Genomic DNA, 56,638 nt, shown 5'->3' with positions numbered 1-56,638 from the left:
CCATGGTCGGCATGCTCGTCGGCTCCCCCGACTACATGGCCCCCGAGCGGGTGTCGGGACGCCCGCAGGGACCGCCGTCCGACATCTGGTCCCTGGGCGCGACCCTGTGCGCGGCCCTGGGCGGCCGCTCCCCGTTCTCCCGCGACACGACCCTCGCTACGCTGCACGCGGTCCTGTACGAGGAGCCCGAACTCCCTCCCGCGGCAGGCCCGTTGCGGGACATTCTGGCGGCACTCCTGGAGAAGGAGCCGACGGTCAGAGCCGGCCTCCCCGAGGTGGAGGACGCGCTGTGGCCGGTCGCGTATCCACCCCCGACGCCGACTCTGCCGGTGGGGGAGGGGCGTTCGGCCGGAGAGCGGCAGGGCTCTCCGGCGAGGGCCGGGGAAGAGGAGTCGGAGGGGGCCGGTGACGGCATCGACGTGTCGGGCGGGGGCGCCGGCGCGCGTCCGGCGGTTCCGACGGGTTCGGTGAGCGAGGCGGAACAGCCGGGGCCGGCAGGGGCGGTGAGCCGGGCGGGGCCGTCGGCGGAAGCCGGGCCCTTGCCGGGGCCTGGACCCGGGCCCGAGCCGAAGGCGCCCGTGGCCGGGGACACTCCGGTGTTCCCCCGGGCGCCCAGGGAGCGGCCCACACCGGCATTCGTGGAACTGCCTCGCGGCCGCACGGGGCGTGCGGGGCGTGACGCCGGGGAGCCCGAGCACGTACGCACCCCGGAGTCCCCGCCGCTCCCCGAGCCCCGCCCGGAGCCCGGCGAGCCGGTGCGCGACGCGGTGCCGCACGCCGCCCCGCCCCCCGCACCCCCCGCAACACCTCTTGCACCCCCTGAACCGCCCCCCGCAACCCCCGAAACCCCCGAAACACCGCCCACACCCCCCGAAGCCGCCTCCGAACTGCGCTCCGAAGTCCGTTCCGAGACGCCCTCCAGCAACTCCGCGGGACCGGCACCCGGAGCCCCTCCCCGGCAGGGCGTCTCCCTCACCCGCGCCCAGGCGGAGACCCAGCGCCGACCCGGCGACGGCCCGCCGGGCCCGCCCGGCCCCCGCAGCGCAGGCATGCCGCGGGGCGAACCCGCCGGCCCCCTCACCCCGGCTCCCCGTCATCGCACCGGCATCCTCGCCGCCGTCGGCCTGGTCGCCGTCGCCGCCGTGGTCGCGGTCATCCTCACCACCTCGTCCGGCGACCGGCGGGACGGCCCGCACGCCGGCTCCTCGCCGGCCTCTTCCGTCAGCGGCGGCACCACTAGCACCCCGTCACCCACCGTCGAGGGCACCGCCCGGCCGCAGAGTCTGCCGCCGGGCGCCCACCGGGAGGCCGGCGGGTTCGCCTGGGCGACGCCCAAGGGCTGGCGGCGGGACGTGAAGACCGGTTCCGAGGTCCACTACACCTCCCCGGACGGCCGCCAGGAACTCGTCGGCAAGTCGTCGCTCGCCCGCGGCAATCTGATGGACACCTGGCGCACCTCGGAGCAGAACGCCCGCCAGGGCCAGGACTACGCCAAGATCCGGCTGGCGGAGACCAGCTTCCAGGGTCACCCGGCGGTCGTCTGGGAGTACACCTTCACCCTCAAGGGCGATCACTGGCACGCCCTGCTGCTCGGCTTCGACGTGGAGGGGAAGTCGTACCAGATCAACACCTGGTACCAGCCGGACATCGAGCCCCGGGCCCGGAAGACGTACGACAAGGTCAAGGAGAGCTTCACGGTGCTGTGAACGCGGGCGCAACGCCCGAGGGCCGGGAACGCCCGAGGGGAGGGAACCCGGCGGGCTCCCTCCCCTCGTCGCGGCGACGGGGTCGCCCGCGTCAGCCGACAGGCACCTTGTCGGTCTTGTCGTCGGACTCCAGGGCCACCGGCGGACGGTCCCCGGCTACCTTCTGCTTCACCAGGGCGATCACGATCACGACCGCCGCGACCGTCAGCGACAGCAGCACGGTCGTGCGTCCGCTGCTCTCGCCCTCGGTGTCGGTCAGCATGTAGCCGAGGACGAACACGATCAGCGCGGCCGTCGCCCAGGTGAGGTACGGGTACAGCCACATCTTCACGACCAGCTTCTCCGGCGCCTCGCGCTGGATGATCTTCCGCATCCGCAGCTGCGAGAAGCAGATGACCAGCCACACGAACAGGGCCACCGCACCACTGGAGTTGACCAGGAAGAGGAAGACCGAGTCCGGGAACCTGTAGTTGAAGAAGACGGCCACGAAGCCGAAGACCACGGAGGCGATGATCGCCGCCATCGGCACACCACGGGAGGTGGTCTTCGCGAAAGCCTTCGGCGCGTCGCCGCGCTGGCCCAGCGAGAACGCCATGCGGGAGGCCGTGTAGAGGCCGGAGTTGAGGCAGGACAGCACCGAGGTGAGCACGATGAAGTTCATGATCTCGCCGGCGTGTGCGATGCCGAGGGAGTCGAGGGCGGCGACGTACGAGCCCTTCTCCTTGATCGCCGGGTCGTTCCACGGCAGCAGGGAGACGACCACGAGGATCGAGCCGAGGTAGAAGACGCCGATGCGCCAGATGATGCTGTTCGTCGACTTGGTGACGGCCTGCTGCGGGTTCTCCGACTCGCCGGCGGCCAGGGTGGCGATCTCGCTGCCCATGAAGGAGAAGACGACGAGCAGGACGCCGGTGAGGATGGCACCGGGACCGTGCGGCAGGAAGCCGCCGTGGCTGGTGAGGTTGCCGAAACCGGCCTTGTCGCTGTGCACACCGGGCAGCACGCCGAAGACGGCCAGTGCGCCGACCACGATGAACGCGCCGATCGCGACGACCTTGATACCGGCGAACCAGAACTCGAACTCACCGTAGGAGCCGACGGAGACGAGGTTGGTCGCGGTGAGCACGACCATCACGATCAGGGCCCAGCCCCACTGCGGGACGGCGGGGATCCACCCTTCGAGGATCTTGGCGCCGGCGGTGGCCTCCACGGCCAGCACCACCACCCAGAAGAACCAGTAGAGCCAGCCGATGGAGAACCCGGCCCAGCGGCCGAGGGCACGGTCGGCGTGCGCGGAGAACGAGCCGGAGGTCGGATTTGCGGCGGACATCTCGCCGAGCATGCGCATCACGAGGACGACGAGCGTGCCGACGAGGGCGTACGACAGGAGGATGCCGGGGCCTGCGGTGGCAATGCCCGAGCTGGAGCCGACGAAGAGGCCGGCGCCGATCACACCGCCGATGGCGATCATCGACAGATGGCGGTTCTTGAGTCCTGCCTGAAGTCCGGAACCAGGGGTCATGGGCGGAATTCCTTTGCGCCTGTTGGGCTTACCCGTACGAGCGGTGTACGAGCCGGTCCAGTGAATCCGAGGCGAACGAATTCGGGAACCTTCGAATCCAGATTGTTACTTGAGGTTCCCTTGAGGTTCTATGGCCAGACTCACATTTTTCCTGGTCGGCACCCGGAGCTGCTGCCCCGCAGCGGCCATGTCACACTCGTCCCATGCGCGTGTATCTCGGCTCGGACCATGCGGGCTTCGAACTCAAGAACCACCTCGTCGAGTGGCTCAAGGAGGCGGGTCACGACCCCGTCGACTGCGGCCCCCACATCTACGACGCCCAGGACGACTACCCGCCCTTCTGTCTGCGCGCCGCGGAGAAGACGGCCGCGGACGCCGACGCCCTCGGCATCGTGATCGGCGGTTCGGGCAACGGCGAGCAGATCGCGGCGAACAAGGTCAAGGGCGTGCGGGCCGCCCTCGCCTGGAGCGAGGAGACCGCCTCCCTCGGCCGGCAGCACAACAACGCCAACGTCGTGGCCGTGGGTGCGCGCATGCACACGCAGGAGGAGGCGACGAAGTTCGTCGAGACCTTCCTCAACACCCCGTTCTCCGGTGACGAGCGCCACATCCGCCGCATCGACATGCTGTCGGAGTACGAGACGACGGGCGACCTGCCCCCGATCCCGGCCCACCACCCGCAGCAGGACTGACGCCGGACGGGGGCTTCGCCCCCTGTTCGAGGGCGGCAGGAAAGGACACGTCACCCGTGCCAGAAGGGCACACCATCCACCGGCTGGCGCAGGACTACGCCGAGCGCTTCTCCGGTACCGCCACGCGAGTGACCAGCCCCCAGGGCAAGTTCTCCGACGCCGCCGAGCTGCTGACCGGAGCGGAGCTCACCCGAACGGAGGCCCACGGCAAGCACCTCTTCCTCGGCTTCCGTGACACCGACTGGGTCCACATCCACCTCGGCCTCTTCGGCAAGGTCAACTTCGGCGACGCCCCCGCGCCCCCGCCCACCGACACGGTCCGCCTGCGCCTGGCGAACGAGTCCGCGTACGTCGACCTCCGTGGCCCCACCACCTGCGCCCTGATCACGGACCCCGAGAAGCGGGCGATACACGACCGCCTCGGCCCCGACCCCCTCCGCACCGACGCCGACCCGACGGCCGCCTACGCCCGTGTGTGTCGCAGCCGTACGACGATCGCCGCCCTCCTCATGGACCAGAAGGTCATCGCGGGCGTCGGCAACGTCTACCGCGCCGAGGTCCTCTTCCGGCACGGCATCGACCCGTACCGCGCGGGCAGGGACATCACCCCCGCCGAGTGGGACGCGGTCTGGGCCGACCTCGTGGACCTCATGCGCGAGGGCGTCCGCAACAACCGCATCGACACCGTCCGCCCCGAACACACCCCGGAGGCGATGGGCCGCCTGCCGCGCGTCGACGACCACGGCGGCGAGGTGTACGTCTACCGCAGGGCGAACCTGCCCTGCCACATCTGCGGCGACGAGATCCGCACCGCCGGCCTCGCCGCCCGCAACCTCTTCTGGTGCCCGGCCTGCCAGAAACGCTGACCGGCCGCCGGAGCACGTGACCGGCCGCTGGGCCCTGCCGTCGAATCCCCGTCGTCCGCCCACCGGGCAGGCGGGGATTTGAGGACAGGACCTAGAACCCGTGCGGCAGCCAGGGCGCCACCGCCGAGCCGAAGGCCACCGACGCCTCCGCCAGTGCCCCCGGACGCAGCTCCCGCACCCGCCCGGCCTCGGCCAGCGACAGCAGCGAGACGCCGCCGAGGTACGCGGCTCCCAACTCCCGTACGGACAGGGCGAGGTCGGCCGGTTCCTCGGTGCGCTCGCAGGACGCCCCCTTCATGTCCCCGGAGAGCCGCCAACGCCCGGTGTTCCAGGGGCAGAAGGCGTCCTCGACCTCGAACACCACATGGACCGGAGCCTGGTAGGTCCGGGCCTCCAGCGCCGCACCCACCTCCACGAGCCGTACGTGCAGCGAGTCGCGCACCAGCACCCGGCACCGCCGGATGTCGGAGACCATGTACTGCCACGGCTCGTCCACCGGCCGCCGCCGCGCGTCGATCGTCGAGGTCAGATCGATGTCGAACAGGAAGCGCCACAGCGCGGCGTGCGCGGCCGCATCCAGCGCCTCCAGGTCCTCCAGCACCACCGTGCCCTTGGGGCCGGCCGCTTCCCAGTCGGGCTTGATCCGGAAGCGCGCGAACCCCACTGCCTCCCCGTCCCGCTCGGCCAGTACGCACTGCAGCGGCGACGCCCCGTGCCGCTCGCTCTCCGGGTCGAGCAGTCCGAGCCGGTCCCAGCCGGGCAGCCGCTCCACCATGGCCGGCCGCAGCGGCACGCGCCGGGCGTAGAGCGCCTCGCACTCCTCGAGCACGTCGGCCGGTGCGGCGTACCGCAGTCGTACGTCGTCGGTACCGGGCGGCACCGACAGCCGTACCCGGTCCGTACTGATCTCGGCGTTCACGTGATACGTCGCGACGCCGTACCCGAATCGTCCGTAGATGGCCGGCTCGGACGCCGTCAGGACCGCGAGCGGCCAGCCCCACGCCCGCACATCGTCCAGCTGCCGTCGCATCATCGAGGTCAGCACACCGCGCCGCCGGTGTGTGGCGGCCACGCTCACCATCGTGACGCCCGCGGCCGGCACCGGGGCGCCGCCCGGCACGGTGAGCCGGAAGGTGAAGGCCCCCGCCGTGCCGACGAGCTCGTCCCCGTCCCAGGCGCCGATCGACCGGTCGGTCTCGATGAGCGAGGACCACAGCTCCCGCTCCTCGGCCGAATCGGGGACCGCACCGAAGGCGCGGATCAAGTGGTCGTACCAGAGGCCGAGGTCTTCGCGGCGCAGTACGCGCAGCTCGGTCGGACGGTCGCTCGCAAGGTCAGTGCCCATGAACCATGCGTACCAGGGCATTGCGGGACGAGCGAGTGAATTTCTCCCGAGCGGCCGTGTGACGGCCTTCTGTGAAGTTGAGCCTCGGACGGGGGATAAGTCGGACCTCGCGTGCCAAGCGGCTGGTCCGCTGGATAGGGTCCCGAACTAATGACAGCAGGAGGAGAGCGGCGCGCGAAGGCCGAGACGCTGACGGCCCGGTGGAAGATGCAGTGGCACCGGGCCCGTGTCGGTGTGCGCAGAAGTGCCGTGGACTACTTCCGCGGTGACGGCTCGGACTGGGTCGCGCTTTTCGGACTGCTGCTGACGATCCCGGTCCTCGCGTCCATGACGCTCGGCAACTCGGTGTGGTGCTCACCGGCCACGCTGGTGCTGCCGATCGTCGCGGGCGGGCTGCTGCTGCGTCCGGCGAGTCTGCTCGGGCTGTACGCGGCGGCGGCAACGGCGCTGATCGTGGAGTCGGTGCAGCTGGGGCCGTACACAGAGGGGCCGTCCCGGGTCACCCCCGGTGTGGTCCTGGTGGTGGCCGCCTGTGGCTTCTTCGGGCTGCTCACGGCCCAGTTCCGCAGTCGGGTGGGGGTGCCCTGGCGGCGCGGCGGGACGATGCTGTTCGACCTGCGCGAGCGGATCCGGGTGCAGAGCAAGCTGCCGAAGCTGCCGCACGGCTGGCACCGCGAGATGGCGCTGCGGCCGGCCGGCGGCCAGTCCTTCTCGGGCGACTTCGTGGTCGCGGCCCGTACGAACAACGGCCGCACGATGGAGGTCGTCCTCACGGACGTGTCCGGCAAAGGCATGGACGCGGCCTCGCGGGCGCTGCTGCTGTCGGGGGCCTTCGGCGGTCTGCTGGGCTCGCTGCCGCCGCACGCGTTCCTCACGGCGGCGAACGGCTATCTCCTGCGCCAGGACTGGGACGAGGGGTTCGCCACCTCGATCCATCTGGTCCTGGACCTCGACTCCGGGGACTACGAGCTGTACTCGGCGGGACATCCGCCGGGGCTGCAGCTGAGCGCCGGCAGCGGTCGCTGGGAGGAGAAGGCCGCCGAAGGGCCGCTGCTCGGTGTGTACGACGGCGCCCAATTCGACCCCGTGAAGGGGTCGCTCCGTCCCGGGGACGTGTTGATGCTGTTCACGGACGGTCTGGTGGAAACCTCCGACCGGGACATCGTCGAGGGCATAGACCGGCTGACGGGGGAGGCCGACCGGTATGTCGCCGGAGGCTTCCACGGAGCCGCCTGGCACCTCATCGAGGCGGTGGCCAAGGACGTCAACGACGACCGGGCGCTGCTGCTGATCTGCCGGGAAGCCGCGGCCGCGCCGGTCCGCTGACCCGCGCGCGGCCGGCAGAGGGCCGTGCAACGGCCGTCGGTGCCGGGGACACTGGGGGAGTGACCGAAACGCATCGCATGCTCACCCTGGCCGAGATCGAGGCCGTCGCCCGCGCCGCCCACGAGGGGCAGACGGACAAGGCGGGGCGGCCGTACGCGGAACACCTGAAGGCCGTAGCGGAGGGCGTGCGCGCCCGGGGCGGGGACGACGAGCAGATCGCGGCGGGCTGGCTGCACGACTCCGTCGAGGACGACGCGTTGTCGCGCGAGTGGCTGAGCGGGGCCGCGCTGAGCCGGCGCACCAAGGACATCGTGCTCGCCGTCACCAAGCGGGCGGGGGAGGAGCCGGAGGCGTACGCCCGGCGCATTCTTCGCACGCCCGGCGCGCTGCTGGTGAAGGAGGCCGATCTGGCCCACAACGCGGACCCTGAGCGTCTTGCGGTCCTCGACGAACCCGTCCGGAGACGGCTGACCGAAAAGTACGCGCGGATGCGGGCACTCCTCGGTCTGACGGACGACGGTCCGGACGGCTCGGCTACGCGCTGACCTTCTCGCGGGCGCCTTCCGCCCGCTGCCGTTCACGGGCCAGTTCGGCCGCGTCCCGCTTGAACGCCCACTCCATCTTCGGCTCCATGGCGAACCGGAAGAGGCGCTGTACGGGCTTGGTGCACAGCAGGGTGACGACGGCGGCCGCCAGGACGCTGACCAGGATCTCGCCGAGCGGGCGGTGCAGCGAGGGGTGGTCGAACCAGCCCCGGTAGTCGGCGAACTTGATCAGGAAGCCGTGCAGCAGATAGCCGTACAGGGTGCCGGCGCCCAGCGCGGTGAACCACATCTTCCGGCGTGGCACCCAGGCGAAGAAGCAGGCGGTCAGCACCAGCGAGCAGCCGAACAGCGCCAGGACCATGAGCGGGCCGCACCACCAGGGCGCGCCGAACTCCTGGGCGGACTGGCGGTGGTAGAGCCACGCGGTGTCCATCCGCGGCACGCTCCACCAGCCGACCGCCAGCGCGGCCGCGAAGACCGGCACCGACGCGATGCGCACCCAGCGGCGGCGCACCAGCTGGAAGTGGTGCGGTTTCATGCACAGGCCCAGCACGAAGTACGGCAGGAACTGCAGGACGCGCTGGAGGTCCAGGTCGTCGCCGATGCTCGGGGTGACCGACGCCAGCATGGCGAGGCCGATCGCCAGCGGGAGCGGCCGGCGGACCAGTTTCCAGACGGGTGTGGTCAGCCGCCAGATGAACAGCGCGCACAGAAACCAGGTCAGATACCAGGGATCGAGAAGGCTGATCTCCTGGTCGGGGGCGTGGTCGACGAACCGCTTGAAGAGCGGATAGGCGGTCTCGAACACGATGTACGGCACGGCGACGCCGGTGATGAGCCGTTTCAGCCGGTCCGGGCGCATGTCGAAACTGCGCGAGAAGAAGCCCGAGATGATGATGAATGCCGGCATGTGGAAGGCGTACACGACGGTGTACACGCCCTCCAGGATGCGGCTGTCGCCCTTCAGCGGTTCCCAGGAGTGACCGATCGCGACGAGCACGATCGCCAGGTACTTGGCATTGTCGAAGAACGCATCGCGCTGTTTGCCCGGTCTGTCCCGCTTCTGCGGACTCGTCGGGGTACGCGGACTCGGCACTCCGTTCACCGGCGACTGTGCCGGTGGGAGCGGCCTTCGGTGCTGGCCCGGGGACGAGGCGGCGTCGAACATCTGAGGCACCCTAGCGTTGTCTGTGGGATTTCGTAAAACCCCCAGTGTGTTTCCTTGTTATGGGGTTTCGGGTGCCCTGGATTTACAGAACCTGACGCCTCTGTCTACGTGATGGTCAGCACATCGCAGGCCGCCGTTCACCCTTGATGTCCCGATTCATCCTGACTAATTGGGGCATAACGCAGTCCTTCGGCCAACAATTCGAATTACCTGCGAACGAGATGTGTGGACAGCGAAACGAACCTCGCAATTCCCTGTGTCCCGGGTGGGCGCGGGCTCTCGAATTACTGTGCCGCGAGTCGCCCCGTTGCGGGCGGCTGTCCGACGATGCGTCACGCGCCGCATACGGTGGCCGGGTTGGTGGCACGATGGTTCTGGCGGGGGTGCGGGGATGTGCCCCCGGGCCGGGAGAGCGGACCGACCGAGGGTGTGATCAGTGTGGCCATTTCACTGTCCGTGGTGTTGCTGTTGGCGATCATCCTTGTGGTGCTGATCCGAGGGGGGAGCATCAAGACCGGCCCCGCCATCGTCGCGATCCTGTTCGGCTTCTTCCTCGCCTCGACCGGCATGGCCCCGTCGATCCAGCGGTTCCTCAACTCGATAGCCGAGACGATCAACTCCATCAGCTTCTGAGGCTTCTGGACGCTAGCGGATCTGTACGTTACGTACAGACTTTCTGGTACGTACGCTCTTTCCCGTATGTACGCAGTGGACGTGGGGCGTGCGCTTCTTGCGTACGCATACGTCGAGCCCCCCGGAAACGATTCAGGGCCAGGCGGAGGAATCATCCTCCGACCTGGCCCTGAGCCGTACAGAGCGGGCGACGGGAATCGAACCCGCGTAGCTAGTTTGGAAGACTAGGGCTCTACCATTGAGCTACGCCCGCACGGGACGCGCCGCATGTTGTCGACCGCGGCACAGGAGGCATCGTAGCGGGTCGAATGCGCTCGCCGCACACCCCATTCCGCGCCGTGCCACCGTGCGCCCACCCGCTCCGCAAATGCGGCGGCCGCACTGCCTGCGGGCATGTACCCTACGTGTCGCACCAGACGGGGTGTGGCGCAGCTTGGTAGCGCGTCCGCTTTGGGAGCGGAAGGCCGTGGGTTCAAATCCCGCCACCCCGACCACCGGCCGAGATCGTTCGTCGGCCACACTCAGTGATCGCCTTTTGGGGCGTTCAGCTGCTGCGGCTACTATGCAAGCTGCGCGCCCGTGTGTCCCGGCCCACTCGGCCTACGAACTCCTCCGGGCGGCGAAATCGCCGGACCTGTCTGGCTCCGGCGAAAACCAAGAAGTCAGCCACAAGGAGACCGAACCGTGAAGAGCGCCGTGGAGACCCTGAACCCGACCCGGGTTCGGCTCACTGTCGAGGTGCCCTTCGAGGAGCTCAAGGACAGCCTCGACGCGGCGTACAAGAAGATCAACCAGCAGGTCACGGTGAAGGGCTTCCGCAAGGGCAAGATCCCGGCCCGCGTCATCGACCAGCGGTTCGGCCGTGGCGCCGTGCTGGAGGAGGCCGTCAACGACGCGCTTCCGAAGTTCTACACCGAGGCGGTCAACGAGGCCGAGCTCAGCCCGCTGGGCCAGCCCGAGGTCGACATCACCGAGCTGAAGGACGGCGAGACGCTGAACTTCACCGCCGAGGTCGACATCCGCCCGGCCCTGGAGATCCCGGACTACTCCGGCATCGAGGTCGAGGTCGACGCGGTCGAGGTGACCGACGAGGACGTGGAGAAGTCGGTCGAGCAGCTCCGTGAGCGCTTCGCCTCCACCTCCCCGGTCGAGCGCGCCGCCGAGGACGGCGACGTCGTCACGATCGACCTGCAGGCCAAGGTCGAGGGCGAGGTCCTCGAGGACGGCGTGGCCGAGGGCGTCTCCTACACCATCGGCTCCGGCGAGCTCCTCGACGGCATCGACGACGCCGTGAAGGGCCTGGAGGCCGGTGGGGAGGCCACCTTCACCTCCGAGCTCAAGGGCGGCTCGGCGGCCGGCAAGGAGGCCGAGGTCACCGTCAAGGTCACCCAGGTCGCCGCCCGCGAACTGCCCGAGCTGGACGACGAGTTCGCGCAGCTCGCCTCCGAGTTCGACACCCTCGAGGAGCTGAAGGCCGACAGCCGCAAGCGCCTCGAGAACATGAAGCAGTACGACCAGGCCACGCAGGCCCAGGAGCGCGTCCTGGAGAAGCTGCTCGAGCTGGTCGAGGTCCCGGTCCCCGAGAAGCTGCTCGAGGACGAGATCAACACCCGTAAGCACAACCTCGAGCACCACCAGCTCGGGCAGATGGGCCTCACCCTCGACAAGTACCTGGAGATCCAGGGCAAGACCGCCGAGGAGTTCGAGACCGAGACCCGCGAGGCCGCGGTCAAGGGCATCAAGACCCAGTTCGTCCTCGACGAGCTGGTCAAGTCGGAGAAGCTCAACGTCAACCAGGAGGAGCTCACCGAGCACCTCATGCGGCGTGCGGCCTCCTCCGGGATGTCCCCCGACCAGTTCGCCCAGGCCGTCGTCGAGGGTGGCCAGGTGCCCCTCCTCGTCGGCGAGGTCGCCCGCGGCAAGGCTCTGGCCGTCGTGGTCGAGGCCGCCACGGTGAAGGACACCAACGGCGAGATCGTCGACCTGGACGACGAGGACGAGGCCGAGGCGGCCACGGAGACGGTCGAGGCCGTCGAGGGCGCCGCTGAGACCACGGACGAGGAGAAGGCCGAGGGCTGAGCCCCGCGGAGCCTGTGAAGGCCGTATGACGAAGGGCCCCGGGATGCACAGCGCCCCGGGGCCCTTCGTCATACGGTGGAACAGTGCCCCAGGGGTGCGGGACCTGCGCGACAGGCCACGAGCGGCCCGCAGCCGCCCGTGCGTGGACACCGTCACGGCCAGTGGACGGCGGCCCGCCTGCCGGAGGCGCACGGCGCTACGCCCCGGGCGAACACCCCCTTCCACGGGATTCCCCGAAGGGACCAGCGCGTTAGGGTCCATGAATACGGGGGCAGGGGACTCACCTGAAACCCCCGGCAGGACTTCGCAGGATTTCGCAGTACACGTGAGACGGCCCGGCGCCGTCGTAAGACGAGCAGGTGGATACGTGACGAATCTGATGCCCTCCGCCGCCGGCGAGCCTTCCATCGGTGGTGGCCTCGGTGACCAGGTCTACAACCGGCTGCTCGGCGAGCGGATCATCTTCCTCGGCCAGCAGGTCGACGATGACATCGCCAACAAGATCACCGCGCAGCTGCTGCTCCTCGCCGCGGACCCGAGCAAGGACGTCTACCTCTACATCAACAGCCCCGGTGGCTCGGTGACGGCCGGCATGGCGATCTACGACACCATGCAGTACATCCCGAACGATGTGGTCACGATCGCCATGGGCATGGCGGCCTCGATGGGCCAGTTCCTGCTCACCGGCGGTACCGCGGGCAAGCGCTTCGCGCTGCCGCACGCCGACATCATGATGCACCAGGGCTCCGCGGGCCTCGGCGGTACGGTCTCGGACATCAAGATCCAGGCCGAATACCTGCTGCGCACCAAGAAGCGCATGGCCGAGCTGACCGCGCAGCACTCCGGCCAGACGGTCGAGACGATCATCCGCGACGGCGACCGCGACCGCTGGTTCACCCCGGCAGAGGCCAAGGAGTACGGTCTCATTGACGAGATCATCACGCATGCCTCCGGTGTTCCGGGAGGCGGCGGCACCGGTGCCTGACCGGCCCGGCTCCGCCACGCTCCGCCGAGACTCCAGCCCCCAGAACGCCACCAGGACGGTGAACACGCACATGAGCAACTTCCCCGGCGCCGCCAGCGGCCGCTACGACGGGCCGCGGCCCGAGAGCCGCTATGTCATTCCGCGCTTCGTCGAGCGCACCTCCCAGGGCATCCGCGAGTACGACCCGTACGCGAAGCTCTTCGAGGAGCGCGTGATCTTCCTCGGCGTCCAGATCGACGACGCCTCCGCCAACGACGTCATGGCGCAGCTGCTGTGCCTGGAGTCGATGGACCCCGACCGGGACATCTCGATCTACATCAACAGCCCCGGTGGCGACATGACCGCCCTCACGGCGATCTACGACACGATGCAGTTCGTGAAGCCCGACATCCAGACGGTGTGCATGGGCCAGGCGGCGTCCGCCGCGGCCATCCTGCTCGCCGCCGGTACGCCGGGCAAGCGCATGGCGCTGCCGAACTCCCGCGTCCTCATCCACCAGCCGGCCGGCAGCACCGGCCGCGGGCAGCTCTCCGACCTGGAGATCATCGCCAACGAGTTCACGCGGATGCGTACGCAGCTGGAGGAGATGCTCGCCAAGCACTCCAACCGGCCGATCGAGAAGGTCCGTGAGGACATCGAGCGCGACAAGATCCTCACCGCCGAGGAAGCGCTCGAGTACGGCATCGTCGACCAGATCATCTCCACCCGGAAGATGAACAGCTCCGACGTCCGCTGACGCGGAGGACCCGCACTCTGTCGCCCTTGGCGTGGTGCACGTCAAAGTGAACCGTGCCAAGGGGGGCCCGAACGGGGGGCCCGGCAAGGTACCGTCGGACATAAGGCAGCACCAGGAGCCGCTGGATTCGAAAGCATCCAGGCGTCTCCCAGGCGAAGGGGAAGCACACCGTGGCACGCATCGGTGACGGCGGCGATCTGCTCAAGTGCTCGTTCTGCGGCAAGAGCCAGAAGCAGGTCAAGAAGCTCATCGCAGGGCCCGGTGTGTACATCTGCGACGAGTGCATCGATCTCTGCAACGAGATCATCGAGGAGGAGCTCGCCGAGACGAGCGAGGTGCGTTGGGAGGAACTCCCCAAGCCCCGCGAGATCTACGAGTTCCTGGAGGGCTATGTAGTCGGCCAAGAGGCCGCCAAGAAGGCTCTCTCAGTCGCGGTGTACAACCACTACAAGCGGGTTCAGGCGGGGGAGAACGGCGGCGCCCAAGGCCGCGACGACGCCATTGAGTTGGCGAAGTCCAACATCCTCCTGCTGGGCCCCACGGGCTCCGGCAAGACGCTCCTCGCACAGACCCTGGCGCGCATGCTGAACGTCCCGTTCGCGATCGCGGACGCGACGGCGCTGACGGAGGCGGGTTATGTCGGCGAGGACGTCGAGAACATCCTCCTGAAGTTGATCCAGGCCGCGGACTACGACGTCAAGAAGGCCGAGACGGGGATCATCTACATCGACGAGATCGACAAGGTCGCGAGGAAGAGTGAAAACCCTTCCATCACCCGCGACGTGTCGGGCGAGGGCGTGCAGCAGGCCCTCCTCAAGATCCTCGAGGGCACCACGGCCTCGGTCCCGCCGCAGGGCGGCCGCAAGCACCCGCACCAGGAGTTCATCCAGATCGACACGACGAACGTCCTGTTCATCGTGGGCGGCGCGTTCGCCGGACTGGAAAAGATCATCGAGGCGCGGGCCGGCGCGAAGGGCATCGGCTTCGGCGCCACGATCCGCTCGAAGCGTGAGCTGCAGTCGAAGGACGTCTTCGAGGACATCATGCCGGAGGACCTGGTCAAGTTCGGCATGATCCCCGAGTTCATCGGCCGTCTGCCGGTGATCACCTCGGTCCACAACCTCGACCGCGAGGCCCTGCTCAAGATCCTGGTGGAGCCCCGCAACGCCCTGGTCAAGCAGTACCAGCGCCTCTTCGAACTCGACGGCGTGGAACTGGACTTCGAGCGCGAGGCCCTGGAGGCCATCGCCGACCAGGCCATCCTCCGCCAGACCGGCGCGCGAGGCCTGCGCGCCATCATGGAAGAGGTCCTGATGTCGGTGATGTACGAGGTCCCGTCCCGCAAGGACGTGGCCCGCGTCGTCATCACGGCAGACGTCGTTCACTCGAACGTGAACCCGACGCTGATTCCGCGGGATGCGCGGGGGCGGGGGACGGGGGAGCAGAAGACGGCGTAGCCGCTTCCACGTACACGCAAGACGAGGGCGCCCGGTGCATGCACCGGGCGCCCTCGTCGGTGTCAGGCCTTGACGCGGATCTGCTCGCGCAGCTTCGTGGTCAGGTCGACGGCCTCGTCCTTGTCGATGCCCTTGGTGTTGTCACCGGGCGAGACCATGCCGATGGTGCTGTAGTCGGACCACGCACAGAACCAGTCGGTCGATTCCTTCTTGGTCAGGGCGTTGGTGCTCTTCGTCGCCTGGCACTTCATGAGCGCGCCGTCCAGGTCGACGTCCTCGGGCTGGCCTATGAGCTTGGTGCCCGACGAGTCGCTGCCCGACGAGGACGACGAGTTGCTCTTCGCGATCTCCGCGCCGATCGCCGCGAAGTACTTGTCCAGAGCCGCCTTCGGATCCGCGATCTCACCGTAGCCACCCACCATGGTGATCCCCTTGGCGGTCAGCAGCTCGGCCTGGCTCGGCAGCTTGCTCGGGTCGGGGTGCTGCGGGTCGTAGTCGCCGAAGTCGGCCGTGGACCACTGGCCGATCACGGCCTTGCCGTTCTTCACGCCGGCGGTGTCCAGGTACTTCACCGCTTCCGAGCCGCTGCTCTCGCCCCCCTTGCCGACACGCTTGTATTCGCTGATCACCGTCGACGGAGTCGTCAACTTGTGCGCACCGTCGTCCGAGAGACCGGACGAGCCGCTCCCGGACAGGACGAAGTACGCGCCGACGGCGATCGCCGCCACCACGGCCACCGCCCCGACGATCAGGCCGGTCTTCTTCTTGCCGCCGGCCGGAGCCGGCGGCTGGGGGGCGTAGGCGGCCTGGCCGTAGGGGGCCGTGGGCTGGCCGTAAGGGTTCGGCTGCGGGGGGACGCCCTGCTGCGGGTAGCCGTAACCGGGCTGGGGCTGAGCCGGAGGGGCCTGCTGGGGATAGCCGTAGCCGGGCTGGGGAGCCTGCGGCTGCTGGCCGTAGGGACCCGGCTGGCCGTACGGTCCGGGCTGCTGGGGCTGCCCGCCGTACGGGCCCGGCTGGTTGTGACTCATTTCTGGGTTCCCCTCCAGATGCTTAAGTGTTCCTGACATCCTGGCGCAGGCACAGGAAGCCCACCGCATCGGGGGGCGCACCGTTACAGAACAAACGCGTTTCGGGACTGGGTCGTGACACCTCTAAACTGACCCTCGTGACCGAGAACGCTCAGCAGCAGCCACCAGCGCCCGACACCGAACTGCCGACCCAGTACGCGCCGGCCGATGTAGAGGGGCCGCTGTACGAGCGCTGGGTAGAGCGGGGTTACTTCGAGGCGGACGCGAAGACCGACAAGCCCGCGTACACCGTCGTCATCCCGCCGCCGAACGTCACCGGCAGCCTGCACCTCGGGCACGCCTTCGAGCACACGCTCATCGACGCCCTGACGCGCCGCAAGCGCATGCAGGGCTTCGAGACGCTGTGGCAGCCCGGCATGGACCACGCCGGCATCGCCACGCAGAACGTCGTCGAGCGTGAGCTCGGCAAGGAGGGCAAGTCCCGGCACGACCTCGGGCGGGATGCCTTCGTCGAGCGCGTCTGGCAGTGGAAGGCCGAGTCCGGCGGGCAGATCAGCGGTCAGATGCGGCGCCTCGGTGACGGCGTCGCCTGGTCGCGCGAGCGGTTCACGATGGACGAGGGGCTGTCCCAGGCCGTCCAGACCATCTTCAAGCGGCTCTACGACGACGAGTTGATCTACCGCGCCGAGCGCATCATCAACTGGTGCCCGCGCTGTCTCACCGCGATCTCCGACATCGAGGTCGAGTACCAGGACGACGACGGCGAGCTCGTCTCCATGAAGTACGGGGAGGGGGACGACACCATCGTCGTCGCCACCACCCGCGCCGAGACCATGCTCGGTGACACCGCTGTCGCCGTTCACCCCGACGACGAGCGCTACAAGCACCTCATCGGCAAGCTCATCAGGCTCCCGCTGACCGACCGCTCCATCCCGGTCGTCGCCGACACGCACGTCGACCCCGAGTTCGGCACCGGCGCCGTCAAGGTCACCCCGGCCCACGACCCGAACGACTTCGAGATCGGCCAGCGGCACAACCTGCCGTCCCTCACCGTGATGGACGAGCACGCCGTCATCACCGCCCACGGCCCCTTCCAGGGCCTGGACCGCCTGGAGGCCCGCTCGGCGATCGTCGCCGCGCTGCGCGCCGAGGGCCGGATCGTCGCCGAGAAGCGGCCGTACGTCCACTCGGTCGGCCACTGCTCGCGCTGCAAGACCACCATCGAGCCCAGGCTCTCCATGCAGTGGTGGGTCAAGGTCGGCCCGCTCGCCAAGGCCGCGGGTGACGCGGTCCGCGACGGCAAGGTCAAGATCCATCCGCAGGAGATGGAGAAGCGCTACTTCGACTGGGTCGACAACCTCCACGACTGGTGCATCTCACGGCAGTTGTGGTGGGGCCACCGCATCCCGGTCTGGTACGGCCCGGACGGGGAAGTCGTCTGCGTCGGCCCGGACGAGGAACCGCCGAGCGGTGAGGGCTGGCGTCAGGACACCGACGTCCTCGACACCTGGTTCTCCTCCGGCCTGTGGCCCTTCTCCACGCTGGGCTGGCCCGAGCAGACCGAGTCGCTCGCGAAGTTCTACCCGAACTCCGTCCTGGTCACCGGCTACGACATCCTCTTCTTCTGGGTCGCCCGGATGATGATGTTCGGCCTGTACGCGATGGACGGCACCCCGCCGTTCCACGCCATCGCCCTGCACGGAATGGTCCGCGACCAGTTCGGCAAGAAGATGTCGAAGTCCTTCGGCAACGCGGTCAACCCGCTGGACTGGATGGACAAGTACGGCTCCGACGCGCTCCGGTTCACCCTGGCGCGCGGCGCCAACCCGGGCGTCGACGTCCCGATCGGCGAGGACTGGGTCCAGGGCTCCCGCAACTTCGCCAACAAGATCTGGAACGCCACCCGCTTCGCGCTGATGAACGGCGCGACGGTGGACGGCCCGCTGCCGGACCCGGCGAAGATGTCGGCGACCGACCGCTGGATCCTGTCCCGCCTCAACTCCGTCATCGCCGAAGTCGACGCGTTCTACGACGACTTCCAGTTCGCCAAGCTGTCCGACGCCCTCTTCCACTTCGCGTGGGACGAGGTCTTCGACTGGTACGTCGAGCTGTCCAAGACGACGTTCCAGGCGGGCGGCGAGGCCGCCGAGGTCTCCAAGCGCGTCCTGGGCGAGGTCCTCGACATCACCCTCAAGCTGCTGCACCCGGTCGTCCCGTTCGTGACGGAGACCCTCTGGACCACCCTCACCGGTGGCGAGTCGGTCGTCATCGCCGACTGGCCGACCGACAGCGGCTTCCGTGACGCGGCCGCCGAGCGCGAGATCGAGTCGCTCCAGTCGGTCATCACCGAGGTCCGCCGCTTCCGCGCCGACCAGGGCCTGCAGCCCGGCCAGCGCGTCCCGGCCCGCCTCACCCTGGACGGCACGGCCCTCGCCCCGCACGAGGCGGCCATCCGCCAGCTGCTGCGCCTGCAGCCGGAGGGCGAGTCCTTCACGGCCACGGCCACCCTGCCGGTCGCCGGCGCCGAGGTCGCCCTCGACCTCTCCGGCACGATCGACGTGGCCGCGGAGCGCAAGCGCCTCGCGAAGGACCTGGCCGCCGCCGAGAAGGAGAAGGCCCAGGCCACGGCCAAGCTCGGCAACGAGGCGTTCCTCGCCAAGGCCCCGGACCAGGTCGTGGACAAGATCCGCACGCGGCTCGCCAAGGCCGACGAGGACATCACGCGGATCCAGGCCCAGCTGGACAGGCTGCCCCCGGCGTAAGCGCCCGTACGGCAGCGAAGGCCCCCGGAGTCACACGGCACCGGGGGCCTTCGCCCATGTCTGTCCGTGCCGCTCCGTAGACTGGTCCTGTGAGCGAAGCGCCCGGCACCAACGACCAGCCCGACCCCCTCGACTCCTTCGACGAGATGATCGCGGCGGAGACCGACCGCGACCCCGACCTCGCGGTGATCGAGGCCGGCAGCCGCACCCTGCGCACGCAGGGCGGGGCGCCGCAGGCGGACGTACCCGCGAGGCCCGAGGACCCCGAGGTCGACAAAGCCCTGCGCGAGGTCGAGGCGGAGCTCGCCACCCGCTGGGGCGAGACCAAGCTGGAGCCCTCCGTCAGCCGCATCGCCGCGCTCATGGACGTGCTGGGGGATCCGCAGCGGTCGTACCCCTCGATCCACATCACCGGCACGAACGGCAAGACGTCCACGGCCCGCATGATCGAGGCCCTCCTCGGCGCCTTCGAGCTGCGCACCGGCCGCTACACGTCCCCGCACGTGCAGTCGATCACCGAGCGGATCAGCCTGGACGGCGCGCCGATCTCCGCCGAGCGGTTCATCGAGACGTACCAGGACATCAAGCCGTACATCGAGATGGTCGACGCCCTGCAGGAGTTCCGGCTCTCGTTCTTCGAGGTGCTCACCGGCATGGCGTACGCCGCGTTCGCGGACGCGCCCATCGACGTGGCCGTCGTCGAGGTCGGGATGGGCGGCAGCTGGGACGCGACGAACGTGATCGACGGCGACGTCGCCGTGGTCACCCCCATCGACCTGGACCACACGGACCGGCTCGGTGAGACGCACGCCGAGATCGCCGCGGAGAAGGCCGGCATCGTCAAGCAGGACGCGACGGTCATCATGGCCCAGCAGCCGGTGGACGCGGCGCAGGTGCTGCTGAAGAAGGCGGTCGAGGTCGACGCGACGGTGGCCCGGGAGGGCCTGGAGTTCGGCGTGGTGGACCGCCGGATCGCCGTCGGCGGCCAGCTGCTCACCCTGCGTGGCCTGGGCGGCGAGTATCCCGAGGTGTATCTCCCGCTGCACGGCGCCCACCAGGCGCACAACGCGGCCGTGGCGCTCGCCGCGGTGGAGGCGTTCTTCGGCGTCGGCGCACTGCGCGCGGAGCGGCTGGACATCGACACCGTCCGCAAGGCCTTCGCCGCGGTGTCCTCGCCGGGCCGCCTGGAGGTCGTACGGCACTCGCCGACGATCGTCCTGGACGCCGCGCACAACCCGGCGGGCGCGCGGGCCGCTGCCGAGGCCATCGGCGAGGCCTTCGACTTCAGCCGGCTGATCGGGGTCGTGGGCGCGAGCGGCGACAAGAACGTGCGCGGGCTCCTGGAGGCGTTCGAGCCGATCTTCGCGGAGATCGTCGTCACGCAGAACTCCAGCCACCGCGCCATGGACGCGGACGAGCTGGCCGCGATCGCCGTCGAGGTGTTCGGCGAGGAGCGGGTGCAGGTCGAGCCGCGGCTGCCCGACGCCCTGGAGGCCGCGATCACGCTGGCCGAGGAGGAGGGCGAGTTCGCGGGCGGCGGTGTGCTGGTCACCGGCTCGGTCATCACGGTGGGCGAGGCCCGTCTGCTGCTGGGCAAGGGCTGAGGAGCAATTTCATGCGTACGCTCTGCTCCTCGACCCTGATCGGTGAGGTTTTCATCATCGGCTTCGCCGGGCTGGTGGCGATGAAGGACCCGAACCTGTCGACGACCACGGTGTGGACGGTCAGCGGGATCGCGATGTTCCTGTGCGTGGTGCTGTGCGGCGTGGTGACGCGCCCCGGCGGAGTGGCCCTCGGCTGGGGCCTTCAGCTCGCGCTGATCGCCTCCGGAGTGTTCGTCCCCACGATGTACTTCATGGGGGCGCTGTTCGCGGCGCTGTGGTGGGCTTCCGTGCACTACGGAAGAAAGATCGACGAGGCCAAGGCCCGCTTCGCTGCGCAGGCCGGGTCGCCCACTACACCTGACGCTGCGTAACAGGTGCCCGGACACGCCCTGTAACCTCGTCCCACCGCACACGTCAGTAAGAAGGAGCCTTCCCGTGACCCAGCGCACCCTCGTCCTCCTCAAGCCCGACGCCGTTCGTCGCGGCCTGACCGGCGAGATCATCAGCCGTATCGAGCGGAAGGCCGGCTGGCAGATCACCGCGCTGGAGCTGCGCAAGCTGGACCAGGAGACCCTGGAGCAGCACTACGGCGAGCACAAGGGCAAGCCCTTCTACGAGCCTCTGGTCGAGTTCATGGCCTCCGGCCCGGTCGTCGCCCTGATCGTCGAGGGCGAGCGCGTCATCGAGGGCCTGCGCGCCCTGGCCGGCCCCACCGACCCGATCGCCGCGGCGCCCGGTTCCATCCGCGGCGACTACGGCGTCATCGTCCGCGAGAACCTGATCCACGCCTCCGACTCGGAGGAGTCGGCGGAACGAGAGGTCAAGATCTTCTTCCCGGGCCACGCGTAACCCTCCGGGGGCGCGGCCGGCACGACTCCCCCGGCCGTCGGCCGGCTCGGGCCCGTCGACCTGGGTGACTCGGCGGTTCGGGGACCTGTTGGGTCGCACACCGAGTGGCCCGCGGGTCTGAGTCCTGGGCGGCCGCTGGTCCGGTGGGCTGCCGGTTCGGTGGGCTGCCGGTTTGGGTGGCTTGCCGCTCGGGTGGCTCCACGGCCCGATGGTCCGCCGGCCTTGACGCCCCGCGCCTCGTGGCCGTGGATGCCGTGGATGTGCATGGTCCGTCGGTCCGGCCGGCTCGGCGGTCCGGGGCGCTCGGTAACTTCTTCTCCGGCCGTGCGGATTCCTCCGGGGGCTCGCCGGCCCGGCTCCCCGACGGGCGGTCGGGCCGGGGCCCGTCGGTCGGGGTGAGTCGGCGATCGGGGCGTGTTGGGTCACAGGCCGAGCGGTCCGCGGGTCTGGGACTTGGGCGGCCGCTCGGTTCGGTGAGCTGCCGGTCCGGGTGGCTCCGTGGCCCGAAGGTCGGTCGGCCTTGATGCGCCTCGTCTCGTGGTCGTGGACGTACGTCGTCCGCCGGTCCGGCCCGCCGGCCCAGGGGCTCAGTCACTTCTTCCCGTGCGGAACCCCCTCCGGGGGCTCGCTCGCGCGGACTCCTGACGGCCGCCCGGTCCGGTTCAGGTGTGGGTGCGTATTGTCCGGCGGGTCGGTCGGCTTGGCGAGCCGGGGACTTGGTGTGTCGGGCCGCGGGCGGCCCCGTGGCCGGGGGTGTCTTTTGCGCCGGATGGTCGGGATGGGTGTGGTTCATCGCGGCCGGGTGAAGTGCCGTGTCGTTGGCGGAAGCCGTGCGCGCAGCGGTTCCCGGCGGGTCGCTCCGGCAAATTTTCGTGGATTTTTTTGATGGCATGTCAGTTCGGTCGGCCCGGCTGACCTGCGGCGGGCGTACGTTTTCAGCCGTCGCTTGGCATATGCGTGGCGATCGGGGGAACGAGTGCCCCCGATGGGCCGTCTCCAGAAGCGAGGCGGCGCACCGCATGCTGACAATGGCGAAGACCCTCGCGCAGTGTTCGTGCAGGCGCGTCTACGATGGAAGCCTTCACGTCACAGCACCCACCTCGCCGACCTGAAAAGCCCTCAAAAGCTCGTGGGAAGGCCAGACGAATCCTGATGGGGAACTCAATGTCGTTCATTGGCCGTGACATGGCTGTCGACCTCGGGACCGCCAACACGCTGGTGTACGTCAGGGGTCGCGGGATCGTACTCAACGAGCCGTCCGTCGTCGCGATCAACACCAACACCGGTGGCATCCTGGCGGTCGGCGCGGAGGCGAAGAAGATGATCGGGCGGACCCCCGGCAACATCGTTGCCGTACGGCCGCTGAAGGACGGCGTCATCGCCGACTTCGAGATCACCGAGCGGATGCTCCGCTACTTCATTCTGAAGATCCACAAGCGGCGGTATCTCGCCAGGCCGCGCGTCGTCGTCTGCGTGCCCTCCGGCATCACCGGCGTCGAGCGCCGCGCCGTCATCGAGGCGTCGTCCCAGGCCGGCGCCCGCCAGGTGCACATCATCGAGGAGCCCATGGCCGCGGCCATCGGCTCCGGTCTGCCGGTCCACGAGGCCACCGGCAACATGGTGGTGGACATCGGCGGCGGCACCACGGAGGTCGCGGTCATCTCGCTCGGCGGCATCGTCACCGCCCAGTCCATCCGCGTCGCGGGCGACGAACTGGACAACGCGATCATCCAGCACATCAAGAAGGAGTACAGCCTCCTCCTCGGTGAGCGGACCGCGGAACAGATCAAGATCACGATCGGCTCGGCGTACGACCTCGACTCTGACGAGCACACCGAAATCCGTGGCCGGGACCTCGTCTCCGGGCTGCCCAAGACCGTCGTCATCTCGGCCGCCGAGGTGCGCAAGGCGATCGAGGAGCCCGTCAACGCCATCGTCGACGCCGTCAAGACGACGCTCGACAAGTGTCCGCCGGAGCTGTCCGGCGACATCATGGACCGAGGAATCGTTCTGACCGGCGGCGGCGCCCTGCTGCGCGGTCTCGACGAGCGGCTGCGCCGCGAGACCGGCATGCCGATCCATATCGCCGAGGACCCGCTGGACAGCGTCGCGCTCGGCTCCGGCAAGTGCGTCGAGGAGTTCGAGGCGCTCCAGCAGGTCCTGGACGCCCAGCCGCGCAGATGACGTAACTCTTCGATTCCGCCGTACGAGATGATCTCCTCTCGTACGGCGGATCGTTGATATAGAGGCATGAGCTCCCACAAACTCCATTCCAATGAGGAAGGGCACGGCCGCCGCACGTGAGGGACACGAAAGAGAGCCGGCTGCTCCTGGTGCTGCTGATCGCCATCGCGTTCGCATTGATCACGGTGGACATCCGCGGCGGCCAGAACTCCCCGGTCGACGGTGCCCGGCAGGCCGCGGCCGCGGTCTTCGGTCCGATCGAGAACGGGGTGTCGTCGGCGGTCGATCCCGTCGGCAACGCCGTCTCCGCCATCCGCAACTCGGGCGAACGGCACGACCGGCTGGCGAAACTGGAGAAGGAGAACGCGGCCCTCAAGGCGAAGCTCGGCAGCGACGACCGCAACCGCAGCCGCCTGAGGCAGCTCGACAAGATGCTGAAGGTGGCCGGCGAGGGCCAGTACGGCATCAAGGGCGCCCAGGTCATCGCGATAGGAGCGGCCCAGGGCTTCTCCTGGACCATCACCATCGACGTCGGCGCCAACGACGGCATCAAGCGGGACATGACCGTGCTCAACGGCGACGGTCTCGTCGGGCGGGTCACCACCGTCGGCCCGGACGCCTCCACCGTGTTGCTCGCCAACGACCCCGACTTCACCGTCGGCACCCGTATGGAGGGCAGCGACGAGCTCGGCTTCGCCTCCGGGCAGGGCGACCGCCCGCTGCGCGTCGAACTCCTCAACGGCAAGGCGGAGGTGAAGAAGGGCGACCGGCTCATCACCTTCGGCTCCCAGGCCGACAAGCCCTTCGTGCCCGGCGTCCCGGTCGGCATCGTCTCCAGGGTCGACCCTTCCGGCGGCGGCCTGACCCGGACCCTCTACGTCACGCCGTTCGTCGGCTTCACCAAGCTCGACATCGTCGGTGTCGTCGTCGAGGCCCCGAAGAAGGACCCGCGCGACGAGGTGCTCCCGGCCAAGCCCAAGCCGACCCCCACACCGACGGTGACCGTCACCGTCACCCCGTCCGCCGACGCGACCGCCACCGACCAGCAGCAGCAGTAGGAGCTGAATCCCCATGCGTGTCAACCGGATCCTGCTCTCCACCGCCCTGGTAGTCGTCGCCCTGGTCGTCCAGGTGAGCGTGCTGTCCCGGCTCCACCTCCCGGGTGCCGTGCCCGACATACTGCTGCTCACCGTCCTGGGCCTGGCCATGGTGTACGGCCATGTGGGCGGCGCCCTGGTCGGTTTCGGCGCCGGACTGCTCGCCGACCTTGCTCCGCCCGCCGACCACGCCGCCGGCCGCTACGCCCTGGTGCTGTGCGTCATCGGCTACTGCGCCGGACTCATCAAGCCGGAGAACGGCCGGCTCAAGTCGGCCACCGGCCCCATGCTCGTGGTGGTCGCCGCGGCGATCGGCTCGACCATGCTGTACGCCGGAGTGGGCGCCCTCGTCGGCGACACCGCCGCCCGCCATGTCGGCCTGGACAGCCTGCTGATCACGGCCGCTCTGTACGACCTGCTGCTCGCGCCGTTCGTCGTCCCCGGGATCATGGCCCTGGCCCGCCGCGCCGAGAACGACCCCCTCGGGGAGAGCGGTTCCGGCGCCAAGACCACCGACATCTCCTCCGGCTGGCTCTCCTCCGGCACGGGCCTGCGCATCGGCGGCCAGCGCGGCGGCCTCGGCAGCCTCAAGACCAAGGCCCGTACCCGTACCACCCGCGTCGGCCGCATCAAGGGGGTCAAGCGGCTGTGAGGTCACACCAGTTGGTCGGGGGCCGGTCGCACAGGTTCGTCGTATATGAGTCGTACACACACTGAGAGGGGGAGGCAGCCACAGTGACCAATATTCCCGAGACCGGACGGACCCCACGGGTCCAGATCCGGCTCGTCGTGATCCAGATCCTCGTCCTCTCCCTGCTCGGCACCCTCGGCGGCCGCCTGTGGTACCTGCAGATCCGGGAGGGCGCCGCCTACGCCAAGGAAGCGTCCGGCAACCACGTCCAGCAGGTCGTCCAGCCCGCCGTGCGCGGCTCGATCCTGGACGCGCGCGGGGTCCCGATCGCCGACAACGAGACCCGCTTGGTCGTCTCCGCGTCCCGTACCGACCTGCTCAAGCAGAAGGACGACGGCAAGGGGGTGCTCACCAAGCTGGCGGGGGTCCTCGGCATGGACCCCAAGGAGGTCATGCAGAAGGTCCGGCTGTGCGACGCCAAGACCCCGCAGCCCTGCTGGAACGGCTCGCCGTACCAGCCGATCCCGATCACCGACGAGGCCAATGCCAAGCAGGCCCTGCAGATCCGCGAGCGCTCCGAGGACTTCCCCGGCATCACCGCCGAGCCGGAGGCCGTGCGCCGCTACCCGGCCCCCGGCAAGTCCAACACCGCGCAGGTCCTCGGCTATCTCTCCCCGGTCACCGACGACGAGATCCAGCAGGCCAAGGACACCGAATCGCCGTATCTGCGCTCCGACATGGTGGGCCGCAGCGGCCTGGAGCGCCAGTACGACAAGGAACTGCGCGGCAAGGCCGGCGTCACCCGCTACGAGGTCGACAACCTCGGCCGGGTCATCGGCAAGGCCAAGTCGGACGCCGCCGAGCCCGGCTCCAACCTGGTCACCAGCATCGACTCCCGCGTCCAGCGGGTCGCCGAGTACGAGCTGAACATGGCGATGAAGAAGGCCCGCCAGCAGTTCGACAAGATCACCGGCGAGAACTACAAGGCCGACTCCGGCGCCGTCGTCGTGATGGAGGCCAAGACCGGCCGGATCGTCGCCATGGCGTCCGCGCCGAACTACGACCCGAACGTCTGGGTCGGCGGCATCTCCGCCAAGGACTACAAGAAGCTCACCGGCAAGAACTCCGACTACCCGCTGCTCAACAGGGCCATACAGGGTCAGGCGGCGCCCGGTTCGACGTTCAAGGTGGTCTCCACGGCCGCCGCGGTCCAGGCCGGTTACGTCTGGGACGGCGGCTACCCGTGCACCAGCTCCTACTCGGTGGGCGGCCAGGTCTTCAAGAACTTCGAGGGTGAGAGCTTCGGCCCGATCTCGCTCGGCAAGGCCCTGGAGGTCTCCTGCGACACCGTCTTCTACGGACTCGCCGACCGCGAGTGGAAGAGGGACGGCGGCATCAACCCGAAGAAGGGCGAGCCCAAGGACTGGTTCTTCAAGACCGCCCACCAGTTCGGCCTCGGCAAGCAGACCGGCGTCGACCTGCCCAACGAGGTCACCGGCCGTGTCCCGGACCGCCAGTGGAAGCTGAACTACTGGAAGGCCAACAAGGACGCCTGGTGCAAGTCCGGCAAGAAGGACGGCTCGTACGTCGAGAAGATCGCGTACGAGAACTGCCTCGAGGGCAACAAGATGCGCGAGGGTGACGAGATCAACTACTCCATCGGCCAGGGCGACACCCTCGTCACGCCGATCCAGGAGGCCGCGATCTACGGCGCCGTCGCCAACGGCGGCACCATGTACCAGCCGACCATCGGCAAGGCGGTCATCAGCGCCGACGGCAAGTCCGTGCAGGAGATCAAGCCCAAGAAGAACGGCAGGCTGCCGGTCAGCAAGGCCACCCTCAAGGGCATGAACGAGGCCTTCGCAGGCGTCATCACCCGCGGTACCGCCGCCTGGAAGTTCGGCGGCTGGCCGCAGGACAAGATCGCCCTGCACGCCAAGACCGGTACCGCCGAGGTCTACGGCAAGCAGACCACGTCCTGGCTGGCGACCTACTCCAAGGACTACACGGTCATCATGACCATCGCCCAGGCCGGTACGGGTTCCGGCGCCTCCGGTGAGGCCGTGCGCAACATCTACAGCGCGATGTACGGCGTCCAGCCGGACGGCTCCATCGACAACAAGAAGGCGCTGCTGCCCACGCCGGAGAAGAACCTGCCGAAGGTCCGCACGGACGGCACGATCAAGTCCCCGAAGGTGTCCAAGGACCCGGCCAAGGACGTGCAGGCCACCCCGTCGGGATCGCCCTCCCCGGACGCGTCGCAGCCCGCCGCGACCACCGCCTCGCCCGAGACCGGCAACAGCAACACCCGCAGGCGCCGTCGCCGCCGGGGAAGCCGAAGGATGCTCACATGACCGGCGCGAACAGCTTCTCCGTCTCCGGATACGGCCCCGCGCGCGCAGGCTGGACCCGTTTCTTCGCCCGTGATTCGCTGGCCCGCCGCCTGGACTGGCCGATAGTGCTGGCCTCGCTCGCCCTGTCCCTGCTCGGTTCGCTGCTGGTGTACTCCGCGACCCGCAACCGGACCGAGATCAACCAGGGCGACCCGTACTACTTCCTGCTCCGGCACGTCATGAACACCGGCATCGGGCTCGCCCTGATGGTCGGCACGATCTGGCTCGGCCACCGCACCCTGCGCACGGCCGTGCCGATCCTCTACGGCATCTCGGTGTTCGGCATCCTGCTGGTGCTCACACCGCTCGGCTCGACCGTCAACGGCGCGCACTCCTGGATCGTGCTCGGCGGCGGCTTCTCGCTCCAGCCCTCGGAGTTCGTGAAGATCACGATCATCCTGGGGATGGCGATGATACTGGCGGCCCGCGTGGACGCCGGTGACAAGAAGTACCCCGACCACCGCACGGTCCTGCAGGCCCTGGGCCTGGCCGCCGTACCGATCCTGATCGTGCTGCTCATGCCCGACCTCGGCTCGGTCATGGTCATGGTGATCATCGTCCTGGGGGTGCTGCTCGCCTCGGGTGCCTCCAACCGCTGGGTCTTCGGCCTGCTCGGAGCGGGCGCGCTCGGCGCGATCGCCGTCTGGCAGCTGCACATCCTGGACGAGTACCAGATCAACCGCTTCGCGGCCTTCGCCAACCCGGACCTCGACCCCGCGGGCGTCGGCTACAACACCAACCAGGCCCGCATCGCGATCGGCTCGGGCGGTCTGACCGGCGCGGGCCTCTTCCACGGCTCGCAGACCACCGGCCAGTTCGTGCCCGAACAGCAGACGGACTTCGTCTTCACGGTCGCGGGGGAGGAACTGGGCTTCGTCGGCGCCGGCCTGATAATCCTCCTCCTCGGCGTCGTCCTGTGGCGCGCCTGCCGCATCGCCCGTGAGACGACCGAGCTGTACGGCACGATCGTCGCCGCCGGAATCGTCGCCTGGTTCGCCTTCCAGGCGTTCGAGAACATCGGCATGACCCTCGGCATCATGCCGGTCACCGGTCTGCCGCTGCCGTTCGTGTCGTACGGCGGCTCGTCGATGTTCGCGGTGTGGGTGGCCGTGGGGCTGCTGCAGTCGATCCGGGTGCAGCGGCCGATGTCGGCGTAGCGGGAGAGCCGTATACCGGGGGAGGAGTCCACCGCCCGGGTCGCTCTGTGCCCGGTCACCGAGGAACTGGCCGACGGGACCTACGTCGACGGCAGTGTCTCAACGCCCTTCTCCCCGGACGGGCAAAGGTAGCCACTTTCCAGGTGGACCCTTGCTGCGGGTGCTGGTCACCTTCTGATTTCCCGGAGTTTGCCTGTGATTCACCTTGATTGCGCTCTGCCATCGCGGCCCGCCTGCCACTAGATTCGATTCATGGCGGATGCGAAACGCGAGATCGAGCGCAAGTACGAATCCGACGACAGCGGGCTGCCCGACCTGACCGGCGTCGGCGGGGTGGCGGGCGTCCTCGACAAAGGCATCGTCGAGCTGGACGCCACCTACCACGACACTGCCGACGAACGCCTGGCGGCCGCCTCCATCACCCTGCGCCGCCGCACCGGCGGCTCCGACGCCGGCTGGCACCTCAAGCTCCCGGTGGCCCCGGGAGAGCGCGAGGAGATCCACGCCCCGCTCTCCGACACCCTGCCCGAGGAACTGGCCGCGCTGGTGCGCTCCCGGGTCCGGGACGCCGAACTGATCCCCGTCGTCCGGCTCCGCTCCGCCCGCGACCTGCGCCACCTCGTCGACGCCGACGGCAAACTGCTCGCCGAGGCCAGCGTCGACGCGGTGACGGCCGAGCGGCTCACCGAGGGCGGAGGCACCGCCCAGTGGACCGAGATCGAGGTCGAGCTCGCCGAGGACGTGGACCCGGTCGTCCTCGACAAGGTGGAGAAACGGTTGCGCAAGGCGGGCGTACGGCCGTCGAAGGCGCCGTCGAAGCTGGCCAGGGCGCTGGCCGACACCGCACCCGCCGCCAAGAAGGCCCGGCGCGCTCCGAAGAAGCCCGCCAAGCCCGTCACCGCCGGTGACCACGTCCTCGCCTACGTCCGCGACCAACGGGACGCGATCATCGAGCTCGACCCAGCCGTCCGCCGGGACGTGGAGGACTCCGTCCACAAGATGCGGGTCGCCACCCGCCGTATGCGCAGCACCTTCCGCTCCTTCGGCAAGGTCCTCGACCGCACCGTCACCGATCCGATCGGCGTGGAGCTGAAGTGGCTGGCGGCCGAGCTCGGCGTGGACCGCGACCGCGAGGTGCTCACCGAGCGCCTGATCGCCGCCCTCGACGCGGTGCCCCACGACCTGGTCTCCGGCCCCGTCCACGAACGGCTCCGGATCTGGGCCGGCGCCAGCCACGGCGGAGCGCGCAGCCGTCTCATCGGCGTCCTGGACTCCCAGCGGTATCTGACACTGCTCGACACCCTGGATGCCCTGGTCACCGACCCGCCGCTGCTGGAGGCGGCCGGCGGGAAGCCGGAGAAGGTGATCGCCAAGGCCGTACGCAAGAGCTTCGCGAAGGTCGCCGACCTGGTCGAGCAGGCGCTGGACCTGGAGCCCGGCCACGAGCGCGACCTCGGGCTGCACGAGGCCCGCAAGAAGGCCAAGCGGGCCCGCTACGCGGCCGAGGCCGCCACGCCCGCCCTCGGCGACCCGGCCGCGGCCCTGACCAAGGACATGAAGTCCCTGCAGACCCTGCTCGGCGACCACCAGGACAGCGTCATGGCCCGCCAGACCCTGCGCGAGCTGGCCGCCGTGGCACATGCGGCGGGAGAGAGCGCGTTCACCTACGGGCTGCTGTACGGGCGCGAGGAGCAGGGGGCGGCGGCCGTGGAGGCCGAGCTGCCGGGGGTCTGGAAGGGGATGCGGGCCGGGGCGTCCCTCTGAGCGTACGGGGGAGGCCTCCGAGCGGGTTACGCTTGATGGTCACCCCTGTCAGCTCACGAAGGTTCGTCGAGATGCCTGCCGAATCCGCCGAGGCCGCCGAGTCTGTGTTCCCGCAGCTCGAAGCTCTGCTGCCGCATGTGCAGAAGCCGATCCAGTACGTCGGCGGGGAGCTGAACTCCACGGTCAAGCCTTGGGAGTCCTGCGACGTGCGCTGGGCGCTCATGTACCCGGACGCGTACGAGGTCGGTCTGCCCAACCAGGGCGTCATGATCCTCTACGAGGTCCTGAACGAGCAGGAGGGCGTCCTCGCCGAGCGCACCTACAGCGTGTGGCCGGACCTGGAGGCGCTGATGCGGGAGCGCGGCGTCCCGCAGTTCACGGTGGACAGCCACCGCCCGGTGAAGGCCTTCGACGTGTTCGGCCTGTCGTTCTCCACGGAGCTCGGCTACACGAACATGCTCACGGCCCTGGACCTGGCCGGCATCCCCCTGGAGTCCAAGGACAGGGGGCTGGACGACCCGATCGTATTGGCGGGCGGCCACGCGGCCTTCAACCCCGAGCCGATCGCCGACTTCATCGACGCGGCGATCATCGGCGACGGCGAGCAGGCCGTGCTGGACATGACGAAGATCATCCGCCAGTGGAAGGCGGAGGGCCGCCCCGGCGGCCGCGAAGAGGTCCTCTTCCGCCTGGCGCGCACCGGTGCCGTCTACATCCCGGCGTTCTACGACGTCGAGTACCTGGCCGACGGCCGTATCGCCCGCGTGGTCCCCAACAAGTCGGGCGTCCCGTGGCGCGTGTCCAAGCACACGGTCATGGACCTGGACGAGTGGCCGTACCCCAAGCAGCCGCTGGTCCCCCTGGCCGAGACGGTCCACGAGCGCATGTCGGTCGAGATCTTCCGCGGCTGCACGCGAGGCTGCCGCTTCTGCCAGGCGGGCATGATCACCCGCCCGGTGCGCGAGCGCTCGATCACGGGCATCGGCGAGATGGTCGACAAGGGCCTGAAGGCGACGGGCTTCGAGGAGGTCGGCCTCCTCTCCCTGTCCTCCGCGGACCACTCGGAGATCGGCGACATCGCCAAGGGCCTGGCCGACCGCTACGAGGAAGACAAGATCGGCCTCTCGCTCCCCTCCACCCGCGTCGACGCCTTCAACATCGACCTGGCGAACGAGCTGACGCGCAACGGCCGCCGCTCGGGCCTGACCTTCGCCCCCGAAGGCGGCTCGGAGCGCATCCGCAAGGTCATCAACAAGATGGTCTCGGAAGAGGACCTCATCCGTACGGTCTCCACGGCCTACGGCAACGGCTGGCGCCAGGTGAAGCTGTACTTCATGTGCGGCCTGCCGACGGAGACCGACGACGACGTCCTCCAGATCGCCGACATGGCGACGAAGGTCATCGCCAAGGGCCGCGAGGTCTCCCGCTCGAACGACATCCGCTGCACGGTCTCGATCGGCGGCTTCGTCCCCAAGCCCCACACGCCCTTCCAGTGGGCCCCGCAGCTCTCGGCGGAGGAGACGGACGCCCGCCTGGAGAAGCTCCGCGACAAGATCCGCGGCGACAAGAAGTACGGCCGCTCGATCGGCTTCCGCTACCACGACGGCAAGCCCGGCATCGTCGAGGGCCTGCTCTCCCGCGGTGACCGCCGCATCGGCGCCGTCATCCGCGCGGTCTACGACGACGGCGGCCGCTTCGACGGCTGGCGCGAGCACTTCTCGTACGACCGCTGGATGGCCTGCGCCGACAAGGCCCTCGCCCCCTTCGGCGTCGACGTCGACTGGTACACCACCCGCGAGCGCACCTACGAGGAGGTCCTCCCCTGGGACCACCTCGACTCCGGCCTCGACAAGGACTGGCTCTGGGAGGACTGGCAGGACGCCCTCGACGAGACGGAGGTCGAGGACTGCCGCTGGACGCCGTGCTTCGACTGTGGCGTGTGCCCGCAGATGGACACCCACATCCAAATCGGCCCGACGGGCAAGAAGTTGCTGCCGCTGACGGTCAAGAACGCTGGTCCGGCGCCTGCTGCGAGTGGGCACACGCACTGAGGTGAGCGAGGCACTCGATCGGGTGGCCGCGACTGCGGTCGTCGCTTCGCGCCCTCGTGCGGGCTCGTTCCAGGCTTGTGCGAGGCTGTGTGGCCTTTGAGCCCCTTCCCGTCTGGGAAGGGGCTCTCGGCGTGATGGCGTTTGAGCCCTGGATCTGGCGCTGTGAGGCCCTCGTCGGAGCCGAACCTCAACTTCCTCCAAGAGGCAGGCACACAGTGCATGAGGTCAGAAGCGTCGTGGGTGGGGCGGTCGGCCGCACGACGGCGGCGCATGTGCGGAACGCGGTGGGTCAGGCCGGGGTGTCGGCGTCCTGCGTGGAGGCCGCGAACGCCTCGGGGCCCTGCTCCGCCGCCGCCGGGTCCATCCACATGACCTGCCAGCCGTGGCCGTCGAGGTCGAAGAAGCTGCGTGAGTACATGAAGCCGTAGTCCTCGGCGTCATCCGCCTTGGAGCCGCCCGCCGCGAGCGCAGCGGCGCTGACCGTATCGACCTCATCGCGGGACGACACGCTGAAGCAGTACAGCGCCAGCGTGTGCGTGGTGGGGTCGGCCATCGGCAGTTTCGCGAACTCCGCGAACTTCTCGTGGCTGAGCAGCATGACGAAGGCGTGCTCGCCGACCAGCATGCAGGCGGCGGTCTCGTCGGTGAACATCGGGTTGAAGCTGAACCCGAGCTTGGCGAAGAACGCCTTGCTGCGCTCGAGGTCCGCTACGGGGATGTTCACGAACAGCATGCGGCCGGGGTGTGCGGGATTGGTCATGGTGGGTCTCCAGTCGGTGGCTCGATGGCGTACGTCCTGGTAGACCGGCCCAGCCGGCGGAACTCATCGGTGGATGTCAGTAGTGGGCTGCTGTCGTTCGTGAGCCGTGGCGGCGAACACGAGTATTTCCGATCGGATGATTTGCGGGTGACTGTACGACCGGTTGAGTCTCTTCCCTGCCGGGAGAGGGGACTCATTGGTGTCCGGCGCTGTGAAGTCAGTGATCCGTGGCTGAGCTGCAACTCTCTGCAGCTTCAAGGTGGCTTGCTCCGCTCGCCGCGCGCGGCCCGTCCCCTGGCGAGCTCTGCGCTCCTGTTTCTCCCCCAACTCCTGCCCGGCCGGCGCGCGTACCGCCGTCAGGCGCCTGATACCCGAGCGGTTCGGCAGCCCAGGCCGATCTCTACCGCATGTCCGCCTCACGAGGCATCGGCTCTTGTCCGATGTTGTGCCGGTCAGCGAGGATCATCGCCACATCGTCCGCCAGATCGCCCCGGGTGTGGCGGACCAACGCCTGGTGCAGTTGCTCCAGGAATGCCGGTGGGGAGGTATCGGCGCGTATCCCTTCCATGGTCTCCGGCAGGGCGAAGAATGCGCCGTCGCGGTCGCGGGCCTCGATGACGCCGTCGGTGTAGAGCAACAGGCGGTCACCTGGGGCGAACGGATAGCTGTCAGGCTTGTCGGGGAGGTCACTGGCGAGGTCTTCGAGGCCGAGCGGTGGCAACGGCGAGGGGGGCATCAGAGGCGTTGTCCTGCCCTGGTGCAGCAGTAGCGGTGGCGGGTGCCCACGGTTGATCAACTGCACCACGGGCTCGTCCGGCACCTGCGCGATGAGCGCCGTGATGAAACCCTCCAGCAGAACTTCCTCGGCATATGCACCCGGCACGGCGGCTTCCCGTCGCAGCGCAGCCGTACAGTGGTTCATGACCTCCACGAGCTCGTCCTCGTAGTGCACGGCTTCTCGGAAAGCGCCCAACACCACACCAACGGCTCGCACCGCGGACAGCCCCTTGCCCCGGACGTCTCCCACGATCATCCGGACGCCGTACGGCGTCTGCACGGCCTCGTACAGATCACCGCCCACCAGTGCGCCCGTCCCTGCCGCCAGGCACAGGCTGCCTGCCGACACTGGGCCCAGTCGTGCGGGCACGGGCCGCAGCACGACCTCCTGGGCCGCCACGGCGATTCTGCGAACTTGGTCGAGCTCTCTCTGTCTGCGGGCCTGCACGGCACTGCTTGTGATGAAACCAGCCACGGAGACCAGGCCCAGAGCAAGGAAATTGGTGTAGACCTGCAGGGTGCCCCAGGCGTCGTTATAGGTCGCGGTGGTCACGCTGATCGCCAGGGCGAGAGCCGTGGCCGCGGCGGTGCCCTTGGGCCCCATCGTCACTGCCGCAAGCGCCGGAACCGCGGTGAGAAAGGGGCCGGTGTAGATGAAGTGCGCAGGCGTGAGCTCGATGACCAGAACGGCCAGCGCAATCAAGAAGGGCACGCACTGCATCAGCGTGAAGAGGACGCGGCCGCGACTGGCTGCTCCTGGCCGAGGGGGTGAGCGCAAGAGCGACTTCATGCACCAAGCCTGCCTCGCTGGAGCTCACGGCTCCACTCGCTTCAGGCCGTCGGGCAGCCCGGAGACCGGCCGGAATCCGCGTCGATCTTGGCAGGTCGACTGATGGTGCTCGGTGCGTCGGGAGCGCTTGAGCCCGGCGCGGCGGAGTCCGCAGGACAGCGGCTTGTGGGAATTGCGTCCCATCGCGCGCCTCCATCGGGTTTACTCCGATTGGACGCCGCCTCGAGAGCTGTAGGAAAGGCTCATAGGGCCTCATACTGTACTTATTGGATCACCGAGGAAGGCCTTTTATGGCCCACGGAGCCCACTCTGCTCCCCAGCCTGTGCCTCGCGCTAACCCGATCCTGGCCCGCGGCTGCGAATTGTGTCTGGGGTGGGGAACTGTGATCACCGATGAGGGGCGGCACGAACTGTGCCCGGCTTGCCAGACAGATGCGCGTGAGGCTGGGCAGACCGCAGTTGCGCCGTCTACCCGAGGGCGTGCCTGATTGCTGCCGGACCAGAGGCGACGTCGCCGGCTGTAAGCGGCCGGTGCAGGGCGGAACCACGGCCGAGACCTACGATCCCCCGCGGGCCCGCAGACGGTGGCAGCCACGGAATCCGATCCCAGGCCGCACCCGGACTCCGCCTGCCCCAAGGACAACTACAGCAAGGTCCACCGGACCTCGAAGCGGCTCGGTTCGGCCTCCTGACAGCCCGCCGAAGACGGGCAGCCCGAGTTCCCCTCCCTCGGTGACAAGTTCCTGACGTCAATGACGCTGCGGCCGGCGGCAGTCTTCCTCGCGGGAGTGCTTCAGCTCTGGCAACCGCAGCCCGATGCGGTCTTGGCCTCCGTGACCGTGACGGCCGGGTCCGCCGGGGTCTCGGCCGGGGTGCAGCAGGCGTTCACGCCACAGCAGGCGTCGGCCCGCTCGGTCGCCTCCGTCGCGGCCGCTGCGGCGGGCTTGGCGGCGCGCACGATCGCCGAGTGCATGCCGTCGGCGACGCCGTGGGTCGCAGTGATCTCGATGTCCGTGAAGCCTGCCGCTTCGAGTCCTTCGCGGTACTCGCTGAAGGAAAGGGCGCCCGCGATACAGCCGACGTAGTCACCGCGCTCGGCTCGCTGCTCGGGTGTCAGGGAGTCGTCTGCGACCACGTCGGACACGCCGATCCGGCCGCCGGGCTTCAGGACGCGGAACGTCTCCGCGAAGACAGCCGGCTTGTCCGTGGACAGGTTGATCACGCAGTTGGAGATCACGACGTCGATGGTGTTCGCGGGCAGCGGGATGGCCTCGATCGTGCCCTTGAGGAACTCGACGTTCGTGGCGCCTGCCTTCGTGGCGTTGGCCAGGGCCAGGGAGAGCATTTCCTCGGTCATGTCGAGTCCGAACGCCTTGCCCCTCGGGCCGACGCGTCGGGCGGAGAGCAGGACGTCGATGCCGCCTCCGGAACCGAGATCGAGGACGCGTTCCCCTTCGTGCAGATCGGTCACTGCGGTGGGGTTGCCGCAGCCGAGGGAGGCGGCCAGGGCCTCGGCGGGGAGCGTGTCGCGTTCGTCCGCCGGGTAGAGGGTGGAGCCGAAGGCCTCGTCGATCTCGACGGGCTCCGGCCCGCAACAGGTGGTGCCGCCCTCGACGACCTTGACGGCTGCTGCCGCGTAGCGCCGGCGGACGGTTTCGCGCAGGTCTGTGGACTGCTCGGACATGGGTCACTCCTGGATGGCGGGGCATGGCGGTGCCCGGAACGGCTTGTATTGACGTTCGTTGATGCAACCTTGCGCCTTGGATCGAAAAACGTCAACATAGAGGCATGGCGAAACAAGAGCTCGAAGTCCTCGGGCAGGACACGGACGGCGGTGCCTGCTGTCAGCGGCTCGCTGCCGCGCCGCTGGACGACGACCAGGTGGCGGAGCCGGCCAAGGCCTTCAAGGCTCTCGGTGATCCGGTACGGCTGCGGCTGCTGTCGATGATCGCTTCGCAGGACGGTGGTGAGGTGTGCGTCTGTGAGCTGACACCCGCCTTCGACCTGTCACAGCCGACGATCTCCCATCACCTCAAGCTCCTCCGGCAGGCGGGTCTCATCGACTGCGAGCGGCGCGGGACATGGGTGTACTACTGGGCGCTGCCCGATGCACTGGCCCGGCTGGCTTCGTTCCTGACGGTTCCCCGGGGCGCTGGAGCGACCGCGTGAATGCTTCGCTCGTGCGGCGTGCGGCGGCCGAAGCGGTCGGCACGGCAGCGCTGGTCGCCGTGGTGGTCGGCTCCGGCATTCAGGCAACCGAGCTGTCACGGGACGTCGGCGTGCAGCTGCTCGCCAACTCGCTTGCCACCGTCCTCGGCCTGGGCGTGCTGATCGCTCTGCTGGGTCCGGTCTCCGGCGCGCACTTCAACCCGGTCGTCACACTCGCCGTGTGGTGCACCGGTCGCGGGAGCGGCGACGGCATGACCGCACGGGAGGTGGCTGCGTACATCCCTGCCCAGATTGCCGGGGCCATCGGCGGCGCGATCCTGGCGGATGCGATGTTCGCCGAACCGCTCGTGAAGTGGTCCACCCGTGATCGCTCGGCCGGTCACCTGTGGCTGGGCGAGATCGTGGCAACCGCGGGGCTGATCCTGCTGATCTTCGGCCTGACTCGAACTGATCGCGCCCAGCTGGCGCCGGTGGCGGTGGCCTCCTTCATCGGATCCGCCTACTGGTTCACCTCGTCCACGTCATTCGCCAACCCGGCCGTGACCGTGGGCCGGGCCTTCACCGACACGTTCGCCGGCATCGCTCCGGCCTCCGTCACTCCGTTCATCGCGGCCCAACTGGTCGGTGCGGCTGTCGGCTTGGGCCTGCTCGTTGCGGTGTTCGGCCGCACGGCTACGACTGAAACGGGTGTCACGTCCCCTCATTCGGATGCCGAACTCCCCTCCATCTCCGCCCTCTGAACCACATCCCAGGAAGACCCGGCCCATGACTGTCCCCACCTCACGCCCGTCGGTGCTGTTCGTCTGCGTCCACAACGCCGGGCGCTCCCAGATGGCCGCCGCATTCCTCACCCACCTCGCAGGAGACAAGGTCGAGGTCCGCTCCGCCGGCTCCGCTCCGGCCGACACCGTCAACCCGGCAGTGGTGGATGCGATGAGGGAAGTAGGCGTCGACATCTCCGCGGAGAGGCCGAAGGTCCTGACCGTTGAAGCAGTACAGGCGTCGGACGTGGTGATCACCATGGGGTGCGGCGACACGTGCCCCGTCTTTCCCGGCAAGAGGTACCTGGACTGGCAACTCGACGACCCTGCCGGGCAGGGGGTTGACGCGGTGCGCCCGATCCGGGACGAGATCGAACAGCGGATCCGCGGCCTGGTGGCCGACCTGGTCGGCTGACGAGACGCTCCTGCCCCTGGCGCCGAGTACGAACCTCCGCCAGGTCCTCGACGGGGTCCGGTCGATCCTCTACTTCGGCGCCCGCCTCGACGCCGGACTCGCCCGAGCCTGGACCATGACGGGCATCGGGTTCGCGCTCTCGCTGCTTCTCGGACTGGGCCTGACCCATCTCTACGACCGCAGGGGCCTGCACCGCACCGCGCAGCTCGAGCCGGTCGCGTTCGCCACGGCTGCCTGATCCGCTCCCGGGCAGGGCTGCACGCTCGCGTCGCTCCGTACCGGCGGACCGTGCCAATGAGCCCCCTCCCCGGCCGGGGAGGGGGCTCATTCGGTTCAGTGGGTCAGCAGGACGCGGGTGGGATGCTCTGCTCGTACTGGAAGACGTTGTGCGGGTCGTACTTCGCCTTGATCTTGCGCAGTCGGTCGAAGTTGTCCCGCCAGTACGCGGTTTCCCAGTCCTGCTGCGCGATGTTCGGCACGTTGACGTAGGCGCCGTTCACGTAGGTCCGCAGGGCCTGGCTGAACTCGGCGATCCAGGCCTGGCACTCCGAGGTGAGCGGGTCGCAGACGCCCGGCTGGTCACTGCGCTTCCCCCAGCCGACGCCGGGTTCGGCGTAGAAGAGCGCGTCGCGGTGCGGGAACGCCGTGCCGCCGCGGGGGCTCCTCCTGACGTTCCCGCCGAAAGCCTGGACGAAGAAGTTGCTGTCATCCGTCGGGGCATTCTGGATGAACGAGTCGACGATGTCGATCGCGTCGCCCGGGAACGGCCTTCTGCTGAACTGCGAGTGGAACTTCCAGTTCGCCGGTTCGAGCTCGATCGGAATCTGGAATCCCGCGTATACGTCGCCCCAGTTACCGACCTGCGTAGTGACGTCCGGGCTGTCGATCGACAGGATCGGGTCCAGCAACCTCTTCGTCTCGTCCGGCGTTCCTTCGGGGAGAACCCCGAACAGGAAGATCTGGTTCCTGTGGATCTCGAGCTGGGTTCCGAGGCGGGCGTCGGTGGTCGGTGCCGTGCGCTGATACGCCTCGAGGATGGGGCGAAGTTGTTCGATGCCCTGCCACGTCGCCTGGAGATACGTGACGCTCTTCAGCGGAGCCAATTTGTAGGTCAGTGACGTGACGATGCCGAAGTTGCCGTTCCCCGCGCCGCGGAGCGCCCAGAGCAGGTCCGAGTTCTGGTGCAGGTCCGCCTGGATCGCCCTGGCGCACTCGGTACCCGACGGGACGACGATCTCGGCCCCCACCAGGCTGTCGCAGGCCATGCCGAGCCAGCGGGTGAGGAAGCCGAATCCGCCGCCGAGTGTCGCACCGGACAGGCCTACGCTGCCCTCCGTTCCGGTGGTCACCGCGAAGTTCTGCTTCGCGAGCGTGGTCACCGCTTCCAGCTGGTTGAGCCCGGAGCCGACCGTCGCGATACGCGAGTCGGTGTCGATGTGGACCGACTTCAGCTCGCTGATGTCGATCACGAGGCCGTTGTCCACGTTCGACCAGCCCTCAAGGCTGTGGCGGCCGCTGCGCACCCGCACCGCCACGTCGTTCTGCCGCGCCCACGTCAGGGCGTTGACCACGTCCTGGGTGTTCTGGGCGAAGACGATGACCAGCGGGTAGTGCGAGAAGAGCTGGTCCCAGCCGAGCCGCGCATCCGTGTACGAGGGGTCGTCGGGGCGGACGATGCGGCCGGTCAGCTCCGCCGGTGCGCACTTCCCACCCCCGGGCCCATCGTTCAAGGCGCTCGCGGCCGTGGCTTCTTCGGCCGTGATGCCAGGGACGATGACCGCGCCGGCGCCGGCGGCTGCCGTTGCCTTGAGCAGTCCGCGACGAGAAAAGTCCTGCATGGTCGGTATCCTCTCGACCGCCATTCGGCGTGATTCGATCCTTTGTGGATGATTTCAGCGAGGCGCAGATTAACAAGGGCGCGACCTTGGCGATATTGCCCGACACGCTAATTGGGCTGGATGGCGACTTCTTGGAGAGTGATAAACGGTGACGCCGGAATTGGAAAAATGAGTACCTAGTCGGTGGCCAGAACCTCGTGGGCGGCCCGTTCGCCGGAACGCACCGCGCCTTCCATCAGTCCGTGCATCAGGGTGGCGGATTCCGTGCCCGCCCAGTGGATCCGGCCCACCGGCCGGCGCAGTGCACTGCCGTAAGTGGTGAGAACACCGGGAGTGAAGTGGGCCATCATCCCGCCGAGCGACCAGGGTTCGGCCGACCAGTCCGTTTCCAGATAGTCGGTGGGTGTCAACGCCTGTGGACCGAAGCGTTCGGCGAGTGCCGCCAGCCAGCGCTCGCGCCGCTGCTCGGCGCCCATTCGGCCCAGGTGCAGGGCGCTGGGGCCGAACGCGTAGCTGCTGAGCACCCCCGGCCGTCCGGAGCGCGGGGTCTGGTCGATGGTGACGGCCACCGGTGACTGGGGCGCCAGGGTCTGCCCGGAGAGGTGCTGGCTGCGCCAGAACGGTTCGGGGTGGACGGTGTGCACCCGGATGATGGCTCCGGGGACCAGCCGTTGCAGCAGATGGCTGTGGACGGCGGGGAGTTGCGGGTCGAAGACGATCCGCGCCGCCGTCGCGGGCGGGGTCGCCACGATCACCCGCCGCGCCCGTACGGTGAGCCCGTCGCCGGTCACCTGGGCGCCGCCGCCGTTCTGGGCGATGCGTGCGACGGGACAGGAGAGCCGTACGGCCTCACCCAGGTCCTGGGCCATCCGCTGGGCGAGTTCCGGTACACCGCCGTCGACCAGGTGGGTCTCGGTGCGCCGGCTGTCGATGTAGTAGGTGAATCCGCCGCCGCCACGGGCCAGTACGAGCGAGCCCAGCAGCGAGACTTCGGCCGGGTCGGCGCAGAACAGCAGGCTCATCGTCGCCGCGGCCAGTCTGCGGGCCGTGGCCGAGGGCAGGTTGACGGGGGAGGAGAGCCACTGCCCGAGCGTGCGGGCGTCCATCGCCCGGGCGCCACGGGCCTGCCAGGGGGCGTCGGCGGGGAGGCGGCGCGCCATCCGGTCCAGGCGGGCGAAGGCCACACCGAGGGAGGCGACGGCTCCGGCGCCGACCTTGGGGATGGTGCCGCGGTAGCGGAGGTTGGCGCCGTCGAGGCGCACGATCTGGTCACCCTGTTCGTGCTGGGGATACACCGGCAGGCCGTACTCCCGGCAGAGCGCGAACATCCGCTCCTGCCCCTCGCCCAGCCAGGTGCCGCCCGCCGACACCACCGTGCCGCCGGGCATCCGCCGGTTCCAGACGCGCCCGCCCACCCGGTCCCTGGCCTCGAGGACCAGCACCCGGCGGCCGGCCCGCGCCAGTTGCCGTGCCGCGGCCAGACCCGCGAACCCCGCGCCGATCACGCACACATCCGCATCGCGGCTCTCCATGCTCCACCTCTACGGCGCCGCACGCAGCCATGCCGTCGCGCCGCGCCCATTGCCGTCCGGCGGTGGGCCGATGACACCTGTCCGGACGATCGGACCGGGTCCGGCCGGACAATCGGCCGGTCCCCGGCCGGGAGACCGGCCGGCTCGCCTCGTCGTGCGGCGGCGCCGGCCGGTCGCGGCGTGGGGTCTGGGCAGGCGGGGTGACCTTGCCGTGGTCGGGTCAGGGCAGCAGGACTGCCTTGCCGTGGTTGCGGTGTGCCTCCAGGTCGGTGTGGGCCTGTGCCGCCTCGGCCAGGGGATAGGTGCGCCAGATCGGCACGCTGAGCTTGCCCGCGGCGGCCAGCCGCACCAGCTCCGGCAGGGGCTCTTCGGCCTGGTCGCTGTCACCGGCGCTGAAGCGGACGCCGTGCTCCGCGGCGGACATGTCGGCGATGGTGATGACGTGTGCGCTGTCACCGGTCAGCGCGACGGAGTCGGCGAGCACGCCGGCGCCGGAGGCGTCGAGGACGAAGTCGACTCCCTGGGGAGCCAGGGCCTTCACCCGCTCCACCCAGCCGTCGCCGTAGCGGACGGCGGTGGCTCCGAGTGAGGTGACGCGCTGGATGTCGTGCTCACCGACCGTCCCGACGACGGTGATGCCGTCGGCGACGGCCAACTGCACCGCGACGGTGCCCACGCTGCCGGCGGCGCCATGGATGAGCAGGGTCTGGCCCGCTTGCACCCCCAGCTGGCGCAGGACACGGAACGCGGTCCGGCCGACCGTGACCAGTGAGGCGGCGGCCTCCCACGACAGGGCCTCGGGCTTGGCCACCGGTCGGTCGAGCAGGGCGTACTCGCCGTAGCTGCCGCCGACGGTGGCACCGAGGACCTCGTCCCGCACGGCCGCATCGGCTCCGTCGCCCACGGCATCGACCACACCGGCCGCATCCAGGCCGGGGATCACGGGAAAGCGGGCGGGGACGGCACCGGCCATCAGACCGGCCCGGAACTTCAGGTCGAAGGGGTTCACAGAGGCGGCCCGCACCCGGATCCGGACCTGGCCCGGGCCGGGCTCGGGCGCGGTGACCTGCGACAGCTGCAGCACCTCGGGCGCGCCGTACTCGGCGAAAGTGATCGCTTTGGACATCGGGAACTCCCAGGTAGAGGCCGTTCAGGAGGTGAGGGCGGGGTAGTCGGTGTAGCCGCGGTGGTCGCCGCCGTAGAAGGTGGACGGGTCCGGGGTGTTGAACGGGCCGCCGACGGCGAGCCGGCGGGGCAGGTCGGGGTTGGCCAGGAACAGCGCCCCATAGGCGATCATGTCCGCGGTCCCGTCCTCGATCAGCTTCAGCGCGTCCGGGCCGGTGACGTCGGGGTGGGTGAACGGGTTGAGGACGAACATGCCGGGCCAGGCCTTGCGCAGCGAAGCGGTCACGTCGCGGTCCGGGCCCTCCAGCAGGTGCAGGTAGGCCAGGTCCAGGCCGGAAAGCCGGTCCAGCAACGCCCCGTAGACCTCGCCCGGGTTGTCCTCGGACATGTCGTTGTACGGGTTCCCGGGCGAGACCCGCAGGCCCACGCGGTGGCTGCCGATCGCCTCGGCCACGGCCGTGACGACCTCCACGGCGAAGCGGATCCGGCCCTCGTCGTCGCCGCCCCACGCGTCGGTGCGCCGGTTGGTGCCGGGCGCGAGGAACTGGTGGATCAGATAGCCGTTGGCGCCGTGGATCTCCACGCCGTCGAACCCGGCCTGAACGGCATTGCGGGCCGCGTCGGCGAAGTCCTCGATCGTCTGCCGGATCTCCGCCTCGCTCAGTTCCCTCGGCGTCACGAAGTCCTTCGGCCCCTCGTGGGTGAAGACCTGCCCCTTTGCGGCCACCGCCGACGGCCCCACCGGCACCAGACCGTCGGGCAGCAGGCTGGGATGGCCGATCCGGCCGGTGTGCATCAGCTGGGCGAAGATCACGCCGCCCTCGTGGTGCACGGCGTCGGTCACCGTCCGCCACGCCCGCACCTGCCCGGCCGTGTGCAGGCCGGGGGTGTCGGGGTAGCCCTGACCGACCGGCGAGGGCTGGATCCCCTCCGTGACGATCAGCCCGGCGGCGGCCCGCTGCGCGTAGTACGTCGCCGTCAGCTCGGTCGGCTCGGCCCCGGGCCCGTAGGCACGGCTGCGGGTCATCGGCGCCATCACGACGCGGTTCGCCAGGCGCTTACCGCTCAGGACGATCGGATCGAATGCAGTGGTCATGGCTTCTTCCTCGCGATGAGTGATGTTTGCGGCTCGGTGAGCCGCAAGTTACCTGTTCGAACAGGTAAGTCCCCTGTGGCCATTCCAGGATGCGGTGTGAAGCAAGTCACATGCTGCGAGCTGTGCATATGTGCCTTTATGGCTGAAGGGTCGGTCCATCCACCGGTCGAAAGGTAGGGTTGCCCTGCCCGAGCAGGAAAGCGAGGAAGATAGATGAAGCAGGACACGCCGGAGGGCGCGAACGGACCCGCGGCCAGCGTCCCGGTGCCGACCGCGGCCGGCGGCGGGCCGATCAGCCACGCGATCTTCCGCCTTGCCCGCCTGCACCGCATGTACGCGGGGCAGCTGCTGCGCCGTATCGGCCTGCATCCGGGTCAGGAGCTGGTCATGATGCACCTGTGGGAACTCGGCCCCCAGCGCCAGGCCGACCTGGTGCGCCTGCTCGACTCCGATGCCGCCACCATGACCCGCACGGTCCAGCGCCTGGAGCAGGCCGGCTTCGTACGCCGCCGTCCCTCGCCCACCGACAAGCGCGCGGCACTCATCGAACCCACGGCGGCCAGCCAGGCCCTGCGCCAGGAGGTCGAGCGGGTCTGGAGCCGGCTCGAGGACCTGGTGACCGCGGACCTCTCCGCCGACGAGCGGACCGGGGCCCTGCACACCCTGGAACGCCTGGAGCACAACCTCGTACAGGCCGCCGCCGATCCCGGCACGGAGCGCTGACGCCCGCCTCCTGAGGCCGACGCCGATGGCAGGCCCGACGAGAACGGCTCCGGCTGCGGCGATCGGGAAGGCGGGGGAGGATGGCTGACATGTCCGAATCGTCGAAAACGTATTCTCCGTGGCGTACGCCGGGCGACATGGCGGGCGCAGCCGTCGCGGCGGCACGGACGGCCGGGCGGGCGGTTGTCCACCCCAAGGCCGCGATCGAGCGCGCCCGCCGACTGACCGATGTCCTGCCCGCGCTGCGCCAGGCGTTGACGCCGATCCTGACCGGGCGGGTGGACGACTGGCGTGGGGAGTACGCCTACACACTGGGCGAGCAGGCGTATGTGTACGGCTTCCCGTACCTCTACAACGCCCGGCTGCGCCACCAGTGGGTCACGCAGGAACGCGACCCGGAGACCGTTCCGTACGCGGCCGTCAACCACTTCTGGCATGCGCGGCGGCTGATGGACGCCTCCTATCGGGACGGCGGTTGCCCCAACAACGACACCTTGTACTCGCTCGCCTGGGTCGATGTGAGCACGGAGCCGGTCGTCCTGTCACATCCGGACATGGGCGACCGGTACTTCACGTTCGAACTGGCCGGGATCACATCGGACAACTTCGACTACGTCGGCCAGCGCACCACCGGCTCGCAGGCGGGGCACTTCGCCATCACGGGACCGGGGTGGGAGGGAGAACTGCCCGACGGAGTGCGGCGCACGGCACAGGCTCCGAGCCCTTGGGTTCTGGTGCTGGGCCGGACGCTCGTCGCCGGTGAGGAGGACGTGCCCGAGGTCCGCGCGCTGCAGGAGCAGTACCGGCTCACCCCGCTGAGCCTGTTCGGGAAGGAAGGGCACACGCTTCCGGCGCGTCGTGACGTGCTGGAGCCCGTGGACCCGGCCAAGGATGCGCTCGCTCCCTGGAAGACCCTGAACGCGATGCTGGCCGAGAACCCGCCGCCTGCGCACCACGAGGTGCTGCTGAGGCAGTTCGCCGAGATCGGCATCGGACCCGGGCTCGACGTCGAGCTGCAGCCCGAGATCGTCAAGCGGTCCCTGGTCCGGGCCGCTACCACCGGGATGCCGCTGCTCAAGCAGCAGATGCTCAGCGGCGATTGGGCCCGTCTGGTCAACGGCTGGCGTTATCCGCCGCCGCAGATAGGGCGCTTCGGCGACGACTTCCTCAAGCGCGCGGCCGACCAGTCACTGGTCGGGATCACCGCCAACGACCCCGCCGAGGCGGTCTACCTGCTCTGCTACGACGACGCCGACGGCGACAAGCTGTCCACCGGCCGCTACCGGTTGCGCTTCGCGCCCGGCAACCTCCCACCAGTGGAGGGGTTCTGGTCCCTGACCGCCTACGGCGAGGACATGAACCTGATCCCCAACGACGTCCGCCGCTACTCGATCGGCGACCGGACCCCCGGGCTCGTCCACGACTCCGACGGTGGGCTGACTCTGCACCTGCAGGCCGAGTCGCCGGGCAGTGGCAGGGAGGCCAACTGGCTGCCCACACCCGAGCAGGGCCTCTGGTTCGTCATCCTGCGCATGTACCGCCCCCGTCCTCGGGTCGTGGACGCCACGTGGGAGTGCCCTCCGCTCGAACGCCTCACCTAGAAGCGGGCAAGGGGGGATCTCGACGGGACAAGGCCCCGACCAAGGAGCAGACATGTCTCAGACGACTCCGACGGCCGCTCACCTCGGCGATCTGCGTGATGTCCGATACGGCGAGATCCTCCTCATCTCCCCGGACGACGACGGCAGTCTGGAAGCCGCCGTCTACAACACCATCGGCCTCAACGACTGCCCCCTCGATCGGTGGAGGGCCCTGGATCCCCAGTCGCTGGCCCAGCAGTTCGGCGTACCGATGGTCTATCTCAACGGTCCCCGCTTCTGGCTGTTCGACGAACTCAGCGCCTTCGTCGTCGGCGAGGTCGCCACGTTCGGCGGCATCGAGGCCAGACGGGTCGCCAAGGTCCGTATCCCGGCGGGACTCGAGCCGACGCACGGCCCCGGGAAGGAGGCCTACGTCGACATCGTGGTGGAACGGGACACCGAGTACCGCTTCCTGGCCGGCCGGCCCGTGCACAGCCTGCTCACCCCGGACGGCAAGACCTATGTCATGCAGGCCTACTCCCACATCGTGGACGACAGCCAGACGATCAGCTCGCTCGCCGGCCTCGGCAAGCGGCTGGACCTCCCCCAGGGCTGGCGATACCGGGTCGACACACCCGCCGAGGACCTGCTCATGCGACCGGTGGCCGCCAAGGCGCACGTCCTGCAGGACGAACTCGAAAACACCTATATGCTCCTGGCCCACTGAGCGCCGACGCGTCATCGCGTTCGTGGTCAGAGGGGAGCGCTCGGCCTCGGGCGCCCTGTGCGCCGTGCGTTCCCGCTGTGCGCACAGGGCCCGGCCCGTTCCTGTTGCTTGCCGATGGTGGATTACTTGCTGATGGCGAAGCGCATCAGCGCGTGCTCGTCGCCCTGCTTGATCTTCCCCGTCAGATTGATCACCTCGAGTTTCCAGCTGCCGCCGACCCGTACGGCCTTCGCCACGGCGCAGCCGTTGTCCTGGGTGAGCAGGCTCGGCCAGATGTCGGCGACCTGCTGGGAGTTGCCCCCGGTCGCGTCGTACACCTTGAAGCTGATGTTGCGGGCCTTCTGGAAGGAGCTGCCCTTCTTGAAGGCGGCGGCGATGAACACGATGGACGTGATGTTCGGCGGTATGCGGGCGAACTCGACCGTCACGGTCTCGTCGTCGCCGTCCCCGTGTCCGGTCTGGTTGTCACCGCTGTGGACCAGGGAGCCGTTGCCCATGGGGTCGAGGGAGTCGAGTCCGGCCAGGCGCACCGGGTCTCTCTCCTGCATGGCGATCGCGATGAGGTCGAGGTCGGTGCCGGTCTTGCGGCGGAGCATGCCCATCACCCCGCCGCTCGTGCCGGCGGTGGGGTCCCAGGACACACCGATGGACAGGTGGGTCACTCCGTCCAGATCCGCCGGGCCGTCTTCTTTCGTGAGCGTGATCATGCGTGGTTCATCCTCTGGGTGAGGGGACTGCGACAGGCAAAGTGTGCCTGGAGTCTGCGCTGTTGGGCCGACCGGGCCCCCTCGGCCGGGCCGGCGCCCCGAGGGGCCGTCCCGCTCCTACAAGCGGATCGATGATTCCGGTTCTCTGTCTGGAATTCATACAGATCGCGCGTAAATCTGGTCATCGGAGGCCGGGACAACTCTTCAGGGTGACGCAATTACCCGAATGCCACACGCCTCGCCTCCGGTGGTGCTCGTTAAGTGACCGTGACAGGGAGAGAAGGGTGTGGAGCCGTGAACCAGTCGCCTTACGTCAAGGGCCACACGCTGGCGGGCGCTGCTACGGGGCTCGGTTACTACTCCGATCTTTTGGACGATTTTCTGGATGAGATCAGGAAGTTGGAAAGTGAATATATGAGAGCGATGCGGGATCGGTGCGGCGGCACCGGCGCCGTCCCGGTCATGATCGGATCCCGTGCTCTGGACCGTACTTCCTGAACCTGGGCGCGGAGGGCTTTCGAATGGACAGGAATTATGATGAGACCGGTCTGTATGATCTTCACTACGCCCTGAGAACCGACCATGACACGCTGAACCAGCCTGTCTACGACCTGAGCCAGCCTGTCTACGACGCGGTCTCGTACCCCCAGCAGTCCTGGACCAACCCAGCACCGCCGGACATGCCGCAGAAGGCCTGGGACCTGGACGAAGAGCTGGCCCAGATGCTGTCCACCGCGACCAGCCAGGATTCCACCCACATCCCGCTGGACCGACCGCACCGCAGGAGCAGTCGGCGGCGGCTCCGGGCGGACTCCCACTTCCTCGACGGCGGCCAGCGGGTCACGCACGTCACGATCCTGATCGCGGCGATCCTGGTGTGCGCGGCGTGCATGCTCGGGTGGTCCATCGCCTACTCGTACGGCCAACTGCACGGCATCGCCTCGTCCGTGCTGCCCCCGAAGCTGGCGCGCTGGTGGCCGCTCATGGTCTACGGGCCGTGGTTCGTGGCGGCCCTGTCCATCGTGCGGGCCACGGTGCAGCGGCGGGACACCCGGCGGTCCTGGTGCGTCATGCTGGCCGCGTCCGCCATGGCCGTGGCGCTCTCCATCAGCCATTCCTCGCGCTCCCACCTGGCGTTCGTGATGGTCGGACTTCCGCCGGTCACCGCCCTGGTGTGCTTCTGGGAACTGGTCGGCCAGGTCTCCTCCGGATGCCGGCCCCGGCATGCCGCGCACGCACAGCGGCGCAGCAAGCCCTGAGCCTCACCCGGACCTCTCGGCCCTCTCCCGGCAAGGGGGAGGGCCGAGTTGCTTGTGGGACTCACTGTGCTGTCGTGCTCGCGGTCAGTGCCTCGCGTAGCCAGAGATCCGCCGCGCCGAGGGTCAGGTGGGGCGTGAGTTCACCCGCCAGTTGCCAGTAACGGGACATCACGGGGTGGTCCGCGGCGGCCAGCTGGACGGTGAGGGTGCGGCGGAAACCGGGGGTGTCCCGGGTTTCGCAGGCGCGGGCGTGGGCGGCGACGTAGCAGTCCAGGGCATCGCCCGGGCCGGGGAAGCGGTCGGCCCGCAGGGCGGCCTCCACCAACTGGTAGGCCTCGTGCAGGCCGTCGTAGAGCAGATCGGGGTGGGCGGCGGGGGCGGGCCGGTGGGACGCGAGGCAGTGGTCGGTGGCGTCCGTTGCCAGGGCGTGCAGCCGGGCGAAGGCGAGGACCTGCTCCGGAGTCGGGTCGGCTGGAGGCTGCGGGACGGCCGCCTCGGTGACCGCGGAGCGCAGCCGGGCGGACAGACGCACCGGCAGCAGACGGCGCCAGTAGTGCGCGAGTGCGGAGGTGCTCGGCGGGACGCTGACCGCCCCTATCAGCTCCAGACGTTCGGCCAGTTGGTCCGGGGCGCCCTCGTGCAGGGCCCGCAGGGCGGCCTCGCGCCAGCGCAGGGCCGCGAGTTCGGTGCCGAGGTCGTCCAGCCGGCGCGCCACGACCGCCTCCAGGCCGTCCCCGGAGTCGAGAACCCGCCCGATCTCGGGGACGGGGACGCCGAGGGAGCGCAGCGAACGGATCGTGCGCAGCCGGGCAAGCGCCTCGGGGCCGTAGCGGCGGTGGCCTCCGGTGCTTCGGGTGGCCTCGGGCAACAGGCCCTGGTCCGAGTAGAAGCGGACCGTCTTGACCGTGGTCCTCGCCCGCGCGGCGAGCTCGCCGATGCTCAGGGTGCCGTCCACGGACAAGAGTTGAACCTCCCTCAGGGGGAGTTCCTAGGTTACCCGCGACGAACCCACCCCCTGGAGGTGCTGATGTCCGTTTTCATCCTGGTCTCCGGCCCGTTCACCAACGAGCGGATCTGGAGCCACGTGGCCGGCCCGCTGCGTGAGTCCGGCGCCGAGGCGCACCCCGTGACGCTGAGCATGCGGCCCGAGGCCGATCTGGAGACCCATGTCGAGGACGTGGTCCGGCTGATCGACTCCCTCGACGCGCCCCGGCTGGTGCTGGTCGGCCACGACTACGCCATCCACCCGGTGCTCGGCGCGGCGGACCGCCGCCCGCAGCGGGTCGCCCGCATCGTCCATCTGGACGCCGGGCTGCCGGAGGACGGCGACCGGGCGCTGACCCTGGTGCCCGACCCGACGGTGCACCAGCTGCTCGGCGCGGACGGCGCCGCCGTGCCGGTCCCGGCGCCGGAACCGCGGGAGTGGCAGCGATGGGGCAGTACGGAGGGTCTGTCCCCGCAGCGGCTGGCGCTGCTCAGCGACCTGGCCGCCCCGCAGCCGCCGCGGACGTTCACCCAGCCCCTGCGCCTGACCGGCGCCGCGGCGGACGTACCGACCACCGGAATCCTGTGCACGGCGGGCGGCACGACGATCGAGACGGTCGAGGCGCTGGTGCAGACCGGTCCGCCGCAGTTCCGGAAGCTGGCCGATCCCCGGGTGGGCTTCTTCGAGCTGGCCACCGGCCACTGGCCGATGCTCTCCTGCCCGGCCGAGCTGGCCGAGGTGCTGCTGCGCGCGGCGGCGGGCGAAGGACGCAGGCTGACCGCACCCGAGGGCGAGTCACCGTTCCTGCGTCCCTTCCTGCTCGACGTCCCGGAGGTGCCGCGGGTACGGAAGGGGCGGCTGGACCTGCATCTGCCGGAGCCGGCCGCGGTGCAGCCGCGGCCCGCCGTTCTGTTCGTGCACGGCGGGCCGGTGCCGCGCGACCGCGACCCCGGGCTGCGCGACGCGCCGTTCTACGTCGGCTACGGCCGTCTCGCGGCGAGCCTGGGAGTGGTGGGCGGGGTCGTCGGGCACCGCCTGCACGCCATCTCCGACTACCCGCAGGCCGCGGACGACGTGGCCGAGGGTGTCGAACTGCTGCGGGCCGACCCCCGTGTGGACCCGGACCGGATCGCCCTGTGGTTCTTCTCCGGGGCGGGACTGCTCGCCGCGGACTGGATCGCCGCCCCGCCCGCGTGGCTGCGCTGTCTTGCGCTCACCTATCCGATCCTGGAACCGCTCCAGGGCTGGGGTGCGGTCGGCGACCGGTTCCACCCGGTGAGCGCGCTCCCGGCCGACGCCGGGACGCTGCCGCCCCTGGTGCTGACCCGCGCGGGTCTGGAGACACCGCAGATCGGCGTCACGGTCGAGAAGTTCGTGAGCGCGGCGGAGGAGAAGACGGCTCCCGTCGAGATCATCGACGTCCCGCACGGCGTCCACGGCTTCGAGATCCACAACCGGACCGACGAGTCCCGTGAGGCCGTGACCAGGGCCATGCGCACGGTGCTCGGACACCTGGGGCTTTGACGACAGGACCTAGGGATGCCCGACCGAGGCCAGGCGGGCGTCCAGCCAGTCGAAGACGCGCTGCTCGCACACCGCTCGGCCGATCGGCTCGCAGTGCAGGTGCGCGCCCTCCTCCTCGGTGAAGCGGACCAGGTGCTTCGGGCCGGGAAGCGCGTCGTACAGGCGCTGCGACGCCCCCGGCCAGAAGTGCTCGCCGTCCGGGTCGGTGATCAGCAGCGGGGTGGTGATCCGGCCGACGAACGGCGTGACGTCGTACCTGGACACCTCGGTGAGCAGGTCGAAGGGGGAGTTGATGCCGTACGGCTTGGCCCGCCAGCGCCACATCGCGGCCAGTACCGGGTCCCTGCTCAGCGCCTCCGTCATGACCTGGTCGAAGGTCGCGCGGTCGCCGGACTCCCACAGGGCGCGCAGCTCGGGGCCGAGGTTGTGCCACCAGCTGTCCGCGACCTCGACGACGCCCGGGTCGGCGACCGCGGCGGCGATCCGGTGCTCGAACGCGAGTGCGCGGGGAACCCAGTAGCCGGCCTGGCTGATGCCGGCCAGGACGATCCGCCGCGGGTCGACGTCGCCGCGGGCGAGGAGGAAGTCCACGATCGGGGTGATGACCTTCTCCCAGTCGGGCCGAAAGGTGACCTCGCGTTCGAACAGCATCGACTGCTGGCCGGGGCCGTCGAACAGCAGGACCCGGTACTCACGGGCCACCGCCGGCGCCCCGAGCAGCGTCCAGGCCGTGCTGATCGGGCCGTCACTGCCGTTGTTGACGATCACCGTGGGCAGCGGTCCCAGATCTCCGGGCGGGCCGACGAGGTACCCGGGAAGCGACCCTCCCTCGTAGGGGATCGAGACCCGTTCCGCGGGCGGGTCGCAGGCCTGCAGGAACCGGTCGAAGCAGTCGCGGTGCGCGCCGAACACCTCGCCCAGCCGCGCCTCGGGGTCCGCCAGCCCGTCGACGGCCACCAGGGCGGTGCCGAAGTACCCGGCTGCCCGCAGATACGCGTCCCGGGCGCTCACCGTGCGCTCCTCGGCCGCGCTCCTCTCGGCCTGTGCACGGACTCTGCGGGCCAGTGCGGTCCAGGCCGAGAACCAGGTCTCCGCGCCGCCGTCCGCCGCGACGGAGGTGGTGGCCAGTACCTCGCCGATGTCGGCGCCCTGGCGCCACGCCGAGCCCAGGGCGAGCAGGATCTCGTAGTTGTACTGGTCGTTCTTGCTGAACCGGTAGGTCATGGCTGCCTCCCGCTACGCCGTACGGCCGCCCCCGGAGGACGCCCCCTGCAAGGCCCGGACCACCTTTCTCACCGTAGGAGCCCGCTTACCGCGACGCACTCCGGACGGAGTGCCGACGGCATGCGAGCGGCCCGCGCAGGCGGCAGGCTGGCAGGGGAAGGGCGTGAGTTCCGGCCGGCGACGGGAGGACCTCCCATGGGTGAGCAGTCGACGCGGTCGACGACGGACACCCCGGCCAGGAAGGCCGTCGGTGGCAGCGGGGTGTTCCTGTCGTTCGCGCCATGGATCATCTTCGGAGTGGTCGCGAGCCCCAGCACCTGGAAGTACGCGGCGCTGGCCGCGCTGATCGCCGTGATCGTCCTGTCGGGGCGGGACATCCTCCGGGGCAGGTTCTACCTCCTGGACATCGTCGGCATCGTGTTCTTCGCCGTGATCACGGTCCTCGCGCTCGCCCTGGACCGCTCGCAGCTCCTATGGCTCGAGACGTACGCCCAGGTCATCTCCAACGGGGTGGTGGCCGCCGTGGCGCTGGGATCCCTCCTCGCCGATCCCTTCACCGCCCAGTACGCCCGCCGGTCGACGCCCCGCGAGGTGTGGGACTCGCCCATCTTCAAGCACATCAACCAGGTGCTGACCGTGGCATGGGGGGCGGTCTTCGCCCTCATGGCCCTCTCGACCTGGCTGGCCGTCCGCTTCCCGGCCATGGACGACTGGTTCAACTGGGTCATCCCCGTGGTCCTGCTGGTCGCGGTCGTCAAATTCACGGAGCGCTATCCCGAGGCCTACAAACAACGGGCGCTCGCGACCTAGCCGCGGCACACTGAGGCATGCCGAAGCTGACCGTCCCTCACGTCCGGTTCCGCACCTCCTTCGTGGCCGCCATGAAGGAGTTCGAGGCCGAGGGCCGGGGCCTGCCCGAGGACGAGTCCGGGATCGGGTACGAGATCCGGGAGTGGCGCGAACGCTGGCCGGCCCCGGCGGAGTTCGCCCGTTACGTGGCCCGGCTGATCGGCGACGCCGACGAGAGCAGGCCGCCGTCCAGGCCGGGCTGGGTGCACTGCACCACGCTCTGGTACGCCGAGGGCGACGAGTACCTCGGCCGCATCGCGGTACGGCACCGGCTCACCCCGTACCTCCTGGAACTCGGCGGCCACATCGGCTACGACGTACGCGCCTCCGCCCGCCGCAGGGGACACGCCACCGCCATGCTCCGCGAGGCCCTGCCGTACGCCCGTGGTCTCGGCCTCGATCGCGTCCTCGTGACCTGCGATGTCACCAACACCGGCTCTCGTAAGGTGATCGAGGCCGGCGGTGGGGAGTTCGAGGACCGGCGTGGCGAGAAACTGCGCTACTGGATCCGTACGGGGGACTGAGGCGTCTTGGTGGACATGGAGTTCGAAATGGCGCCCGAGCCGCGGCGGCAGGAACCCGAAGGGTGCCTGGTCGTCGCTCTTCGCATCCCCATACGCATCGTCGTGCTCGTCCTCGTCGTACCGATCCGGATGGCCTGGGACGCCCTGGTGGTGGCCGGGCGGTTCCTGACCGACGCCGTGCTGCGACCGCTCGGGCGGGCGCTGCTGTGGGTCGGCCGGGCCGTCTTCGTATGGCCGTGGGTGGCGCTGTGGCGGTATGTCGTCGTACCGGTCGCGCACATGCTCGTGGTCGTACCGCTCGGCCGGCTGTACCGGTATGTGCTCACCCCGGTCGGGCATGCCCTCGCCTGGATCGGGCGCGGGATCGGCGCCGGCCTGGAGTGGCTGTACGCGCGCGTGCTCACGCCGATCGGCCGCGGCATCGCCTGGCTGCTGAAGGGCGTCGGGATCGTGCTCGGCGCCGTCGGGCTGGGCGTGTACACCGCCGTCGCCTGGCTGGTGCGCTACCTGCTCGTCGTACCCGCCCAGTGGCTGTACGAGTGGGTCCTCGCACCCGTCGGACGGGCACTGGTATGGCTCGGGAACGCCGTCATCACCGGCATCGGCGCCGTCCTGTACTGGACGACGCGTGTCGTTGTCGTCCTGCCCGCCCTCGTCCTGTGGCGCTGGGTGCTCGTGCCTGTCGGCCGTGTCCTCGCCGTCCTCGTGCGGGAGATCGGGGAGGCGCTCGGCCACGCCTGGCGGGTCGCCGGGCGGATCTCGCTCGCCGTCGGGCGGTTCCTCGGGACCCTCTTCCGGTGGATCTTCGTGGAACCGGTGCGGTGGGTCTACCGGACCGTCCTGACCCCGGTCGGGCATGTCGTCCGGGACGTCGTGCTGCGTCCCGTCGCCGAGGCCGGGCGCGCGGTGGGGCGGGCGACCCGGCAGGCCCTGGCCTCCGCCCGCGAGACCGTGCGGCAGGCCCGCGCCGACTTCCGGCGGATGCTGTTCGGCGAGCAACGGCGGCCGCAGCCGGTGGCCCGGCGGGAACCCGCGGGGCTTGAGACACGTACTCTTGGTAGCAGTACGACCGCTCTCACGAAGGACTGAACGACACTGGGCAAGCGACAGCCCGAAGGCCCGCCGCCCGCACCCGCGGTGCAGCGCATCCGACTGCGCTACACCAAGCGCGGCCGCCTCCGGTTCACCAGCCACCGTGACTTCCAGCGCGCCTTCGAGCGTGCGCTGCGCCGTGCCGAGGTGCCGATGGCGTACTCGGCGGGGTTCACGCCGCATCCGAAGGTGTCGTACGCCAATGCCGCACCCACCGGCACGGGCAGTGAGGCGGAGTACCTGGAGATCGCGCTCGCCGCGGCCCGCGACCCGGAGACGCTGCGCGTCCTCCTCGACGAGTCGCTGCCCACCGGGCTCGACATCGTCGACGCGGTCGAGGTGCGGACGTCGGGGCTCGCCGACCGGCTGACGGCTTCCGTGTGGGAGCTGCGGCTGGACGGGGTTGAACCGGCCGAAGCCGAGCGCGCGGTCGAGGCCTTCACGAAGGCCGAGACCGTCGAAGTGCAGCGCATGACCAAGAACGGCGTCCGCACCTTCGACGCCCGTTCCGCCGTCGTGGGCCTGGAGAGCCTGCGGAACGCGGAAACGCACGGTTCGCAGGCTGATAGGCCGACCGACCAGCCCTGTGCGATACTGCGGCTGGTTGTTCGGCACGTGACGCCTGCCGTACGACCCGACGACGTCCTGTCCGGTCTCCGCGCCGTGGCCGACCTGGCGCCGCCGGTCCCCGCAGCGGTGACCAGGCTGGCGCAGGGGCTGTTCGATGAAGAGACCGGCACGGTGACCGACCCGCTCGCGCCCGACCGCGAGGCAGCAGCGACCGAGCCGTACCCGGCCGCCGCGACTGCCGCCGCGAAGGCGCCGGTGCCGGAAGGTTCCGCGTAGGGACGGACGTCGTAGCGCCGCCCTCGTACTCGGGAGCCACCTGGGTCGGGCAGCGCACCGACCACAAGACTTTCGCCAGGCCGTACGCGACATGGTGTACGGAACCGACGAGACAGGACACAGAGAGCTCCCGTGTGGCGCCCGCGCCCCGGACGGCGGCCATCGCGCATCGCGCGGGCCGCGGACGTCAACGGCGGTCGATCCATCCGATCGACGCCGGACCAGGTGCGGCGCCCGGGAGCCTGACGGGAGAAAAGCCCGCATGCTCGAACCGACCGAACCCAACGAGGGTTCCGAACTGAACACCCCCAGCGACACCCTGCCGCCGCGGAGGCGGCGCCGTGCCGCATCCCGCCCGGCGGGCCCGCCCGCCGAGGCGGAGACCGCGACCGAGGTCATCGCACCGGCCATACCGGCCGCCGAAACCACCGAGCTCGCGGAGACCGAGGCCGAGGCCGAGGTCGTCGAGGCTGCGCCGGTTGCTCGTACGCGTCGTCGTGCGACACGTCGTGCTTCTGCGCCTGCTGGTGCGCCTGTGTCTGCTGAGGCTGTCGAGGCTGTTGTTCCGGCTGCTGAGGTGAAGGCGGAGGCTGAGGCTGAGGTCGTCGAGGCGCCTGTGGCGGTTGAGGAGGCTGCGCCGGTTGCTCGTACGCGTCGTCGTGCGACACGTCGTGCTTCTGCGCCTGCTGGTGCGCCTGTGTCTGCTGAGGCTGTCGAGGCTGTTGTTCCGGCTGCTGAGGTGAAGGCGGAGGCGG

The 56,638-nt window shown here is 69.4% G+C and carries 50 protein-coding genes, 2 tRNA genes and 1 pseudogene (1 of these 53 cut by a window edge); 37 read left to right on the top strand and 16 right to left on the bottom strand.

Translation table 11 applies throughout. The features are described from left to right. Positions 1-1,706, top strand: the 3' portion of a protein-coding gene (locus tag Q8A52_RS39070) for a serine/threonine-protein kinase (RefSeq protein ID WP_408649332.1). The gene continues 442 nt to the left of window position 1, outside the view; 1,706 of the gene's 2,148 nt are visible here — the last part of the coding sequence; the start codon falls outside the window, past its left edge; it ends in the stop codon at positions 1,704-1,706. 91 nt (positions 1,707-1,797) lie between these two features. On the opposite strand, the gene Q8A52_RS39065 is transcribed toward Q8A52_RS39070, so the two are convergent. Further along, positions 1,798-3,228 (bottom strand): amino acid permease, encoded by a 1,431-nt coding sequence (locus tag Q8A52_RS39065; RefSeq protein WP_316760729.1) that lies wholly within the window; start codon positions 3,226-3,228, stop codon positions 1,798-1,800. 203 nt (positions 3,229-3,431) lie between these two features. On the opposite strand from Q8A52_RS39065, the gene Q8A52_RS39060 reads away from it, so the two are divergent. Together Q8A52_RS39060 and Q8A52_RS39055 are read left to right on the top strand one after the other, a co-directional pair. Next, positions 3,432-3,920, top strand: coding sequence for a ribose-5-phosphate isomerase (locus tag Q8A52_RS39060; protein WP_316760726.1), 489 nt, complete (start codon positions 3,432-3,434; stop codon positions 3,918-3,920). A gap of 56 nt (positions 3,921-3,976) precedes the next feature. Further along, positions 3,977-4,786, top strand: coding sequence for an Fpg/Nei family DNA glycosylase (locus Q8A52_RS39055; protein ID WP_316760723.1), 810 nt, complete (start codon positions 3,977-3,979; stop codon positions 4,784-4,786). A gap of 91 nt (positions 4,787-4,877) precedes the next feature. Here the strand turns inward: Q8A52_RS39055 and Q8A52_RS39050 are convergent, their stop codons facing one another. Continuing rightward, entirely contained in the window at positions 4,878-6,131 is a 1,254-nt protein-coding gene (locus Q8A52_RS39050; RefSeq protein ID WP_316760720.1) for a GNAT family N-acetyltransferase, read from the bottom strand. A 150-nt stretch (positions 6,132-6,281) separates the two neighbouring features. Here Q8A52_RS39050 and Q8A52_RS39045 point away from each other — a divergent pair, with 150 nt between their 5' ends. Beyond that, a complete protein-coding gene (locus tag Q8A52_RS39045; RefSeq protein WP_316760718.1) occupies positions 6,282-7,457 on the top strand; it encodes a PP2C family protein-serine/threonine phosphatase in 1,176 nt (391 codons plus the stop codon). Between the two features lie 77 nt (positions 7,458-7,534). After that, positions 7,535-8,002 carry an HD domain-containing protein gene (locus Q8A52_RS39040; protein WP_316760902.1) on the top strand — a complete coding sequence of 156 codons (468 nt, stop codon included), beginning with the start codon at positions 7,535-7,537 and terminating at the stop codon, positions 8,000-8,002. On the opposite strand, the gene Q8A52_RS39035 is transcribed toward Q8A52_RS39040, so the two are convergent. Further along, positions 7,992-9,098: an acyltransferase family protein gene (locus tag Q8A52_RS39035; protein ID WP_408649331.1), complete on the bottom strand. Its 1,107-nt coding sequence runs from the start codon at positions 9,096-9,098 to the stop codon at positions 7,992-7,994. The two genes, Q8A52_RS39040 and Q8A52_RS39035, sit on opposite strands and share 11 nt — an antisense overlap. 510 nt (positions 9,099-9,608) lie before the next feature. On the opposite strand from Q8A52_RS39035, the gene Q8A52_RS39030 reads away from it, so the two are divergent. Continuing rightward, positions 9,609-9,803: a hypothetical protein gene (locus Q8A52_RS39030; RefSeq protein ID WP_316760712.1), complete on the top strand. Its 195-nt coding sequence runs from the start codon at positions 9,609-9,611 to the stop codon at positions 9,801-9,803. A gap of 182 nt (positions 9,804-9,985) precedes the next feature. Here the strand turns inward: Q8A52_RS39030 and Q8A52_RS39025 are convergent. Further along, positions 9,986-10,056 (bottom strand) — tRNA-Gly (locus Q8A52_RS39025). Between the two features lie 164 nt (positions 10,057-10,220). On the opposite strand from Q8A52_RS39025, the gene Q8A52_RS39020 reads away from it, so the two are divergent. From Q8A52_RS39020 to clpX, 5 genes are all read left to right on the top strand, one after another. Beyond that, positions 10,221-10,297: transfer RNA gene (locus tag Q8A52_RS39020), tRNA-Pro, on the top strand. A 190-nt stretch (positions 10,298-10,487) separates the two neighbouring features. Continuing rightward, positions 10,488-11,882, top strand: coding sequence for a trigger factor (gene tig / locus Q8A52_RS39015; RefSeq protein ID WP_316760709.1), 1,395 nt, complete (start codon positions 10,488-10,490; stop codon positions 11,880-11,882). 379 nt (positions 11,883-12,261) lie between these two features. Beyond that, the gene (locus Q8A52_RS39010) at positions 12,262-12,867 is read left to right on the top strand and encodes an ATP-dependent Clp protease proteolytic subunit (RefSeq protein ID WP_316760900.1); all 606 of its coding nucleotides are present in this window, start codon (positions 12,262-12,264) and stop codon (positions 12,865-12,867) included. Between the two features lie 70 nt (positions 12,868-12,937). Continuing rightward, complete coding sequence (locus tag Q8A52_RS39005) at positions 12,938-13,603, top strand: ATP-dependent Clp protease proteolytic subunit (RefSeq protein WP_316760706.1); 666 nt, start codon at positions 12,938-12,940, stop codon at positions 13,601-13,603. Between the two features lie 170 nt (positions 13,604-13,773). Continuing rightward, a complete protein-coding gene (clpX, locus tag Q8A52_RS39000; RefSeq protein WP_316760702.1) occupies positions 13,774-15,060 on the top strand; it encodes an ATP-dependent Clp protease ATP-binding subunit ClpX in 1,287 nt (428 codons plus the stop codon). Positions 15,061-15,122: 62 nt separating this feature from the next. Here clpX and Q8A52_RS38995 read toward each other — a convergent pair whose 3' ends face one another. Then, positions 15,123-16,088, bottom strand: coding sequence for a hypothetical protein (locus Q8A52_RS38995; RefSeq protein ID WP_316760699.1), 966 nt, complete (start codon positions 16,086-16,088; stop codon positions 15,123-15,125). 137 nt (positions 16,089-16,225) lie between these two features. Between Q8A52_RS38995 and Q8A52_RS38990 the strand changes: the two genes are divergently transcribed. The 11 genes from Q8A52_RS38990 (at position 16,226) to Q8A52_RS38940 (ending at position 32,580) form a co-directional block, all read left to right on the top strand. Then, a complete protein-coding gene (locus Q8A52_RS38990; protein WP_316760696.1) occupies positions 16,226-18,850 on the top strand; it encodes a valine--tRNA ligase in 2,625 nt (874 codons plus the stop codon). 146 nt (positions 18,851-18,996) lie between these two features. Beyond that, positions 18,997-20,454 (top strand): bifunctional tetrahydrofolate synthase/dihydrofolate synthase, encoded by a 1,458-nt coding sequence (gene folC, locus Q8A52_RS38985; RefSeq protein ID WP_408649333.1) that lies wholly within the window; start codon positions 18,997-18,999, stop codon positions 20,452-20,454. A gap of 11 nt (positions 20,455-20,465) precedes the next feature. After that, a complete protein-coding gene (locus Q8A52_RS38980) occupies positions 20,466-20,825 on the top strand; it encodes a DUF4233 domain-containing protein (RefSeq protein ID WP_316760689.1) in 360 nt (119 codons plus the stop codon). Positions 20,826-20,889: 64 nt separating this feature from the next. Continuing rightward, the gene (gene ndk, locus Q8A52_RS38975; protein ID WP_316760686.1) at positions 20,890-21,303 is read left to right on the top strand and encodes a nucleoside-diphosphate kinase; all 414 of its coding nucleotides are present in this window, start codon (positions 20,890-20,892) and stop codon (positions 21,301-21,303) included. A 1,164-nt stretch (positions 21,304-22,467) separates the two neighbouring features. Further along, positions 22,468-23,487: a rod shape-determining protein gene (locus Q8A52_RS38970; RefSeq protein WP_004001297.1), complete on the top strand. Its 1,020-nt coding sequence runs from the start codon at positions 22,468-22,470 to the stop codon at positions 23,485-23,487. A gap of 116 nt (positions 23,488-23,603) precedes the next feature. Continuing rightward, positions 23,604-24,545 (top strand): rod shape-determining protein MreC, encoded by a 942-nt coding sequence (gene mreC / locus Q8A52_RS38965; RefSeq protein ID WP_316760664.1) that lies wholly within the window; start codon positions 23,604-23,606, stop codon positions 24,543-24,545. A 13-nt stretch (positions 24,546-24,558) separates the two neighbouring features. Next, positions 24,559-25,236 (top strand): rod shape-determining protein MreD, encoded by a 678-nt coding sequence (gene mreD, locus Q8A52_RS38960; protein WP_316760661.1) that lies wholly within the window; start codon positions 24,559-24,561, stop codon positions 25,234-25,236. An 83-nt stretch (positions 25,237-25,319) separates the two neighbouring features. Then, positions 25,320-27,569 carry a penicillin-binding protein 2 gene (mrdA, locus tag Q8A52_RS38955; RefSeq protein ID WP_316760658.1) on the top strand — a complete coding sequence of 750 codons (2,250 nt, stop codon included), beginning with the start codon at positions 25,320-25,322 and terminating at the stop codon, positions 27,567-27,569. Continuing rightward, positions 27,566-28,765 (top strand): rod shape-determining protein RodA, encoded by a 1,200-nt coding sequence (rodA, locus tag Q8A52_RS38950; RefSeq protein ID WP_316760655.1) that lies wholly within the window; start codon positions 27,566-27,568, stop codon positions 28,763-28,765. The genes mrdA and rodA overlap by 4 nt, the downstream gene beginning before the upstream one ends. A gap of 252 nt (positions 28,766-29,017) precedes the next feature. Continuing rightward, positions 29,018-30,529, top strand: a complete 1,512-nt coding sequence (locus tag Q8A52_RS38945) for a CYTH and CHAD domain-containing protein (protein WP_316760654.1) — start codon at positions 29,018-29,020, stop codon at positions 30,527-30,529. A 71-nt stretch (positions 30,530-30,600) separates the two neighbouring features. Then, the gene (locus Q8A52_RS38940; protein WP_316760651.1) at positions 30,601-32,580 is read left to right on the top strand and encodes a TIGR03960 family B12-binding radical SAM protein; all 1,980 of its coding nucleotides are present in this window, start codon (positions 30,601-30,603) and stop codon (positions 32,578-32,580) included. A gap of 289 nt (positions 32,581-32,869) precedes the next feature. Here the strand turns inward: Q8A52_RS38940 and Q8A52_RS38935 are convergent, their stop codons facing one another. The 4 genes from Q8A52_RS38935 to arsM all read right to left on the bottom strand — a co-directional run bounded on the left by Q8A52_RS38935 (position 32,870) and on the right by arsM (position 36,591). Next, positions 32,870-33,340 carry a VOC family protein gene (locus Q8A52_RS38935; RefSeq protein ID WP_316760648.1) on the bottom strand — a complete coding sequence of 157 codons (471 nt, stop codon included), beginning with the start codon at positions 33,338-33,340 and terminating at the stop codon, positions 32,870-32,872. Between the two features lie 400 nt (positions 33,341-33,740). Beyond that, positions 33,741-34,907 carry a PP2C family protein-serine/threonine phosphatase gene (locus Q8A52_RS38930; RefSeq protein ID WP_316760646.1) on the bottom strand — a complete coding sequence of 389 codons (1,167 nt, stop codon included), beginning with the start codon at positions 34,905-34,907 and terminating at the stop codon, positions 33,741-33,743. A gap of 24 nt (positions 34,908-34,931) precedes the next feature. Further along, positions 34,932-35,090 (bottom strand): hypothetical protein, encoded by a 159-nt coding sequence (locus tag Q8A52_RS38925; protein ID WP_316760643.1) that lies wholly within the window; start codon positions 35,088-35,090, stop codon positions 34,932-34,934. 610 nt (positions 35,091-35,700) lie between these two features. Then, positions 35,701-36,591: an arsenite methyltransferase gene (gene arsM, locus Q8A52_RS38920; protein WP_316760640.1), complete on the bottom strand. Its 891-nt coding sequence runs from the start codon at positions 36,589-36,591 to the stop codon at positions 35,701-35,703. Between the two features lie 104 nt (positions 36,592-36,695). Here arsM and Q8A52_RS38915 point away from each other — a divergent pair, with 104 nt between their 5' ends. The 4 genes from Q8A52_RS38915 to Q8A52_RS38900 all read left to right on the top strand — a co-directional run bounded on the left by Q8A52_RS38915 (position 36,696) and on the right by Q8A52_RS38900 (position 38,490). Continuing rightward, positions 36,696-37,076, top strand: a complete 381-nt coding sequence (locus Q8A52_RS38915; protein WP_316760638.1) for an ArsR/SmtB family transcription factor — start codon at positions 36,696-36,698, stop codon at positions 37,074-37,076. After that, positions 37,073-37,816, top strand: a complete 744-nt coding sequence (locus Q8A52_RS38910) for an MIP/aquaporin family protein (RefSeq protein WP_316760635.1) — start codon at positions 37,073-37,075, stop codon at positions 37,814-37,816. The genes Q8A52_RS38915 and Q8A52_RS38910 overlap by 4 nt, the downstream gene beginning before the upstream one ends. A 25-nt stretch (positions 37,817-37,841) precedes the next feature. Next, positions 37,842-38,252, top strand: a complete 411-nt coding sequence (locus Q8A52_RS38905) for an arsenate reductase ArsC (protein ID WP_316760632.1) — start codon at positions 37,842-37,844, stop codon at positions 38,250-38,252. Positions 38,253-38,367: 115 nt separating this feature from the next. After that, positions 38,368-38,490: a hypothetical protein gene (locus Q8A52_RS38900; RefSeq protein WP_316760629.1), complete on the top strand. Its 123-nt coding sequence runs from the start codon at positions 38,368-38,370 to the stop codon at positions 38,488-38,490. A gap of 103 nt (positions 38,491-38,593) precedes the next feature. Here Q8A52_RS38900 and Q8A52_RS38895 read toward each other — a convergent pair whose 3' ends face one another. The 4 genes from Q8A52_RS38895 to Q8A52_RS38880 all read right to left on the bottom strand — a co-directional run bounded on the left by Q8A52_RS38895 (position 38,594) and on the right by Q8A52_RS38880 (position 43,843). Further along, on the bottom strand, positions 38,594-40,090 hold the full coding sequence (locus Q8A52_RS38895) for an FAD-binding oxidoreductase (RefSeq protein WP_316760626.1): 1,497 nt from the start codon (positions 40,088-40,090) through the stop codon (positions 38,594-38,596). A 176-nt stretch (positions 40,091-40,266) separates the two neighbouring features. Beyond that, complete coding sequence (locus Q8A52_RS38890) at positions 40,267-41,622, bottom strand: flavin monoamine oxidase family protein (protein ID WP_316760624.1); 1,356 nt, start codon at positions 41,620-41,622, stop codon at positions 40,267-40,269. 220 nt (positions 41,623-41,842) lie between these two features. Beyond that, entirely contained in the window at positions 41,843-42,748 is a 906-nt protein-coding gene (locus tag Q8A52_RS38885; protein ID WP_316760621.1) for a quinone oxidoreductase family protein, read from the bottom strand. A 24-nt stretch (positions 42,749-42,772) separates the two neighbouring features. Further along, positions 42,773-43,843: an alkene reductase gene (locus Q8A52_RS38880; RefSeq protein ID WP_316760618.1), complete on the bottom strand. Its 1,071-nt coding sequence runs from the start codon at positions 43,841-43,843 to the stop codon at positions 42,773-42,775. Positions 43,844-44,056: 213 nt separating this feature from the next. Between Q8A52_RS38880 and Q8A52_RS38875 the strand changes: the two genes are divergently transcribed. The 3 genes from Q8A52_RS38875 (at position 44,057) to Q8A52_RS38865 (ending at position 46,873) form a co-directional block, all read left to right on the top strand. Further along, the gene (locus tag Q8A52_RS38875) at positions 44,057-44,566 is read left to right on the top strand and encodes a MarR family winged helix-turn-helix transcriptional regulator (RefSeq protein WP_316760615.1); all 510 of its coding nucleotides are present in this window, start codon (positions 44,057-44,059) and stop codon (positions 44,564-44,566) included. A gap of 137 nt (positions 44,567-44,703) precedes the next feature. Further along, positions 44,704-46,167, top strand: coding sequence for a DUF1254 domain-containing protein (locus Q8A52_RS38870; protein WP_316760612.1), 1,464 nt, complete (start codon positions 44,704-44,706; stop codon positions 46,165-46,167). Positions 46,168-46,219: 52 nt separating this feature from the next. Then, positions 46,220-46,873 carry a hypothetical protein gene (locus Q8A52_RS38865; protein ID WP_316760609.1) on the top strand — a complete coding sequence of 218 codons (654 nt, stop codon included), beginning with the start codon at positions 46,220-46,222 and terminating at the stop codon, positions 46,871-46,873. Between the two features lie 122 nt (positions 46,874-46,995). Here Q8A52_RS38865 and Q8A52_RS38860 read toward each other — a convergent pair whose 3' ends face one another. Further along, positions 46,996-47,580 carry a TerD family protein gene (locus Q8A52_RS38860; RefSeq protein WP_316760606.1) on the bottom strand — a complete coding sequence of 195 codons (585 nt, stop codon included), beginning with the start codon at positions 47,578-47,580 and terminating at the stop codon, positions 46,996-46,998. 294 nt (positions 47,581-47,874) lie between these two features. On the opposite strand from Q8A52_RS38860, the gene Q8A52_RS38855 reads away from it, so the two are divergent. After that, positions 47,875-48,078, top strand: coding sequence for a hypothetical protein (locus tag Q8A52_RS38855; protein WP_316760604.1), 204 nt, complete (start codon positions 47,875-47,877; stop codon positions 48,076-48,078). Positions 48,079-48,101: 23 nt separating this feature from the next. Beyond that, positions 48,102-48,839, top strand: a complete 738-nt coding sequence (locus Q8A52_RS38850) for a DUF2637 domain-containing protein (protein WP_316760601.1) — start codon at positions 48,102-48,104, stop codon at positions 48,837-48,839. Between the two features lie 61 nt (positions 48,840-48,900). Here Q8A52_RS38850 and Q8A52_RS38845 read toward each other — a convergent pair whose 3' ends face one another. Continuing rightward, entirely contained in the window at positions 48,901-49,794 is an 894-nt protein-coding gene (locus tag Q8A52_RS38845; RefSeq protein WP_316760598.1) for a helix-turn-helix domain-containing protein, read from the bottom strand. Between the two features lie 72 nt (positions 49,795-49,866). Between Q8A52_RS38845 and Q8A52_RS38840 the strand changes: the two genes are divergently transcribed. Further along, the gene (locus Q8A52_RS38840) at positions 49,867-51,348 is read left to right on the top strand and encodes an alpha/beta hydrolase (protein WP_316760595.1); all 1,482 of its coding nucleotides are present in this window, start codon (positions 49,867-49,869) and stop codon (positions 51,346-51,348) included. Positions 51,349-51,357: 9 nt separating this feature from the next. Here the strand turns inward: Q8A52_RS38840 and Q8A52_RS38835 are convergent, their stop codons facing one another. Continuing rightward, complete coding sequence (locus tag Q8A52_RS38835) at positions 51,358-52,572, bottom strand: alpha/beta hydrolase family protein (RefSeq protein ID WP_316760592.1); 1,215 nt, start codon at positions 52,570-52,572, stop codon at positions 51,358-51,360. A gap of 195 nt (positions 52,573-52,767) precedes the next feature. On the opposite strand from Q8A52_RS38835, the gene Q8A52_RS38830 reads away from it, so the two are divergent. The 5 genes and pseudogenes from Q8A52_RS38830 to Q8A52_RS38810 all read left to right on the top strand — a co-directional run. Further along, positions 52,768-53,382, top strand: a complete 615-nt coding sequence (locus tag Q8A52_RS38830) for a DUF3159 domain-containing protein (protein ID WP_316760590.1) — start codon at positions 52,768-52,770, stop codon at positions 53,380-53,382. A 17-nt stretch (positions 53,383-53,399) separates the two neighbouring features. Then, the gene (locus Q8A52_RS38825) at positions 53,400-53,945 is read left to right on the top strand and encodes a GNAT family N-acetyltransferase (protein WP_316760587.1); all 546 of its coding nucleotides are present in this window, start codon (positions 53,400-53,402) and stop codon (positions 53,943-53,945) included. 27 nt (positions 53,946-53,972) lie between these two features. After that, complete coding sequence (locus Q8A52_RS38820; protein ID WP_316760584.1) at positions 53,973-55,034, top strand: hypothetical protein; 1,062 nt, start codon at positions 53,973-53,975, stop codon at positions 55,032-55,034. Between the two features lie 48 nt (positions 55,035-55,082). After that, positions 55,083-55,883 (top strand): TIGR03936 family radical SAM-associated protein, encoded by an 801-nt coding sequence (locus Q8A52_RS38815; protein ID WP_316760579.1) that lies wholly within the window; start codon positions 55,083-55,085, stop codon positions 55,881-55,883. 262 nt (positions 55,884-56,145) lie between these two features. After that, positions 56,146-56,638: pseudogene (locus Q8A52_RS38810) on the top strand (Rne/Rng family ribonuclease); the annotation flags it as partial.

Source organism: Streptomyces herbicida (assembly GCF_032656585.1).
In the GTDB taxonomy this organism is placed as follows: domain Bacteria; phylum Actinomycetota; class Actinomycetes; order Streptomycetales; family Streptomycetaceae; genus Streptomyces; species Streptomyces herbicida.
The sequence above is the reverse complement of the archived record's forward strand: the minus strand, read 5'-3'. Positions and strand labels throughout refer to the sequence as shown.

Bases quoted from the DNA above. Each gene is read 5' to 3' on its own strand.
- Q8A52_RS39065 (WP_316760729.1), bottom strand. From the start codon at position 3,228: ATGACCCCTGGTTCCGGACTTCAGGCAGGACTCAAGAACCGCCATCTG.
- Q8A52_RS39060 (WP_316760726.1), top strand. From the start codon at position 3,432: ATGCGCGTGTATCTCGGCTCGGACCATGCGGGCTTCGAACTCAAGAAC.
- Q8A52_RS39050 (WP_316760720.1), bottom strand. From the start codon at position 6,131: ATGGGCACTGACCTTGCGAGCGACCGTCCGACCGAGCTGCGCGTACTG.
- Q8A52_RS39045 (WP_316760718.1), top strand. From the start codon at position 6,282: ATGACAGCAGGAGGAGAGCGGCGCGCGAAGGCCGAGACGCTGACGGCC.
- Q8A52_RS39040 (WP_316760902.1), top strand. From the start codon at position 7,535: ATGCTCACCCTGGCCGAGATCGAGGCCGTCGCCCGCGCCGCCCACGAG.
- Q8A52_RS39010 (WP_316760900.1), top strand. From the start codon at position 12,262: ATGCCCTCCGCCGCCGGCGAGCCTTCCATCGGTGGTGGCCTCGGTGAC.
- Q8A52_RS39005 (WP_316760706.1), top strand. From the start codon at position 12,938: ATGAGCAACTTCCCCGGCGCCGCCAGCGGCCGCTACGACGGGCCGCGG.
- Q8A52_RS38995 (WP_316760699.1), bottom strand. From the start codon at position 16,088: ATGAGTCACAACCAGCCGGGCCCGTACGGCGGGCAGCCCCAGCAGCCC.
- folC (WP_408649333.1), top strand. From the start codon at position 18,997: ATGATCGCGGCGGAGACCGACCGCGACCCCGACCTCGCGGTGATCGAG.
- Q8A52_RS38980 (WP_316760689.1), top strand. From the start codon at position 20,466: ATGCGTACGCTCTGCTCCTCGACCCTGATCGGTGAGGTTTTCATCATC.
- Q8A52_RS38970 (WP_004001297.1), top strand. From the start codon at position 22,468: ATGTCGTTCATTGGCCGTGACATGGCTGTCGACCTCGGGACCGCCAAC.
- mreD (WP_316760661.1), top strand. From the start codon at position 24,559: ATGCGTGTCAACCGGATCCTGCTCTCCACCGCCCTGGTAGTCGTCGCC.
- rodA (WP_316760655.1), top strand. From the start codon at position 27,566: ATGACCGGCGCGAACAGCTTCTCCGTCTCCGGATACGGCCCCGCGCGC.
- Q8A52_RS38945 (WP_316760654.1), top strand. From the start codon at position 29,018: ATGGCGGATGCGAAACGCGAGATCGAGCGCAAGTACGAATCCGACGAC.
- Q8A52_RS38940 (WP_316760651.1), top strand. From the start codon at position 30,601: ATGCCTGCCGAATCCGCCGAGGCCGCCGAGTCTGTGTTCCCGCAGCTC.
- Q8A52_RS38935 (WP_316760648.1), bottom strand. From the start codon at position 33,340: ATGACCAATCCCGCACACCCCGGCCGCATGCTGTTCGTGAACATCCCC.
- Q8A52_RS38930 (WP_316760646.1), bottom strand. From the start codon at position 34,907: ATGAAGTCGCTCTTGCGCTCACCCCCTCGGCCAGGAGCAGCCAGTCGC.
- Q8A52_RS38925 (WP_316760643.1), bottom strand. From the start codon at position 35,090: ATGGGACGCAATTCCCACAAGCCGCTGTCCTGCGGACTCCGCCGCGCC.
- arsM (WP_316760640.1), bottom strand. From the start codon at position 36,591: ATGTCCGAGCAGTCCACAGACCTGCGCGAAACCGTCCGCCGGCGCTAC.
- Q8A52_RS38915 (WP_316760638.1), top strand. From the start codon at position 36,696: ATGGCGAAACAAGAGCTCGAAGTCCTCGGGCAGGACACGGACGGCGGT.
- Q8A52_RS38905 (WP_316760632.1), top strand. From the start codon at position 37,842: ATGACTGTCCCCACCTCACGCCCGTCGGTGCTGTTCGTCTGCGTCCAC.
- Q8A52_RS38900 (WP_316760629.1), top strand. From the start codon at position 38,368: ATGACGGGCATCGGGTTCGCGCTCTCGCTGCTTCTCGGACTGGGCCTG.
- Q8A52_RS38895 (WP_316760626.1), bottom strand. From the start codon at position 40,090: ATGCAGGACTTTTCTCGTCGCGGACTGCTCAAGGCAACGGCAGCCGCC.
- Q8A52_RS38890 (WP_316760624.1), bottom strand. From the start codon at position 41,622: ATGGAGAGCCGCGATGCGGATGTGTGCGTGATCGGCGCGGGGTTCGCG.
- Q8A52_RS38885 (WP_316760621.1), bottom strand. From the start codon at position 42,748: ATGTCCAAAGCGATCACTTTCGCCGAGTACGGCGCGCCCGAGGTGCTG.
- Q8A52_RS38880 (WP_316760618.1), bottom strand. From the start codon at position 43,843: ATGACCACTGCATTCGATCCGATCGTCCTGAGCGGTAAGCGCCTGGCG.
- Q8A52_RS38875 (WP_316760615.1), top strand. From the start codon at position 44,057: ATGAAGCAGGACACGCCGGAGGGCGCGAACGGACCCGCGGCCAGCGTC.
- Q8A52_RS38870 (WP_316760612.1), top strand. From the start codon at position 44,704: ATGGCGGGCGCAGCCGTCGCGGCGGCACGGACGGCCGGGCGGGCGGTT.
- Q8A52_RS38865 (WP_316760609.1), top strand. From the start codon at position 46,220: ATGTCTCAGACGACTCCGACGGCCGCTCACCTCGGCGATCTGCGTGAT.
- Q8A52_RS38860 (WP_316760606.1), bottom strand. From the start codon at position 47,580: ATGATCACGCTCACGAAAGAAGACGGCCCGGCGGATCTGGACGGAGTG.
- Q8A52_RS38850 (WP_316760601.1), top strand. From the start codon at position 48,102: ATGGACAGGAATTATGATGAGACCGGTCTGTATGATCTTCACTACGCC.
- Q8A52_RS38840 (WP_316760595.1), top strand. From the start codon at position 49,867: ATGTCCGTTTTCATCCTGGTCTCCGGCCCGTTCACCAACGAGCGGATC.
- Q8A52_RS38835 (WP_316760592.1), bottom strand. From the start codon at position 52,572: ATGACCTACCGGTTCAGCAAGAACGACCAGTACAACTACGAGATCCTG.
- Q8A52_RS38830 (WP_316760590.1), top strand. From the start codon at position 52,768: ATGGGTGAGCAGTCGACGCGGTCGACGACGGACACCCCGGCCAGGAAG.
- Q8A52_RS38825 (WP_316760587.1), top strand. From the start codon at position 53,400: ATGCCGAAGCTGACCGTCCCTCACGTCCGGTTCCGCACCTCCTTCGTG.
- Q8A52_RS38820 (WP_316760584.1), top strand. From the start codon at position 53,973: ATGGCGCCCGAGCCGCGGCGGCAGGAACCCGAAGGGTGCCTGGTCGTC.